General features: G+C 60.5%; 52 protein-coding genes and 2 pseudogenes (1 of these 54 running past the window's edge). 30 read left to right on the forward strand and 24 right to left on the reverse strand.

The window, feature by feature from the left end:
- From HBN63_RS04065 to HBN63_RS04150, 18 genes and pseudogenes are all read left to right on the forward strand, one after another.
- Positions 1 to 423: pseudogene (locus HBN63_RS04065) on the forward strand (hypothetical protein); the annotation flags it as partial.
- Positions 420 to 2,090, forward strand: a complete 1,671-nt coding sequence (locus tag HBN63_RS04070) for an acyl-CoA synthetase family protein (protein ID WP_170048497.1) — start codon at positions 420 to 422, stop codon at positions 2,088 to 2,090. The pseudogene HBN63_RS04065 and the gene HBN63_RS04070, both read left to right, overlap by 4 nt.
- Positions 2,083 to 2,817 (forward strand): glycosyltransferase family 2 protein, encoded by a 735-nt coding sequence (locus HBN63_RS04075; protein ID WP_170048498.1) that lies wholly within the window; start codon positions 2,083 to 2,085, stop codon positions 2,815 to 2,817. Before HBN63_RS04070 ends, HBN63_RS04075 begins: the two co-directional genes overlap by 8 nt.
- Positions 2,814 to 3,749 (forward strand): glycosyl transferase, encoded by a 936-nt coding sequence (locus HBN63_RS04080; protein WP_160085733.1) that lies wholly within the window; start codon positions 2,814 to 2,816, stop codon positions 3,747 to 3,749. Before HBN63_RS04075 ends, HBN63_RS04080 begins: the two co-directional genes overlap by 4 nt.
- Positions 3,730 to 5,271: an aromatic amino acid ammonia-lyase gene (locus tag HBN63_RS04085; RefSeq protein ID WP_170048499.1), complete on the forward strand. Its 1,542-nt coding sequence runs from the start codon at positions 3,730 to 3,732 to the stop codon at positions 5,269 to 5,271. Before HBN63_RS04080 ends, HBN63_RS04085 begins: the two co-directional genes overlap by 20 nt.
- Positions 5,264 to 5,689: an acyl-CoA thioesterase gene (locus HBN63_RS04090; protein WP_170048500.1), complete on the forward strand. Its 426-nt coding sequence runs from the start codon at positions 5,264 to 5,266 to the stop codon at positions 5,687 to 5,689. The genes HBN63_RS04085 and HBN63_RS04090 overlap by 8 nt, the downstream gene beginning before the upstream one ends.
- Positions 5,686 to 6,279: an outer membrane lipoprotein carrier protein LolA gene (locus HBN63_RS04095; protein WP_170048501.1), complete on the forward strand. Its 594-nt coding sequence runs from the start codon at positions 5,686 to 5,688 to the stop codon at positions 6,277 to 6,279. Before HBN63_RS04090 ends, HBN63_RS04095 begins: the two co-directional genes overlap by 4 nt.
- On the forward strand, positions 6,269 to 8,611 hold the full coding sequence (locus HBN63_RS04100; protein WP_170048502.1) for a hypothetical protein: 2,343 nt from the start codon (positions 6,269 to 6,271) through the stop codon (positions 8,609 to 8,611). The genes HBN63_RS04095 and HBN63_RS04100 overlap by 11 nt, the downstream gene beginning before the upstream one ends.
- Positions 8,608 to 9,759 (forward strand): sodium:proton antiporter, encoded by a 1,152-nt coding sequence (locus HBN63_RS04105; RefSeq protein ID WP_170048503.1) that lies wholly within the window; start codon positions 8,608 to 8,610, stop codon positions 9,757 to 9,759. Before HBN63_RS04100 ends, HBN63_RS04105 begins: the two co-directional genes overlap by 4 nt.
- On the forward strand, positions 9,746 to 10,990 hold the full coding sequence (locus HBN63_RS04110) for an NAD(P)/FAD-dependent oxidoreductase (RefSeq protein WP_170048504.1): 1,245 nt from the start codon (positions 9,746 to 9,748) through the stop codon (positions 10,988 to 10,990). Before HBN63_RS04105 ends, HBN63_RS04110 begins: the two co-directional genes overlap by 14 nt.
- Positions 10,991 to 11,143: 153 nt before the next feature.
- On the forward strand, positions 11,144 to 11,881 hold the full coding sequence (locus HBN63_RS04115) for a class I SAM-dependent methyltransferase (protein ID WP_170048505.1): 738 nt from the start codon (positions 11,144 to 11,146) through the stop codon (positions 11,879 to 11,881).
- Positions 11,878 to 12,378 (forward strand): DUF3261 domain-containing protein, encoded by a 501-nt coding sequence (locus tag HBN63_RS04120; RefSeq protein ID WP_170048506.1) that lies wholly within the window; start codon positions 11,878 to 11,880, stop codon positions 12,376 to 12,378. The genes HBN63_RS04115 and HBN63_RS04120 overlap by 4 nt, the downstream gene beginning before the upstream one ends.
- The gene (locus tag HBN63_RS04125) at positions 12,378 to 13,613 is read left to right on the forward strand and encodes a beta-ketoacyl-[acyl-carrier-protein] synthase family protein (RefSeq protein WP_170048507.1); all 1,236 of its coding nucleotides are present in this window, start codon (positions 12,378 to 12,380) and stop codon (positions 13,611 to 13,613) included. The genes HBN63_RS04120 and HBN63_RS04125 overlap by 1 nt, the downstream gene beginning before the upstream one ends.
- Positions 13,610 to 14,074 carry a hotdog family protein gene (locus tag HBN63_RS04130; RefSeq protein WP_170048508.1) on the forward strand — a complete coding sequence of 155 codons (465 nt, stop codon included), beginning with the start codon at positions 13,610 to 13,612 and terminating at the stop codon, positions 14,072 to 14,074. Before HBN63_RS04125 ends, HBN63_RS04130 begins: the two co-directional genes overlap by 4 nt.
- Positions 14,071 to 14,799 (forward strand): 3-oxoacyl-ACP reductase FabG, encoded by a 729-nt coding sequence (gene fabG / locus HBN63_RS04135; protein ID WP_170048509.1) that lies wholly within the window; start codon positions 14,071 to 14,073, stop codon positions 14,797 to 14,799. The genes HBN63_RS04130 and fabG overlap by 4 nt, the downstream gene beginning before the upstream one ends.
- A complete protein-coding gene (locus tag HBN63_RS04140) occupies positions 14,799 to 16,034 on the forward strand; it encodes a beta-ketoacyl-ACP synthase (RefSeq protein WP_170048510.1) in 1,236 nt (411 codons plus the stop codon). Before fabG ends, HBN63_RS04140 begins: the two co-directional genes overlap by 1 nt.
- Before the next feature lie 91 nt (positions 16,035 to 16,125).
- Positions 16,126 to 16,569, forward strand: coding sequence for an excinuclease (locus tag HBN63_RS04145; RefSeq protein ID WP_170048511.1), 444 nt, complete (start codon positions 16,126 to 16,128; stop codon positions 16,567 to 16,569).
- Positions 16,559 to 16,888, forward strand: a complete 330-nt coding sequence (locus tag HBN63_RS04150) for a cytochrome c (protein WP_170048512.1) — start codon at positions 16,559 to 16,561, stop codon at positions 16,886 to 16,888. The genes HBN63_RS04145 and HBN63_RS04150 overlap by 11 nt, the downstream gene beginning before the upstream one ends.
- A gap of 54 nt (positions 16,889 to 16,942) precedes the next feature.
- On the opposite strand, the gene hemE is transcribed toward HBN63_RS04150, so the two are convergent.
- From hemE to HBN63_RS04205, 11 genes are all read right to left on the reverse strand, one after another.
- Complete coding sequence (gene hemE / locus HBN63_RS04155; RefSeq protein WP_170048513.1) at positions 16,943 to 18,010, reverse strand: uroporphyrinogen decarboxylase; 1,068 nt, start codon at positions 18,008 to 18,010, stop codon at positions 16,943 to 16,945.
- A gap of 142 nt (positions 18,011 to 18,152) precedes the next feature.
- On the reverse strand, positions 18,153 to 19,571 hold the full coding sequence (locus HBN63_RS04160) for an FAD-dependent oxidoreductase (RefSeq protein WP_170048514.1): 1,419 nt from the start codon (positions 19,569 to 19,571) through the stop codon (positions 18,153 to 18,155).
- Between the two features lie 34 nt (positions 19,572 to 19,605).
- Positions 19,606 to 24,054, reverse strand: a complete 4,449-nt coding sequence (gene gltB / locus HBN63_RS04165) for a glutamate synthase large subunit (RefSeq protein ID WP_170048515.1) — start codon at positions 24,052 to 24,054, stop codon at positions 19,606 to 19,608.
- Between the two features lie 240 nt (positions 24,055 to 24,294).
- Positions 24,295 to 25,875 (reverse strand): AAA family ATPase, encoded by a 1,581-nt coding sequence (locus tag HBN63_RS04170; protein WP_170048516.1) that lies wholly within the window; start codon positions 25,873 to 25,875, stop codon positions 24,295 to 24,297.
- 10 nt (positions 25,876 to 25,885) lie between these two features.
- Positions 25,886 to 26,989: a 3-dehydroquinate synthase gene (gene aroB / locus HBN63_RS04175; RefSeq protein ID WP_170048517.1), complete on the reverse strand. Its 1,104-nt coding sequence runs from the start codon at positions 26,987 to 26,989 to the stop codon at positions 25,886 to 25,888.
- Positions 26,990 to 27,040: 51 nt separating this feature from the next.
- Positions 27,041 to 27,559 (reverse strand): shikimate kinase AroK, encoded by a 519-nt coding sequence (gene aroK / locus HBN63_RS21820; protein WP_170048518.1) that lies wholly within the window; start codon positions 27,557 to 27,559, stop codon positions 27,041 to 27,043.
- Between the two features lie 4 nt (positions 27,560 to 27,563).
- Positions 27,564 to 29,660, reverse strand: a complete 2,097-nt coding sequence (gene pilQ / locus HBN63_RS04185; RefSeq protein WP_170048519.1) for a type IV pilus secretin PilQ — start codon at positions 29,658 to 29,660, stop codon at positions 27,564 to 27,566.
- Positions 29,661 to 29,714: 54 nt separating this feature from the next.
- A complete protein-coding gene (gene pilP / locus HBN63_RS04190; RefSeq protein WP_170048520.1) occupies positions 29,715 to 30,239 on the reverse strand; it encodes a type 4a pilus biogenesis lipoprotein PilP in 525 nt (174 codons plus the stop codon).
- Positions 30,236 to 30,859 (reverse strand): type 4a pilus biogenesis protein PilO, encoded by a 624-nt coding sequence (pilO, locus tag HBN63_RS04195; protein ID WP_170048521.1) that lies wholly within the window; start codon positions 30,857 to 30,859, stop codon positions 30,236 to 30,238. Before pilO ends, pilP begins: the two co-directional genes overlap by 4 nt.
- Positions 30,856 to 31,428, reverse strand: a complete 573-nt coding sequence (locus HBN63_RS04200; protein ID WP_170048522.1) for a PilN domain-containing protein — start codon at positions 31,426 to 31,428, stop codon at positions 30,856 to 30,858. Before HBN63_RS04200 ends, pilO begins: the two co-directional genes overlap by 4 nt.
- Positions 31,428 to 32,492: a pilus assembly protein PilM gene (locus tag HBN63_RS04205; protein WP_170048523.1), complete on the reverse strand. Its 1,065-nt coding sequence runs from the start codon at positions 32,490 to 32,492 to the stop codon at positions 31,428 to 31,430. Before HBN63_RS04205 ends, HBN63_RS04200 begins: the two co-directional genes overlap by 1 nt.
- 181 nt (positions 32,493 to 32,673) lie before the next feature.
- Between HBN63_RS04205 and HBN63_RS04210 the strand changes: the two genes are divergently transcribed.
- Positions 32,674 to 35,091 carry a penicillin-binding protein 1A gene (locus tag HBN63_RS04210; RefSeq protein WP_170048524.1) on the forward strand — a complete coding sequence of 806 codons (2,418 nt, stop codon included), beginning with the start codon at positions 32,674 to 32,676 and terminating at the stop codon, positions 35,089 to 35,091.
- A 96-nt stretch (positions 35,092 to 35,187) separates the two neighbouring features.
- Here HBN63_RS04210 and HBN63_RS04215 read toward each other — a convergent pair whose 3' ends face one another.
- The 4 genes from HBN63_RS04215 to rpmE form a co-directional block, all read right to left on the reverse strand.
- Positions 35,188 to 36,456, reverse strand: coding sequence for a malic enzyme-like NAD(P)-binding protein (locus HBN63_RS04215; RefSeq protein WP_167143275.1), 1,269 nt, complete (start codon positions 36,454 to 36,456; stop codon positions 35,188 to 35,190).
- 101 nt (positions 36,457 to 36,557) lie between these two features.
- Positions 36,558 to 37,991, reverse strand: coding sequence for a M48 family metalloprotease (locus HBN63_RS04220; protein WP_345940471.1), 1,434 nt, complete (start codon positions 37,989 to 37,991; stop codon positions 36,558 to 36,560).
- Between the two features lie 2 nt (positions 37,992 to 37,993).
- Positions 37,994 to 38,794 carry a thermonuclease family protein gene (locus tag HBN63_RS04225; RefSeq protein WP_170048692.1) on the reverse strand — a complete coding sequence of 267 codons (801 nt, stop codon included), beginning with the start codon at positions 38,792 to 38,794 and terminating at the stop codon, positions 37,994 to 37,996.
- 26 nt (positions 38,795 to 38,820) lie between these two features.
- Positions 38,821 to 39,036, reverse strand: a complete 216-nt coding sequence (rpmE, locus tag HBN63_RS04230) for a 50S ribosomal protein L31 (RefSeq protein ID WP_090249983.1) — start codon at positions 39,034 to 39,036, stop codon at positions 38,821 to 38,823.
- A gap of 156 nt (positions 39,037 to 39,192) precedes the next feature.
- On the opposite strand from rpmE, the gene HBN63_RS04235 reads away from it, so the two are divergent.
- The 3 genes from HBN63_RS04235 (at position 39,193) to HBN63_RS04245 (ending at position 44,149) form a co-directional block, all read left to right on the forward strand.
- Positions 39,193 to 41,412, forward strand: a complete 2,220-nt coding sequence (locus tag HBN63_RS04235; RefSeq protein ID WP_170048526.1) for a primosomal protein N' — start codon at positions 39,193 to 39,195, stop codon at positions 41,410 to 41,412.
- 60 nt (positions 41,413 to 41,472) lie between these two features.
- Positions 41,473 to 42,852: an ATP-dependent RNA helicase DbpA gene (dbpA, locus tag HBN63_RS04240; RefSeq protein WP_170048527.1), complete on the forward strand. Its 1,380-nt coding sequence runs from the start codon at positions 41,473 to 41,475 to the stop codon at positions 42,850 to 42,852.
- Positions 42,853 to 42,913: 61 nt separating this feature from the next.
- On the forward strand, positions 42,914 to 44,149 hold the full coding sequence (locus tag HBN63_RS04245) for a diguanylate cyclase (protein ID WP_170048528.1): 1,236 nt from the start codon (positions 42,914 to 42,916) through the stop codon (positions 44,147 to 44,149).
- Between the two features lie 34 nt (positions 44,150 to 44,183).
- Here the strand turns inward: HBN63_RS04245 and HBN63_RS04250 are convergent, their stop codons facing one another.
- A complete protein-coding gene (locus tag HBN63_RS04250; RefSeq protein ID WP_170048529.1) occupies positions 44,184 to 44,921 on the reverse strand; it encodes a transporter substrate-binding domain-containing protein in 738 nt (245 codons plus the stop codon).
- A gap of 134 nt (positions 44,922 to 45,055) precedes the next feature.
- On the opposite strand from HBN63_RS04250, the gene HBN63_RS04255 reads away from it, so the two are divergent.
- A complete protein-coding gene (locus HBN63_RS04255) occupies positions 45,056 to 46,240 on the forward strand; it encodes an NAD(P)/FAD-dependent oxidoreductase (protein ID WP_170048693.1) in 1,185 nt (394 codons plus the stop codon).
- A 4-nt stretch (positions 46,241 to 46,244) separates the two neighbouring features.
- Here the strand turns inward: HBN63_RS04255 and HBN63_RS04260 are convergent, their stop codons facing one another.
- Positions 46,245 to 46,991, reverse strand: a complete 747-nt coding sequence (locus HBN63_RS04260; RefSeq protein WP_345940469.1) for a transporter substrate-binding domain-containing protein — start codon at positions 46,989 to 46,991, stop codon at positions 46,245 to 46,247.
- Positions 46,992 to 47,191: 200 nt separating this feature from the next.
- On the opposite strand from HBN63_RS04260, the gene yccS reads away from it, so the two are divergent.
- From yccS to HBN63_RS04280, 6 genes and pseudogenes are all read left to right on the forward strand, one after another.
- Complete coding sequence (gene yccS / locus HBN63_RS04265) at positions 47,192 to 49,369, forward strand: YccS family putative transporter (protein ID WP_170048530.1); 2,178 nt, start codon at positions 47,192 to 47,194, stop codon at positions 49,367 to 49,369.
- Positions 49,370 to 49,549: 180 nt separating this feature from the next.
- Positions 49,550 to 50,635: pseudogene (locus HBN63_RS21825) on the forward strand (7TM diverse intracellular signaling domain-containing protein); the annotation flags it as partial.
- Between the two features lie 135 nt (positions 50,636 to 50,770).
- The gene (locus HBN63_RS21830) at positions 50,771 to 51,253 is read left to right on the forward strand and encodes a GGDEF domain-containing protein (RefSeq protein WP_262498886.1); all 483 of its coding nucleotides are present in this window, start codon (positions 50,771 to 50,773) and stop codon (positions 51,251 to 51,253) included.
- Between the two features lie 137 nt (positions 51,254 to 51,390).
- The gene (locus HBN63_RS04275) at positions 51,391 to 51,786 is read left to right on the forward strand and encodes a transcription elongation factor GreAB (RefSeq protein WP_345940470.1); all 396 of its coding nucleotides are present in this window, start codon (positions 51,391 to 51,393) and stop codon (positions 51,784 to 51,786) included.
- A gap of 5 nt (positions 51,787 to 51,791) precedes the next feature.
- Entirely contained in the window at positions 51,792 to 51,872 is an 81-nt protein-coding gene (locus HBN63_RS22135) for a hypothetical protein (protein ID WP_345940472.1), read from the forward strand.
- Between the two features lie 36 nt (positions 51,873 to 51,908).
- Positions 51,909 to 52,142 carry a DUF2789 family protein gene (locus tag HBN63_RS04280; RefSeq protein ID WP_090250004.1) on the forward strand — a complete coding sequence of 78 codons (234 nt, stop codon included), beginning with the start codon at positions 51,909 to 51,911 and terminating at the stop codon, positions 52,140 to 52,142.
- Here the strand turns inward: HBN63_RS04280 and HBN63_RS04285 are convergent.
- From HBN63_RS04285 to HBN63_RS04295, 3 genes are all read right to left on the reverse strand, one after another.
- Positions 52,131 to 52,649, reverse strand: coding sequence for a M48 family metallopeptidase (locus tag HBN63_RS04285; protein WP_170048531.1), 519 nt, complete (start codon positions 52,647 to 52,649; stop codon positions 52,131 to 52,133). The genes HBN63_RS04280 and HBN63_RS04285 overlap by 12 nt on opposite strands.
- 80 nt (positions 52,650 to 52,729) lie before the next feature.
- Positions 52,730 to 53,830: a PQQ-dependent sugar dehydrogenase gene (locus tag HBN63_RS04290; protein WP_170048532.1), complete on the reverse strand. Its 1,101-nt coding sequence runs from the start codon at positions 53,828 to 53,830 to the stop codon at positions 52,730 to 52,732.
- A 31-nt stretch (positions 53,831 to 53,861) separates the two neighbouring features.
- Positions 53,862 to 54,317, reverse strand: coding sequence for a hypothetical protein (locus HBN63_RS04295; protein WP_170048533.1), 456 nt, complete (start codon positions 54,315 to 54,317; stop codon positions 53,862 to 53,864).
- 178 nt (positions 54,318 to 54,495) lie between these two features.
- Between HBN63_RS04295 and HBN63_RS04300 the strand changes: the two genes are divergently transcribed.
- Positions 54,496 to 55,479 (forward strand): alpha/beta fold hydrolase, encoded by a 984-nt coding sequence (locus HBN63_RS04300; protein WP_170048534.1) that lies wholly within the window; start codon positions 54,496 to 54,498, stop codon positions 55,477 to 55,479.
- Here the strand turns inward: HBN63_RS04300 and HBN63_RS04305 are convergent.
- From HBN63_RS04305 to HBN63_RS04320, 4 genes are all read right to left on the reverse strand, one after another.
- The gene (locus HBN63_RS04305; protein WP_170048535.1) at positions 55,451 to 55,876 is read right to left on the reverse strand and encodes a hypothetical protein; all 426 of its coding nucleotides are present in this window, start codon (positions 55,874 to 55,876) and stop codon (positions 55,451 to 55,453) included. The two genes, HBN63_RS04300 and HBN63_RS04305, sit on opposite strands and share 29 nt — an antisense overlap.
- A 60-nt stretch (positions 55,877 to 55,936) precedes the next feature.
- Positions 55,937 to 57,001: a class II fructose-bisphosphate aldolase gene (gene fba, locus HBN63_RS04310; RefSeq protein WP_090250017.1), complete on the reverse strand. Its 1,065-nt coding sequence runs from the start codon at positions 56,999 to 57,001 to the stop codon at positions 55,937 to 55,939.
- A gap of 110 nt (positions 57,002 to 57,111) precedes the next feature.
- On the reverse strand, positions 57,112 to 57,429 hold the full coding sequence (locus tag HBN63_RS04315; protein ID WP_170048536.1) for an MliC family protein: 318 nt from the start codon (positions 57,427 to 57,429) through the stop codon (positions 57,112 to 57,114).
- Positions 57,430 to 57,458: 29 nt separating this feature from the next.
- Positions 57,459 to 57,671, reverse strand: the 3' end of a protein-coding gene (locus HBN63_RS04320; protein WP_170048537.1) for a phosphoglycerate kinase. It continues 951 nt past the right edge of the window; 213 of the gene's 1,164 nt are visible here — the last part of the coding sequence; its start codon lies beyond the right edge, outside the window — the gene reads right to left on this strand; the stop codon is at positions 57,459 to 57,461.

Here is a 57,671-nt window from a genome sequence, read left to right on the forward strand (position 1 = left end):
TTGCGGGTCTGTTTGCGCTTACCGGCATACTCGGCGTCGGCGAAGGTCATCTGCTTCATTGGAAAACTCGGCGGGTGGAATCCGGGCATTTTGCCAAAATCAGGAAGTCTTCTTCAGAGTTTCCTTAACGGCCTGCTGCTGGCGCTGTTCGGCCTTAGCCTGAAGTTCGGCCCACCGCTGATCGAGCGCCTGGCGCGCCTGACCGAGCCGCAGTTGCCGGAGGTTGCCGTGCGCTACACGCGGACTGTTACCCAGGTCTGGGCCGGGTTCTTCCTGGCCAACGGTCTGGTGGTGGTGGCGCTGAATATCTGGGCACCGCTGAGCTGGTGGACGCTGTATACCGGGCTGATTGCCTACGGCCTGATGGGCCTGCTGTTTGCGGGTGAGTGGCTGGTGCGCCAGCGTGTTAGGAGACATGAATGAACTGGCTGTCCCTCGAGCACCTGCTGCTCGACGCCCACCCCGGTCGCGCAGTAAGCGCGGACCTGGATCACCCCCAGCTGCGCCAGCATGCCCTGCAATTGGCGGCTGAGCTGCAAGGCCGTGGCGTAAAACGCCTGGCGCTGTACCTCGACGATGCCGGTGAACTGGCCATCGCCCTGCTGGCCGCCTGGCGCGCCGGGATTGCTGTGCTGTTGCCAGCCGATGCGCAGCCGCAGACCCGCCAACGTATGAGTACGCAGTGCGACCTGTGGCTGGACAATCTTGATGGCCTTCTTAACGCCGACAGCGCTGCGCTGCAGCCAGCCCCACTCGATCTCGACCAGTGCCAGCTGACCCTGTGCACATCCGGCTCCAGCGGCGAAGCCAAGCTGATCGACAAACCCCTGCGCCAGCTGGCCAATGAAGTGACCGCCCTGGAGCAACTGTGGGGCGCGCAACTGGGCAACGCGACCATTCTTGGCAGCGTCGCCACCCAGCATATCTACGGCCTGCTGTTTCGCGTGCTCTGGCCGCTGTGCGCCGGCCGCGTGTTTCTGCGCCGTGCCCAGCCGTTCCCCGAAGACTTGCAACGCGAAAGCCTGGCCAGCGGCAGCGATTTCGCCTGGGTCGCCAGTCCGGCTTTGCTCAAGCGCATGGGCGACAACCTCAATTGGCCAGCGCTAAGTGCAGTGCGCCAGGTGTTCTCCTCCGGTGGCGCGCTACCAGCGGAAACTGCTGCCGAACTGCAGCACCTGCTTGGCCAATGGCCCACGGAAATCTACGGCAGTTCGGAAACCGGCGGCATCGCCTGGCGCCAGGGTGGCGAGCTGTGGACGCCATTCGCCGGCGTCGAACTGGGACAGAACGCCGAAGGTGCGCTGCACCTGACCTCCCCCTACCTGCCCGTCGGCCATCGCGAACAGACCGCCGATGCGGTGGAACTGCAGGCCGACGGCCGCTTTGCCCTGCGCGGCCGCCTGGATCGGATTATCAAACTGGAAGAAAAGCGTATCTCCCTGCCCATGCTCGAACAGGCACTGAGCAGCCACGAATGGCTCAGCGATGCGCGCCTCGGCGTATTGCAGGAAGGCCGTGCCTACCTCGGCGCCCTAGTAGCCTTGAACCCAGCCGGCCTGCATGCGCTGCGCAATGAAGGGCGCAAGACCGTCACCGAAACCCTGCGTCGCCACCTGGCCGGTCATTGCGAAGCCATCGCCCTGCCCCGCCGTTGGCGCCTGCTCGCGCAGCTGCCCTATAACAGTCAGGGCAAGCTGGCCCAGGCCACCGTCGAAGCAATGCTGGCCGAGCCACGGCCAACCCAGGTGGAACCACTGTCGGCCGTGGAGCAGGACGGTGAATGGCAATTGGAGCTGGTGGTGCCGCTGGACCTGGCGCACTTCAGCGGTCACTTCCCGAAAACGCCAGTACTGCCAGGCGTGGTGCAAGTCGATTGGGCGCAGCAACTGGCGCGTCAGTTGATCAAGGACCTGCCACCACGCTTCAGCGGCATGGAAGTGCTGAAATTTCAGCAACTGGTGCGCCCGGGAGATCGCTTACAGCTGAGCCTGCGTTTCGACGCCGCGCGCGGCAAGCTGTACTTCGCCTTCCGCAACGGCGAGGCCGCCTGCTCCTCAGGGCGAATTCTGCTGGGAGCTGCCAGTGCATAACCCCTGTGCGGTGATCCCGGTCTATAACCACGAACACGCGCTGCCCGTGGTGGTCGCCGCGCTGCACGCGGCCGGCCTGCCCTGCGTGCTGGTAGACGATGCCTCCAGCCCAGCCTGCGCGGCGGTGATAGATCAGCTGGCCGTTCAGCCTGACACTCACCTAGTACGGCTGGCGGTGAATCAGGGCAAGGGCGGCGCGGTAATGGCCGGCCTGCGTGAAGCGGCGCGACTGGGTTTCAGTCATGCACTGCAGGTGGATGCTGACGGCCAGCATGACCTCAGTGATCTGCCGCGCTTCATCGACGCCTCGCAAGCCGCTCCTGCGGCGCTGATCTGCGGTTACCCGCAGTACGACGAGAGCGTGCCAAAAGGCCGCCTCTACGCGCGCTACCTGACCCACGTCTGGGTGTGGATCAACACCCTGTCGCTAAGCATCCGCGACTCCATGTGCGGCTTTCGCGTGTACCCGCTGCCGGCCACCTTGGCACTGATTGATTCGGTAACCCTGGGCAAGCGCATGGACTTTGACACCGAAGTACTGGTACGCCTGGCCTGGCGCAATCAGCCGATGCAGTGGTTGCCGACCCAGGTGCATTACCCGCTGGACGGCCTTTCGCACTTTCGCCTGTGGCACGACAACGCGCTGATCTCGAAGATGCACGCCAAGCTGTTCTTCGGCATGTTACTGCGCGCCCCGCAGATCCTCTGGCACAGGTGGCGCGGATGAGCCAGCCACACTGGGCCGGGCAACGTGAGCGCGGCAGCTTTATCCTGATGAAATTCACCGCTTGGCTGGCGCGCCTGCTCGGCCGCCGGCTGATCAGCCCGCTGCTGTACCTGATCGTGCTGTATTTCTACCTGTTCGGCGCCGAAGCGCGACGCAGCATTTATCAATACCAGCGCAACCTGGCCACCTGGAGCGGACGCCGCGAACTGCAACCCAGCCGCCTGTCGGTGCTGCGTCACTTTATGAGTTTCACCGACACCCTGCTGGACAAGCTCGACGTGTGGAACGGCAAGCTCGGCCTGGAACAGGTAACCCTGATCGACCCAAGCAACGCCTGCACCCAGCTGCGCCAGGAAGGCCGTGGACAAATGCTGGTGGCCGCACACCTGGGCAACCTCGAAGTCTGCCGCGCCCTGGCCGAACTCGGCGAGCAGGTGACGATGAACGTGTTGGTGCACACCAAACATGCCGAACAGTTCAACCGCCTGCTCGGTGAGGCCGGGGCCACGCACTTGCGGCTGATTCAAGTCAGCGAGCTGGATGCGGCAATCATGCTGCAATTGTCCGAGCGCCTGGAGCGCGGCGAATGGCTGGCAATTGCCGGTGACCGCGTACCGCTCACCGGGAGCCGCACAGTTAACGTGAACTTCCTCGGCAAGCCCGCCGCGTTCCCACAAGGCCCGTGGCTGCTGGCCGGGCTGCTGCAATGCCCAGTCAATCTGATTCACTGCCTGAAAATCGATAACCGTTACCAGGTGATCATTGAGCCCTTCGCCGAGCGCCTGCAGTGGAAGCGCAGCGAGCGGGACGCGGTGATCCGCCACTGGACCCAGCGCTACGCCGACCAGCTCGCGCAACGCTGTCTGGATGCGCCCCTGCAATGGTTCAATTTCTACCCGTTCTGGAATGAAGATGACGACACATCAGCCTGATCCCATCGTGTTTGGCGAGCGCCCCCTGAGCATCGAGCAGGTTGTCGCCCTGGCCAGCCGCAGCGCAGCGGCGCAGCTGCAAAGCGATGCCGCCTACCGTGAAAAAATCGCCAAGGGCGCGCGTTTCCTCGACAGCCTGCTGGACAAGGAAGGCGTGATTTACGGCGTCACCACCGGCTACGGCGACTCCTGCGTAGTGGCCGTGCCGCTGCACCAGGTCGAAGCGTTGCCGCGTCACCTTTACACCTTCCACGGCTGTGGCCTCGGCAAGCTGCTCGATGAGCCTGCCACCCGTGCCGTCCTGGCTGCACGTTTGCAGTCGCTGTGTCAGGGCGTTTCCGGCGTGCGCGTGGAGCTGCTCGAACGCCTGCAGGCGTTTCTCGAATTTGATGTGCTGCCGCTGATTCCGGAAGAAGGCTCGGTGGGCGCCAGCGGCGACCTCACGCCGCTGTCCTATGTCGCCGCCACCCTCAGCGGTGAACGCGACGTGATGTTCAAAGGTGAGCGCCGCAGCGCCGCCGATGTGCATAAGGAACTCGGCTGGACGCCGCTGACCCTGCGCCCGAAAGAAGCCCTGGCGCTGATGAACGGCACCGCCGTGATGACCGCCTTGGCCTGCCAGGCCTATTCGCGCGCCGATTACCTGCTCAAGCTGGCCACCCGTATCACCGCACTTAACGTGGTGGCGCTGGAGGGCAATCCGGAACACTTCGACGAGCGCCTGTTCGCCGCCAAGCCGCACCCGGGGCAGATGCAAGTCGCCGCCTGGCTGCGCCAGGATCTGGCCATCGACGCGCCGACCGCGCCACTGCACCGCCTGCAGGATCGCTACTCGCTGCGCTGTGCGCCGCACGTACTGGGTGTGCTGGCCGACAGCCTGGGTCTGCTGCGCCAGTTCATCGAAACCGAACTGAACAGCGCCAACGACAACCCGCTGATCGACGCCGAGGCCGAGCGTGTGCTGCACGGCGGGCACTTCTACGGTGGGCATATCGCCTTCGCCATGGACAGCCTGAAAAACCTGGTGGGCAACGTCGCCGACCTGCTTGATCGGCAACTCGCGCTGCTGGTCGACACCCGCTACAACCACGGCCTGCCGAGCAATCTGTCCGGCGCACCGAGCGTCAGCGCGATGATCAACCACGGCTTCAAGGCCGTACAGATCGGCACCAGCGCCTGGACCGCCGAAGCCCTGAAAAACACCATGCCGGCCAGCGTGTTCTCGCGGTCCACCGAGTGCCACAACCAGGACAAGGTGAGCATGGGCACCATCGCCGCCCGCGACGCCCTGCGCAGCCTGGAGCTGACCGAGCAGGTCGCCGCCGCCACCTTGCTGGCCGCCAACCAAGGCGTGTGGCTGCGCCAGCGCGACGGCAAGAACGACATCCCCGCGCCGATCGCCGCCATGCGTGAACAGCTGGCCGTGGACTTCCACCCGGTGATCGAAGACCGCGCCCTGGAAGCCGAACTGCGCCTGTGCCTGGCGCGCATCCGCGCGCAGCATTGGAGGCTCTATGCGTAGCAAGGGCGTATTGCAGGCGGAAATCGAACTGCAGGTGCCGTTCTTCGACGTCGACATGATGGAAGTGGTCTGGCACGGCCACTACGTCAAATACTTCGAAGAAGCGCGCTGCGCCCTGCTCGACAAGCTCGGCCACAACTACATACAGATGCGCGCCGCCGGCTACGCCTGGCCGGTGATCGACCTGCAGCTGCGCTATATCCGTGGCGCGCAGTTTGGTCAGAAGATCATCGTGCGCGCCGATCTGGTGGAATGGGAAAACCGTCTGAAGATCAACTACCTGATCACCGATGCCGCAACCGGCGAGCGCATGACCCGTGGCAGCAGCGTGCAGGTGGCGGTGGAAATCGCCACCCGCGAGATGCAGTTCGCTTCGCCCAAGGTGCTGATCGACGCCGTTGCAAAGGTGCTGGCGTGAAACGCCTGCTGGCAGGCCTCGGCTTCTGGCTGCTGAGCCAGAATGCGCTGGCCTTCGACCTCGACCAGCTCAGCGCCCAGCTGGCCGAGCCTGCTGTGGTGCGCGGCCCGCTGATTCAGGAGAAGCACCTGCGCGCCCTGCCGCAGCCACTGACCAGTCGCGGTCAGTTTGTGTTGAGCCGTGACCTCGGCCTGCTCTGGCGGCTGCAAAGCCCGCTCAAGCAGGATTACCGCATCGACAGCCAGGGCATCGCCAAACGTACGCCAAGCGGCTGGCAACAGCAGCCCGGCCAGGATGTCGCCGCCCAGCAGAGCCGGCTGTTTCTCGCCGTGCTCAAGGGCGACCACAGCGGCCTGGCGCGGGATTTCGAGTTGCAACTAAGCGGCACAGCTGACGCCTGGCAACTGCGCCTGGTGCCGAACTCGGTGTTGCTCAAGCAGATTTTTAGCCGCATCCAGATCGACGGCGGCGCGCTGGTGCAGCGCATCGAGCTGCATGAAACCCAGGGCGACCACAGCGTGCTGCGCTTACCCGAGAGCCAGGCCGGCGATGCACTAAGTGAGCAGGAGCGGCGCGACTTTGCTCAGTGAACGCTGGCTGCCGCGCGGCTTTCTGCTGCTGCTCGCCGCCCTACTGGCGCTCGCCGCCTGGCAATGGCGCAACGGCCCGCCCGTGGCTGCGGATATGCTCGCGTTGTTGCCGGCCGGCAATGGCGATGAACTTGTGCAGCAGGCTGAACAGCGTATGCAGGAGCCGCTCAATCGGGACCTGTTGCTGCTAATCGGTCACCCGCAGCGCGACCAGGCGATTGCCCTGGTACAGCAGGTGGGCAAGCAGTGGCGCGGCAGCGGGCGCTTCGCTCAGGTGCAGTGGAGCGTCGACAACGACCTCGCGGCGCTGCGCGACTACCTGCGCAGCAACCGCCTGAGCCTGCTGCCGACGGCAGATCGCCAGCTGTTGCTGGAGCAGCCGCAACAACTGATCGAACAACGCGCCGCCCAGCTATTCGACACCTTCGCCGGTTTCAGCCTGCTGCCCATCGAGCAGGATTGGCTGGGCCTGGGCTTACGCGCGCAACAGGCGCTGAATCCCGGCAGCCGTATCCAGGCCGACCTGAGCAGCGGCGCACTGCTGCTGGAAGAACCTGGCATGACCTGGGCCCTGCTGCGTGCCAGCGCCCAGGGCAGCGCCTTCGATATGCAGGAACCGCCGCTGATAGCCGCCCAGGTCGCCGCTACCCGCACCCAGATCGAAACCGCCGGCGGCCAACTGCTGGCAGCGGGCGGCGTGTTGTACGCAGCCGCTGGACAAGCCAAGGCGACCCGCGAGATCAGCCTGATTGGCGGCGGCGCCACCCTCGGCACCCTGCTGTTGTTGTTGCTGGCCTTCCGCCGCGTGCGGGTGCTGGTCAGCCTGTTGCCGATTGGTATGGCGCTGTTGGCCGGCTGTACCGCCTGCGTATTGGTATTCGGCCAGATCAACGCGCTGACTCTGGTACTGGGGGCCAGCCTGGTCGGGGTCGCCGCCGACTACCCGCAACACTATTTAAGTAAAAGCTGGAGCAACGCCGAGGGCAGCGAAGGCTGGAGCAGCTGGGGCGCCCTGCGCGCCACCTTGCCAGGCCTGAGCCTGAGCCTGGGCACCAACCTGATCGGCTATCTGGCGCTGGCCTTTACCCCTTTTCCAGCGCTGACCCAGGTCGCACTGTTCTCCGCCGCCGGGCTGATTGCCGCCTACCTCTGTTCGGTATGCCTGCTGCCAGCCTGGCTACGCGGCCTGCAGCTAAGCCCGTCGCCGCAACTGCTGAGCCTTAGCCAACGCCTGCTGGCCGGCCGGGTACGCCTGCTGGCCAAGATCGGCAGCGCGCCGCTGCTGGCGTTGCTACTGCTGTTTTGTGCAGGTGGGCTGTGGCAGCTGCATACACAAAATGACCTGCGCCAGTGGCTGGGCCAGGAGCCGCAACTGTTGGCCGAGGCCCAGCGTATCGCCGAGCTGACCGGGCAACAGCCCACCAGCCAGTTCTTTCTGGTGCGCGCAGCGAATCCGCAGCAATTGCTGGAACGCCAGGCCGCGTTGAGTCAGCGTCTGGATCAGGCAGTGCAAAACGGCCAGCTGCGTGACTACCGCGCCCTCAGCCAACTGGTCGCCCCTGACAGTCAGTTGCAGGAATTGCGCGCTGCGCTGGGCGCACTGCCGCAGCACTGGCAACCGCTGCTCGACCTGGGCATCCCGCCGGCCGCGCTGCATAACGAATTACTGGAGCTGCAACAGAACAACCAGGCCAGCCTTGAACAAGCCCTGGCCAGCCCCCTGGGCGAGGCCTGGCGCCCGCTATGGCTCGGAGCTAATACCGAGGGTGTGGCCGGACTGGTCAGCCTGCAAGGGCTGAGCAACAGTGCCGAGCTCAAACCGCTGATCGAGGACATGCCAGGGGTGCAACTGGTGGACCGGATCAGCGAACTCAACGCACTGTTCAGCGCCACCCAACTTAGCGCCGCCGAATTAAAGTTCATCTCCAGCGTGGCGATCCTCTTGCTGTTGTGCCTGCCCTTCGGCCTCGGCGGCGCGTTGCGGGTGGTCTGCCTGCCGCTGCTGGCGGCACTGGCGGCATTGGCCTGTCTCGGCTGGTTGGGCCAGCCGCTAACGCTGTTCAGCCTGTTCGGCCTGCTGTTGATCACCGCCATCGGCGTCGATTACGCCATTCTGATGCGCGAGAACATCGGCGGCCCGGCGGTCAGTCTGCTCGGCACCCTGCTCTCGGCGCTGACCAGCTGGCTGTCGTTCGGCCTGCTGCTGATCAGCGACACTCCGGCGATTGCCAACTTCGGTTTGGCAATCAGTCTCGGTCTGCTGTTCTGCTTTCTGCTCGCACCCTGGGCGGGCACCCGGCCAGCCACCGATAAGCAGGCGCAGACGCTATGAGCATCGCCCTGGCCTGGCTGGCATTGCTCGCGCTATTTGCCCTGGTGACCTGGCTGGGCAAACGCCTGCGCTTGATCCCGATTGTCAGCCAGTTGCTGCTGGCCACTCTGGGCCTGCCGCTGCTGATGCTGTGGACCACGCCGCTGGGCTTCGGCGCCAGCGAGCTGCTTGCCCCGGTGTGGCTGGAGCCCTTGTATGGCGTAGCCTTCTGTCTGTTGCTCGGGCATATACTCAGTGATGTGGTTGATCTGCAACTGGAACCGGGCAGCCTGCAGATTGCCCTGCCGAGTTTCTTTGTGCCGTTCTTCTGCGGCCTGGCCTGCGCGGTTTGGCTGCTGCCGGAGCAAGGCTTGCTGGCCGATATTGCCGTGGGCCTGCTGTTTGCACTGACCGCCATTCCGGTACTGTTTCTCTATCTGCAGCACCTCGGTTATCCAGTGGGTAAGATCCGCCAGCTGCTGCAGGCGGCGATCATCATGGATTTACTGTGCTGGCTGATCTTCGGCCTTGCCCAGGGCAGCAGCGACCCTGCCACCCTGCTCTGGCCGCTGCTGGCCGCCAGCCTGCCGCTACTGTTAAAGCTGCTGCCGTTGCGCTCCGCGCTCCTCAATGGCAGCTGCTTTCTCACCCTGTTGCTGGTGATGCAGCAACTGCACCTGAATGCCCTGGTGTTCGGCATTGCCTACCTGCTGCTGCTCACCGCCCTGCGCATGCCCTTACGCCTGCCACTGCCCGCCGGAGTGCAGCGCTGGCTGCAAACCTGGCTGGCGGTGCCGCTGATTCTGGCCTTCGGCTTGCTGCAGATCGACTGGCAGGAGGCCTGGCTGGGGTATTCTGCCTGGCAGTTTACGGCGCTGTTGCTGCTGCCGATCATCAGCAAACTGGCCGGTAACTGGCTGGGCCTGAGCTGGGCCGCTGGGCAGCGGCGCGCCTATGCGGGGCAGTGGCGCGAAAGCCTGCTGTTGAATACCCGCGGCCTGACTGAAATCATCTTTCTCAATCTGCTGCTGCAACAGCAGATAATCAGCCCGGCACTGTATTTCGCCCTGATGCTGATGGGCCTGATCTCGACCCTGTTACCGGCCCTGGCCGGTGCTTACCCACACGCCGCCACGCATGAGGCCAGAAGCCGCTATGAAGTCTCTTGAAGTCGAACAACGCCAAGTCGTAGTGATAGGTGCCGGCCCGTCCGGAGCGATTGCCGGGGCGCTGCTCAAGCGCAACGGCCATGACGTGTTAGTGCTGGAGCGCCAGCGCTTCCCACGCTTCTCGATTGGCGAAAGCCTGCTGTCGCATTGTCTGGACTTCGTCGAGGAAGCCGGGATGCTCGACGCCGTACGTGCGGCGGGCTTTCAGACCAAGCATGGCGCGGCCTTTGGCTGGGGTGAGCGTTACACCGAGTTCGATTTCCGCGACACCTTCACCAAGGGTCAGGGCTCGACCTATCAGGTGCTGCGTGCCGACTTCGACAAGCTACTGGCCGATCAGGCCGAGCTACAGGGTGTGGAAATCCGTTATGAAGAGGAAATCTTCGCCGTCGATTTCAGCGGCGACTGCCCGCGCCTCTCGGTACGTCGCCTCGCCGATGGCCACGAATACCAGGTGGAATGCGCATTCGTCCTCGACGGCAGCGGCTACGGCCGCGTGCTGCCGCGCCTGCTCGACCTCGACACGCCGTCGAACTTCCCGGTGCGCCAGGCGGTATTTACCCACGTCGAGGACCGCAGCGAAGGTACCGATTTCGACCGCGAGAAGATCCTGATCACCACCCACCCGACCCTGCGCGATGTGTGGTTCTGGACCATCCCGTTTAGCAACGGCCGCTGCTCGGTCGGTGTGGTGGCCGATGCCACCCGCTATCAGGGCCGCCCGGAAGATCTGGACGCCTGCCTCAAGCAATTTATCGAAGAGACCCCCAGCCTGCACAAGGTACTGAAGAATGCCGTGTGGGACACCCCGGCGCGCACCATCGGCGGCTACTCAGCCAACGTGAAAACCCTGCACGGTCCAGGCTTTGCCCTGCTCGGCAACGCGGCGGAGTTCCTCGACCCGGTGTTCAGCTCCGGGGTGACCATCGCCATGCGTTCGGCGAGCATGGCCGCTGGCCTGTTGCACCGCCAGCTCAGCGGCGAGACGGTGGACTGGGAGCAGGACTTTGCCATCCCGCTCAAGCGCGGCGTCGACACCTTCCGCGTGTATGTCGAAGGCTGGTACGACGGCAGCTTCCAGGACGTGATCTATTTCGAGAAGGCGCAGCCGGAAATCCGCCGGATGATCAGCTCGATCCTCGCAGGCTACGCCTGGGACGCGAAAAACCCCTATGTCGCCGAACCGCGCCGCCGCCTGCGGGTGCTGGCCGAACTCTGCGCCAATAACTGAGAACCTATTACGATCAGCTGCGCGTCGGCCCTACTGCGTTAAAAACAGGCTCGGAATGCTCATTTACAGCAGTAAACTCCGCTTCCTCGCCTGTTTTCGCCTTGTATGGCTCTAGCTCGCAAGCTCGTAAAGAGGTTCAACTAAGGACAGTCGATGCCCGAAGCCACCCCTGCTTCACCCACCTACGTCGAGGAAACCCGCTTCGGCTTCTGGTTCTTGCAGAGCCACGTCTGGCAGCACCATGTGCTGCGCGTGGCGATCAATGACCTGCGCGGCCTGTTCGCCGGCCCGCTGCCAGAAGCACCGGTGCTGCTGGATGCCGGCTGCGGCCAGGGCAAATCCTTCGGCCTGCTCGAGGAGGCGTTTGCGCCTGCACGGATAATCGGTCTGGATGCCGACCCGAACAGCCTCGACTGCTCGCGTGCCGAGGCGGAGCGCCTGGGCCTAGATGTGCAATTGATCGCCAGCGACTGCGCCGCGATCGACCTGCCGGATGCCAGCGTCGACCTGCTGTTCTGTCACCAGACCTTCCACCACCTGGTCGAGCAGGAACAGGCCCTGGCCGAATTCTGGCGCGTGCTTAAGCCGGGCGGGCGCTTGCTGTTCGCCGAATCCACTCAGTTCTATATCGATACCTGGGTGATCCGCTGGCTGTTCCGCCACCCGATGCATGTGCAGAAAAGCGCCGAAGGCTATCTGGCTATGTTGCGCGACCAGGGCTTCGAATTTGTCGCCGACAACATCTCCTATCCCTATCTATGGTGGAGTCGCTCCAAGGACTTCGGCTTGCTGGAGCGCTGGGGGCTGATGAAACCCAAGCCGGCCGGCCAACGCAATGAAACCCTGGTCAATGTGGTGGCGCGCAAGCCGCTGGAGGCAACTCCGGCATGAGACGCCTTGTCCTACTCGGCCTAGGCCTGCTACTCAGCGCCTGCGCCGCTCACACGCCGCTGCCGCTAAGCGCGCCGACCTTTGGTGCGCCACTGCCCGCCGCGCTGCGCGTCGAACGCCAGCAAGGCGCGGATCAGCAGACCTGGTGGCTGGTGGTGCAGGCCGAACAATCGGCATTGCGCTGGTCGCTGTTCGATCCACTCGGCGTGCCCCTGGCGCGGCAGTTGCTGGAGAATGGCCAGTGGCGCGCCGATGGCCTGCTGCCGCCCAATAGCGAGGCCCAGGAGCTGTTCGCCGCCCTGCTGTTCGCCCTCACCCCGATCGACAAGCTGCCCGCCAGCTATGCGCCCGACACCTGGCAGCAACTGGCCGACGGTCAGCGCCGGCTTGATCCGCACTGGCTGATCGACTACCACGCGCCGCTGGATTTCACCCTGAGCCAGGGCCAGGTACTGAGTTACCGGGTCTATGCCCTCGCCGACGAAGAGATTCCCTGATGCCGGTCTACCTCAACGCACTAGGCCTTAACTGCGCCCTCGGCCAAGGCAAGCAGGCGGTGGCGACAGCACTGTTTGCCGGCAATAGCAGCGGCATGCAGGCGCAAACCGGCTGGGTAGCCGAGCGCGCGCTGACCGTAGGTGCCGTGCCGGGGAGCCTGCCTGATTTACCCGATTTGCCGGGCCATCCGCCGAGCCGCAATAACCAGCTGCTGCTGGCTGCCGCGCTGGAAATCGAGCCAGAACTGCGCGCCGCTATCAGCCGTTTCGGCGCCGAGCGTATCGCCGTGGTACTCGGCACCAGCACCTCGGGCATTGAGGAAGCCAGCCAGAGCATCGCCACCTATCTCAAAGAGGGCGAGTTGCCGGCGCATTATCACTATGCGCAACAGGAGCTGGCTGAACCGGCGAATTTTCTCAGTGACTGGCTGGGTCTGAGCGGGCCGTGCTTTAGCATTTCCACCGCCTGTACCTCGGGCGCGCGGGCGCTGCTGAGCGCTCAGCGTCTGCTGAACCTCGGGGTGTGCGATGCGGTGATCTGCGGCGGCGTGGACAGCTTGTGTCGCCTGACGCTGAATGGTTTTACCGCCCTGGAAGCGGTCTCGGCAGAGCGCTGCAATCCGTTTTCCGTCAATCGCCATGGCATTAATATCGGCGAAGCGGCGGCGCTGTTCTTAATGACCAGAGAGCCGCTAAGCGGCGCAGCCCGGCGTGCCGTACCAATCACCCTGCTCGGCGGCGGCGCTTGCTCAGATGCTCACCATATTTCCGCACCGCAGCCCGATGGCCTTGGTGCCCAGGCGGCCATGCGCAAAGCACTGGCGGCAACCGGGATCCGCGCTGATCAGGTCGATTACCTGAACCTGCATGGCACCGCCACCACACACAATGACGCAATGGAAAGCCAGGCGGTGCAGGCTATCTTCCCCCATGGTGTGCCCTGCTCATCGAGCAAGTCCATGGTCGGCCACACCCTTGGCGCGGCTGGGGCACTGGAAGCGGCTTTCTGCTGGCTGACCCTGAGCGAATACAACCCGGATCAGCTACTCCCCCCGCACCTGTGGGATGGCCAAGCTGACCCGGCCTTGCCGGCACTGAATCTGGTCCAGCCCGGAACCCGCCTGAGCAACAACCGCCCACGCCGACTGATGAGCAACTCCTTCGCCTTTGGCGGCAACAATATCAGCCTGCTCTTGGGTGAAGAGCACGGCGAAACGCCAGGAGAACATCCATGAGCCAATGGCCAATCGCCGAACTGATTCCCCACGCCGCGGACATGATCCTGATCGATCAGGTGCTGCGCTTTGGCGATGAGGACATCGAAACCCAGCTGACCATCCGCAACGGCGGCCTGTTCAACCTGGAGGACGGCAGCCTGCCGGCCTGGGTCGGCATCGAGCTGATGGCGCAGAGCATCGCCGCCTACGCTGGCTGCCAGGCACGCCTGCGCGGCGAGCCGGTGGAGCTGGGCTTTCTGCTTGGCACGCGCAAGTACGAATGCAATGTCGAGCGCTTCCCGGCCGGAGCCGAGCTGCATATCCATGCCAGCCGCTCGCTGCAGGATGACAACGGCATGGGCGTGTTCGAATGCCAGCTGCGCGGTCCCGGCATCGAGGCCCTGGCGCGGCTTAACGTATTCCGGCCACCTCAGGTGGCCAGCTATCTTCAAGAAGACTTTCAGGAACAACAGCCATGAGCGAAACCATTCTGGTAACCGGCTCCAGCCGTGGCATCGGCCGGGCGATTGCCTTGCGCCTGGCCAAAAGCGGCTATGACATCGTGCTGCATTGCCGCGCCCGCCGCGAGGAAGCCGAAGCGGTGCAGGCGCAGATCATCGAAATGGGCCAGCAGGCGCGCATCCTGCAATTCGACGTGTCCGACCGCGCTGCCTGCCGCACGGCGCTGGAGGCCGATGTCGAACAGCACGGCGCGTATTACGGCGTGGTGTGTAATGCAGGGTTGACCCGCGACGGCGCTTTCCCGGCGCTGAGCGAGGACGACTGGGACATCGTGATGCGCACCAACCTGGACGGTTTCTATAACGTGCTGCACCCGCTGACCATGCCCATGGTGCGGCGGCGCAAGGCCGGGCGTATCGTCTGCATCACCTCGGTGTCCGGGCTGATTGGCAACCGCGGCCAGGTCAACTACAGCGCCTCCAAGGCCGGCATCATCGGCGCGGCCAAGGCCTTGGCCATCGAGCTGGGCAAGCGCAAGATCACGGTCAACTGCGTCGCACCCGGGCTGATCGATACCGAAATCCTCGATGCCGATGTGCCAGTTGAGGAAATTCTCAAGATGGTCCCCGCGCAGCGCATGGGCACCCCGGAAGAAGTGGCCGGCGCGGTGAATTTTCTGATGTCCGAGGAGGCGGCCTACATTACCCGCCAGGTCCTCGCGGTGAATGGTGGGTTGTGCTGATGAGCGGATGCAAACGGGTGGTAGTCACCGGCATGGCCGGCGTGACCTCGCTGGGCAGCGACTGGCCGACGATTGAAGCGAACTTCAGGGCCGGTAAGAGCGGCATCCGCTATATGCACGAGTGGGACCGTTTCAGCGAGCTGAACACCCGCCTCGGCGGCCCGGTGGATGACTTTGTGCAGCCCAAGCACTGGAATCGCAAACAGACCCGCAGCATGGGCCGCGTCTCCAAACTGGTGGTATACGCCGCCGAACGTGCGCTGGAACACGCTGGCCTGCTCGGCGACGAACGCATTCAAGACGGTCGGATGGGCGTGGCCTGCGGCTCGTCCACCGGCAGCACCGACGAGATCAAGGCGTTCGGCAATATGCTGCTCAACTCGGTGGCCGACGGCCTGAATGCCAACTCCTACATCCGCATGATGCCGCACACCACGGCGGCCAATATCAGCATTTTCTTCGGCCTCAAGGGTCGTCTGATCCCCACCTCCAGCGCCTGTACCAGCGGCAGCCAGGGCATCGGCTATGCCTATGAAGCGATCAAGTTCGGCCGCCTGCCGATGATGCTCGCCGGCGGCGCCGAGGAACTCTGCCCCACCGAAGCCATGGTCTTCGACGCGCTCTACGCCACCAGCCTGAAAAACGATGCACCGCACACCTCGCCGCGTCCCTACGACAGTGGCCGCGATGGTCTGGTGATCGGTGAAGGCGCCGGCATTCTGGTACTCGAAGAACTGGAGCACGCCTTGGCCCGTGGTGCGACCATCCATGCAGAAATCGTCGGCTTTGGCTGCAACTCAGACGGCCAGCACGCTACCAAACCGGTGCAGGCGACTATGCGCGGAGCAATGGAGCTGGCGCTGCAGGATGCCGGTTTACAACCCTCCGCCATCGGTTACGTCAACGGCCACGGCACTGCCACCGACCAGGGTGATGTCGCGGAAACCCTGGCGACCCAGGAACTGTTCGGCAGCCAGATGCCGATCAGCTCGCAGAAGAGCTACTTCGGCCACACCCTGGGCGCCTGTGGCGCGCTGGAGTCCTGGTTCAGTATCGAAATGATGAACTCAGACAGCTATGTGCCGACCCTGAATCTGGATGCGGTCGATCCGGCCTGCGGCGAACTGGACTACCTGCGCGGTGAGTTCCGCCAGATGAGCCACCAGTACGTGATGAACAACAACTTCGCTTTTGGCGGAGTGAATACGTCGCTGATCTTCAAACGCTGGAGCTAAAAAGCAGCTGGATTACACTGGCTACGGCAGCAACCTCTTTTTGCGCAACCCAAAGCAGTTCCCAGAAAAACCTCATAAAAAGGAGCGACCCATGAACGCCAAAACCTGGATTCTCGCAGCAGCCTGCATCGGCCTGTTCCCTGCCGTCAGCCAAGCGCGTGACACCACCCACTTTCTGCCATTCGAGACTGTCGTGCAGGAAGCCCTCAACGCTGGCCGCCTCGACGGCAGCGTGAAGTTCTACCTGGCTGGCAACAAACCAGCTGGCGCGGTCAGCGTGGTCAAGTCTGGCGTCACCACCAGCCAGAAGACCAACGCCTTCAACAAGAGCGATGAAGCCGCCTGCAGCTGGGCCCTGCAGTCCGCGTTGATCCGCTTCCAGAACGCGGCCAAAGCGGCCGGTGCCAATGCCGTGGTCGACCTGGCCAGCAACTACAAGAACGTCGAGTACAAGGATAGCCAGAAGTATGAATGCCACGCTGGCGCGATCATGGCGGGCGTCGCCCTCAAAGGAAACCTGGCCAATGTTAAATAAGCCGGCGCTGCTCGGCCTGCTCAGCGCACTAACCCTGATCGGCAGCCTGCCCGCACTTGCCGAAGTGGATGGCCCGCAGCTGTACCGTCAGCACTGCGCCAAATGCCACGCCGAAGACGGCCGCGCCAACACCATGCGCGGCTGGTTGTACTTTGCGCAGAACCTGAGCAAGGCCAAATGGCAGGACAACAACAGCGACAGCGACATCCTCGAAGCCATTCAGGACGGTCCAGGTGCCATGCCCGGCTACGCCGATACGCTCAGCGAAGCCGAACAGCTGGCGCTGGTAAGGGTCGTACGCGATCTGCGTAAGCCCTGAGCAACACGCAGATAAAACAAAGGCCGCATGAGCGGCCTTTGTTTTGTGCAGGGCTTACTGATGGTACTGCCCAGACAGCTCATGCACCGCTTCGAAGAAGGCACGCGCATGCTCAGGATCGACTTCCGGGGTGATGCCGTGGCCAAGGTTGAACACCTGACCACTGCCATGACCATAAGCCGCGAGAATACGCCCGACTTCAGCGCGGATTGCCGCCGGGTTGGCGTACAGCACGCTCGGGTCCATGTTGCCCTGCAGCGCCACCTTGTGGCCGACACGGGCGCGAGCGCTGCCAATATCGCAGGTCCAATCCAGGCCCAGCGCTTCGGCACCGCTATCCGCCATCGACTCCAGCCACAGGCCGCCGCCCTTGGTAAATAGGATTACCGGTACGCGACGACCGTCGTGCTCGCGGATCAGCCCGTCGATGATCTTCTGCATATAGGCCAGGGAGAATTCCTGATACGCCGCCGCCGACAGCGAACCGCCCCAGGAATCGAAAATCTGCACGGCCTGGGCGCCGGCCTTGATCTGCCCATTGAGGTAGGCGGTGACCGACTGCGCCAACTTGTCGAGCAACGCGTGCATGGCCTGCGGGTTGTCGTAGAGCATGGCCTTGGACTTGCGGAAGTCCTTGCTTGAGCCGCCTTCAACCATATAAGTGGCCAGGGTCCAGGGGCTGCCGGTAAAGCCGATCAATGGCACGCGGCCATTCAACTCACGGCGAATGGTGCGCACGGCGTCCATCACATAACCCAGATCCTGCTCTGGATCGGGGATCGGCAGCGCTTCGATATCGGCCATCGAACTGATGACTTTCTTGAAACGCGGGCCTTCGCCGGTTTCAAAATACAGGCCCTGGCCCATGGCGTCGGGGATGGTCAGGATGTCAGAGAACAGAATCGCCGCGTCCAGCTGCGAGTAGCGGTCCAACGGCTGGATGGTGACCTCGCAGGCCAGCTCCGGGTTCTTCATCAGCTTGACGAAGTCACCCGCTTTGGCGCGGGTAGCGCGGTACTCCGGCAGGTAACGACCGGCCTGGCGCATCATCCACACAGGGGTGACGTCGACAGGCTGCTTGAGCAGAGCACGAAGGAAGCGGTCGTTCTTCAGGGCGGTCATGGCAGTTCCCGAGAAAAGTAATCGGTAAAAAAGTGCGGGCATTTTCGCAGAGCGCAAAACAAAAGGCACGGCGAGTGCCGTGCCTTTTATCTATTGCGACGATTTGCCTCGGTCCGTGAGGCCAAGCCAATCACGCAGACGCTTAGACGCCGAGGTAGTCGAGGATGCCTTCGGCGGCGTTCCTACCTTCGAAGATTGCCGTCACCACCAGGTCAGAACCGCGAACCATATCGCCACCAGCGAAGATCTTCGGGTTGCTGGTCTGGTGCTTGAACTGGCTCTGCTCCGGCGCTACGACACGGCCCTGGCTGTCGGTTTCGATCGTGAAATCGCTGAACCAGGCAGCCGGGCTTGGACGGAAACCGAAGGCGATCAGCACGGCTTCCGCCGGGATGATTTCCTCGGAGCCCGGAATCGGCTCAGGGCTGCGACGGCCACGGGCATCCGGCTCGCCGAGACGGGTCTCGACCACTTTCACGCCCTCAACCTTGCCTTCACCAACGATGGCGATGGGCTGACGGTTGAAGAGGAATTTCACCCCTTCTTCCTTGGCGTTCTTCACTTCTTTGCGCGAGCCCGGCATGTTCTCTTCGTCGCGGCGATAGGCGCAGGTAACCGACTTGGCACCCTGGCGAATCGAGGTGCGATTGCAGTCCATCGCGGTGTCGCCGCCGCCGAGAACGACGATGCGCTTGCCCTTCATGTCGATAAAGTCTTCCGCGTTCTTCTCGAAACCGAGGTTGCGGTTGACGTTGGCGATCAGGAAATCCAGCGCATCGGTGACGCCCGGCAGGTCTTCACCGGGGAAGCCGCCCTTCATATAGGTGTAGGTGCCCATGCCCATAAACACGGCATCGTACTCATCCAGCAGCTGCTGCATGGTGATATCTGTGCCGATCTCGGTGTTCAGGCTGAACTCGACGCCCATGCCGGTGAAGACTTCGCGGCGATTGCTCAGCACGCTCTTCTCCAGCTTGAACTCGGGGATACCGAAAGTCAGCAGGCCGCCGATTTCCGGGTTCTTGTCGAATACCACCGGGGTCACACCGTTGCGCACCAGGACGTCGGCGCAGCCCAGGCCAGCAGGACCAGCACCGATCACCGCAACGCGTTTGCCGGTTGGCACCACACGCGACATGTCTGGACGCCAGCCCATGGCGAACGCCGTATCGGTGATGTACTTCTCCACCGAGCCGATGGTCACCGCGCCGAAGCCGTCATTCAGGGTACACGCACCCTCGCACAGACGGTCCTGCGGACACACACGGCCGCAGACTTCCGGCAGGGTGTTGGTCTGGTGCGACAGTTCGGCGGCGGCGAGGATGTTGCCCTCGGACACCAGCTTGAGCCAGTTGGGAATGAAGTTGTGCACCGGGCACTTCCATTCGCAATAGGGGTTACCACAACCCAGACAACGGTGTGCCTGATCGGCCGCTTGCGCAGGCTTGAAGTTGTCGTAGATCTCGACGAACTCTTTCTTACGCTGACGCAACAGTTTCTTCTTCGGGTCTTTGCGCCCGACTTCGATGAACTGGAAGTCGTTATTCAGACGTTCAGTCATTGCAATACCTCATCAAACCACTTCAGGCGCATTCTTATTGCGGGTTGGCACGGGTGCTGGAGAGCAACGACTTCAGGCTTGCCGCCTTCGGTTTGACCAGCCAGAACTTGCGCAGGTAGTCGTCCAGGTTTTCCAGCAGGGTCGCGCCCCACTCACTCGATGTTTCCTGGACGTACTCGGCGAGCACGCGTTCCAGGTGGCTACGGTAAGCCTCCATCGACTCATTGTTGATCCGCTGAATTTCCACCAGCTCGTGGTTAACGCGGTCGTAGAAGCTGTTATCCAGATCCAGCACGTAGGCGAAACCGCCAGTCATGCCGGAGCCGAAGTTGTAGCCGGTTTTGCCCAGTACGCAGACAAAGCCGCCAGTCATGTATTCGCAGCAATGGTCGCCCGTGCCTTCAACCACGGTGTGCGCACCGGAGTTACGTACGGCGAAACGCTCGCCCGCAGTACCGGCTGCGAACAGCTTGCCGCCAGTGGCGCCGTACAGACAGGTGTTGCCGATGATGGCACTGTCCTGGGTCTTGAACGGGCTGCCTTTCGGCGGGGTGATCACCAGCTTGCCGCCGGTCATGCCCTTGCCGACGTAGTCGTTGGCGTCGCCTTCCAGGTACAGATTCAGACCACCGGCGTTCCACACACCGAAGCTCTGGCCCGCAGTGCCCTTGAAGCGGAAGGTGATCGGCGCCTTGGCCATGCCCTGGTTACCGTGTTTGCGGGCGATTTCGCCGGAGACACGGGCACCGATGGAACGGTCACAGTTGCAGATTTCCAGATCAATCTCAGCACCGCTGGCTGCCTCAATCGCCGGTTTGACCAGCTCGACCATCTTCTCGGCCAGCAGACCTTCGTCGAACGGCGGGTTGCGATCAACCAGGCAGAACTGCGGCTTGTCGGCCGGAATGTGGTCGCTACCGAGCAGCGGCGTCAGGTCCAGATGCCCCTGCTTGGCGGTTTCGCCCGGCAGCATTTCCAGCAGATCGGTACGCCCGATCAGCTCTTCCAGGCTACGAACACCCAGCTTGGCCAGCCACTCACGGGTTTCTTCGGCGACATAGGTGAAGAAGTTCATCACCATTTCGACGGTGCCGATGAAGTGATCCTTGCGCAGCTTGTCGTTCTGCGTGGCCACGCCGGTGGCGCAGTTGTTCAGGTGACAGATGCGCAGGTATTTACAGCCCAGAGCGATCATCGGCGCAGTACCGAAGCCGAAGCTTTCGGCGCCGAGGATAGCGGCCTTGATCACGTCGAGGCCGGTTTTCAGGCCGCCGTCGGTCTGTACCCGCACCTTGCCGCGCAGGTCGTTACCGCGCAGGGTCTGGTGGGTTTCGGCCAGGCCGAGTTCCCACGGCGCACCGGCGTACTTGATCGAGGTCAGCGGCGATGCACCGGTACCACCGTCGTAACCGGAGATGGTAATCAGGTCGGCATAGGCCTTGGCCACACCGGCGGCGATGGTGCCGACACCGGCTTCCGCCACCAGCTTGACCGACACCAGAGCGGCCGGGTTGACCTGCTTGAGGTCATAGATCAGCTGCGCCAGGTCTTCGATGGAATAGATGTCATGGTGCGGCGGTGGCGAAATCAGGGTCACGCCCGGCACTGCGTAACGCAGCTTGGCGATCAGACCGTTGACCTTGCCGCCCGGCAGCTGGCCGCCCTCACCGGGCTTGGCGCCCTGAGCAACCTTGATCTGCAGCACTTCGGCGTTGACCAGATATTCCGGGGTTACACCGAAACGGCCGGTTGCCACCTGCTTGATCTTCGAGCTGCGCACGGTGCCGTAACGGGCCGGGTCTTCACCGCCCTCACCGGAGTTGGAGCGCGCGCCCAGACGGTTCATCGCCTCGGCAATGGCTTCGTGCGCCTCAGGCGACAATGCACCCAGCGAGATACCTGCCGAGTCGAAGCGCTTGAGAATCTCGCCCAGCGGCTCAACCTGATCCAGTGCGATTGGCTTGTCGGCCAGCTTCAGTTTCAGCAGGTCGCGCAGCATCGACACCGGACGGGTGTCGACCAGCGTGGTGTATTCCTTGAATTTTTCGTAGCTACCTTGCTGCACCGCTGCCTGCAGGGTGTTGACCACATCCGGGTTGTAGGCGTGATACTCGCCGCCGTAAACGAACTTGAGCAGACCGCCTTGCTGGATGGTCTTGCGCGCGTTCCAGGCTTCGGCCGCGAGCAGCTTCTGCTCGTTTTCGATATCGACGAAGCGTGCGCCCTTGATGCGGCTGGCCACACCTCGGAAGCACAGCTCGGTGACGTCATCGGCCAGGCCGACCGCTTCAAACAGCTGCGCACCACGGTAGGAGGCAACAGTGGAGATGCCCATCTTCGACAGGATCTTCAGCAAGCCTTTGGAGATCCCTTTGCGGTAGTGCTTGAACACTTCATACAGATCACCCAGCACTTCGCCGGTGCGGATCAGGTCGCCCAGCACTTCGTAGGCGAGGAACGGATATACCGCCGACGCGCCGAAGCCGAGCAGCACGGCATAGTGATGCGGATCACGGGCAGTCGCAGTCTCGACCAGGATATTGCAGTCGCAACGCAGACCTTTTTCGGTCAGGCGGTGGTGAATCGCACCGGTGACCAGCGAGGCGTGAGCCGGCAGCTTGCCTGGAGCAATGTGGCGGTCAGACAGAACCAGCAGCACCTTACCGGCACGCACCGCTTCTTCAGCCTGATCGGCCATGTTGCGCACAGCAGCTTCCAGGCCGAGCGACTCGTCGTAGTTCATGTCGATCAGCTGGCGCTCGAAGCCTGGGCGATCCAGGTTCATCAAAGCGCGCCACTTGGCCGGTGAAATCACCGGGCTGCTGAGAATCACACGCGCAGCGTGCTCTGGCGACTCTTCGAAGATATTGCGCTCGGCACCGAGGCAGATCTCCAACGACATGACGATGGCTTCACGCAGCGGGTCGATCGGCGGGTTGGTGACCTGAGCGAACTGCTGGCGGAAGTAGTCGTACGGCGAGCGCACGCGCTGACTGAGCACAGCCATTGGCGTGTCGTCGCCCATGGAGCCGACTGCTTCCTGGCCTTGTTCGCCCAGCGGACGCAGCACCTGATCACGCTCCTCGAAGGTAACCTGGTACATCTTCATGTACTGCTTGAGCTGGTCGACGTCGTAAAACGCCGAACCGTGGTCGCGGTCTTCCAGGGTCGCCTGAATGCGCTGGGCACTCTTGCGCATCCACTGCTTGTAGGGGTGACGCGACTTCAGACGGTTGTCGATGTCGTCGCTGCCGAGGATCTGCCCGGTTTCGGTGTCGACCGCCAGGATCTGCCCAGGGCCAACGCGCCCCTTGGCCAATACGTCCTCGGGTGCGTAGTTCCACACGCCGATTTCCGACGCCAGGGTGATGTAGCCGTTCTTGGTGGTGACCCAACGCGCCGGACGCAGACCGTTACGGTCGAGCAGGCACACGGCATGGCGGCCATCGGTAAGTACTACACCGGCCGGACCATCCCAGGGCTCCATGTGCATGGAGTTGTATTCGTAGAACGCGCGCAGATCGGCGTCCATGGTTTCGACGTTCTGCCACGCAGGCGGAATGATCATGCGCACGCCACGGAACAGGTCGATGCCGCCGGTGACCATCAGCTCAAGCATGTTGTCCATGCTCGAGGAGTCGGAACCCACGCGGTTGACCAGCGGGCCGAGCTCATCCAAATCAAAGATCTGGTCGTTGGCGAACTTCATACGGCGCGCCTGCGCCCAGTTACGGTTGCCGGTGATGGTGTTGATTTCACCGTTGTGCGCCAGGAAGCGGAAGGGCTGAGCCAGCGGCCACTTTGGCAGGGTGTTAGTAGAGAAGCGCTGGTGGAAGACGCAAATGGCGGTCTGCAGACGCTCATCACCCAGGTCCGGGTAGAACTGCTGCAGGTCGGCCGGCATCATCAGACCTTTATAGATGATGGTCTTGTGCGAAAAGCTGCAGATGTAGTGATCGCTGTCTGCGGCGTTGGCCACCGATGAGCGACGACGGGCACTGAACAGCTTGATCGCAAACTCCTGATCGGACAGACCTTCGCCGCCGATAAACACCTGCTCGATCTGTGGCAGACGCTCAAGCGCTAAGCGGCCGAGTACGCTGGTGTCGATTGGCACTTTGCGCCAGCCGACCAGGCTCAGGCCGGCAGCAAGAATCTCGCGATTCATGTTTTCGCGGGCCGCTTCAGCCTTCACTGGATCTTGGTTGAGGAACACCATGCCGACGGCGTACTGCTTAGGCAGCTCGGCGGCAAAGTGCTGCTGGGCCATGGCCCGCAGGAAAGCATCAGGCTTCTGGATCAGCAGACCGCAACCGTCACCGGTCTTACCGTCGGCGTTGATCCCGCCACGGTGGGTCATGCATGTCAGGGCTTCAATCGCGGTCTGCAGCAGGTGATGGCTAGCCTCACCCTGCATATGGGCGATAAGGCCGAAGCCGCAGTTATCCTTGAACTCATCAGGACGGTACAAACCTGCTTTCATAGGGACTCTCACCAGACGGCCTATCACAAGGCAATTACTTTCTAATTCAACCACTTACCATGCGCGCAGGACTAGGCCCCAGCTTTGCGCAGGCGAAAGGGCAGTCATTGTACATACCCACCTAGGCCGTCACAAATCTTAGTGACGATGCCTTGAAAAAATATGTCGCGAAAACGAAGGATAAGACCGGAAGGTCGTGGTAGCGACCGACCGGTCAGCGCAAGCGCTGGAGTGTATCAGCTAGCGCGCCTGGGCAATTTCTTGCTGAATACCAGCAAAGTTACGCGGCCAGGGCTTACCAGCCTGCACTTTTGCAGGCAGGGTACGCAAGGCCGCCTGCGCCGCATCACGTGTGGCAAAACTGCCATAGGTCACTACGTACAGCGGCTTACCCTGATGCTGCTTCTTGAAATAGTGGTAATCCGCGCCATTCGCTTTTACAAAAGCCTGCGCGCCACTTTCCAACCGCGCGCCAAGAATCTGCAGGGTATAACGCGAGCCCGCCTGTGCGGTATACCAATCGCCACCAGCAGCCGGCTTGGCCGCAGGGGGCGGAGCTTTCGGCTTTGCTGGCGACGGTGCCGCTGTGACCACTGGTGCAACCGGTTTGACCACAGGCGCAGCAGGCGGCGCAACCACAGGTGCCACCTTAACCGGCTCAGGCACAACTGGCGCCACCGGAACACTTGCTGACACTACCGGCTCAGGCACGATATCCGCAGCGCCTGTCACACCCGCAGCGTCAGCTTCTTCAGCGCCACTCAAACCGGCGGCCTGCGCCAAAGGCTCACGAATCACCGGCTGCGCTTCGCCCACCAAAGGCAGCGGCAGTGGCTGATTGGCACCCTCAAATTGAATCGCCGGCGCAACCGCCGGAGCAGCTGTCGCACCTGGCTCCGCTACCACGACAGACGGGGGAGTTTCACCGAGTGGCAACTGTGCAATCACCGGCGTATCAATATCCTCAACCACCCGACCTTGCATAAACCAGGCAGCCAGCACGCCGATCGCCACCACACAAAGGGCCAGCAAATGCTTGCGCGGCAAACTGAAGGAAAAACCACCACGACTTGCAGCACCGCGCTGCGCCAACATCGCCTCAACCAGCGACTCGCGCGCAACCTGATTGATTACGCCCGGCCAGCCGGAAGATTGCTCATGAATATCGGCAACCTGGTCATCACTCAACACCTCAATGCCCTGCCCCGCACCCTCAAGACGCTGAGCCAAATACTCGCGCGTCTCATCCTCGCTGTAGGGCTGCAACTCGATGACATGAAAGCACTCATCACCCGCAGCCACACGCTCAAGCCGCGGCAGCAACTGCGAATCAGCAAACAGAAAAACATGCGGACGCCCTTCCGCATTGCCAACCGCCAGACTCAGCAAGCTGGTCAAGGCCGCATCACTGAGATCTTCAGCATCATCCACCAGCACATAGACTTCCTGTCCGGTCAGCGCTAATTGCCCAACCTGCGCAAGAATGGCCGGCAGCTCTGGCCGCTGCACCTGCAACCCCTGCGCGACCTGACGCAAAATGCTCGCGGGATCCGAAGCGCCCTTGGCGGACACAACAACACTCTGCACTGCCTGCTTATTGGTACTCGCTACCAGCGCCTGGCGGAGCAGGGTCTTGCCACTGCCTTCCGGCCCACTGACCACCAACAACAACTGACTGTAACGCGCCAGATGGTGCAACTGACCGAGCACTGGCTTGCGCTGGGCAGGGAAAAACTTGAACCCCGGCACCCTCGAAGCAAAAGGGTCGTGGGTGAAGTGATAATGATCGAGAAACGCCTCGTCAGCATGCAGACTTGTCATGGGACACTCGTTAATTTTTAAGCTGAGCCAGCTGCGCCGCATAGTCTGCGTTCAGCGTGGCATTCAAAATTTCCCGGGGAAAATCACCGGTTACAACCGCCTCACCCAAACCACGCAACAACACCAGACGCAGCTTGCCATCAAGGACTTTCTTGTCGACCGCCATATGCTCCATAAAATCCTCAGGCGTCATATCCCCAGGTGGAACAACCGGCAACCCTGCAGCCATAAACAACCGAACAGCACGCTCGCGCTCGAGCTTGCTAATCCAGCCCAACCGCTCAGACATATCCAACGCCATGACAGTACCCGCCGCCACCGCCTCACCATGCAGCCACGAACCATAGCCTTGGTGCGTCTCGATGGCATGGCCGAAGGTGTGCCCAAGATTCAACGTAGCGCGCACACCTGACTCACGCTCATCCGCCGCAACCACACGGGCTTTGGCCGCGCAGGAATGAGCAATTGCAGCAGTCAGGGCCTCCTGATCTAGCGCGCGCAATGCTGGCATATGCGCCTCAAGCCAGGACAGGAAGGGCTCATCACAGATCAAACCGTACTTAATCACCTCAGCCAAACCGGCTGACAATTCTCGAGCGGGCAAGGTAGCGAGCGTAGCAGTATCGATCAACACAGCTTGCGGCTGGTAAAAGGCACCCACCATATTCTTACCCAACGGGTGGTTGATCCCGGTTTTGCCGCCAACCGACGAATCGACCTGAGACAGCAATGTTGTTGGCACTTGGATGAAATTGACACCGCGCTGGTAACACGACGCTGCAAACCCCGCCATATCACCAATTACGCCGCCCCCAAGAGCAATCACGGTCGTACGCCGGTCATGCCGTGCACCTAGCAACCCGTCAAAAATCAGCTGCAGGGTTTCCCAGGTTTTGTAACTTTCGCCATCAGGCAAAACCACAGAAGTTACGGCAAAACCAGTAAGCGAGCGCTCAAGCGCTGCGAGATATAGGGGAGCAACTGTCTCATTGGTTACGATCGCGACTTGACGCCCAATAATGTGGGCCGCCAACACATCATCATGAGCCAACAGCTCGCCACCGATATAGATCGGGTAGCTGCGCTCACCAAGATCGACATGAAGAGTTTGCATAGAGCCCCCAAGTTTCAAAGGGGCCTAGGATAGCGCAGTTCAGCCTGCGCTTTAACGGGGAGAAAGCGCCTCAAGACGCTCTAGTATCTCTTGTACCACCATACGAGGCGGACGCTCGTCGGTTTCGACTACTACGTCGGCAATTTCACGGTAAAGCGGATCACGAACTGCCAACAGATCAGCCAAAACCTTACCTGGATCCGCCGCCCGCAATAGCGGACGATTTCGATCACGTGAAGTGCGATCCACCTGCTGCTCGACAGACGCATGCAGATAAACCACATGACCACCGCGCCTGAGGGCAATACGGTTTTCAGCACGCATTACCGCACCGCCGCCAGTAGCAAGCACCATACCGTCGACATCGCAAAGGTCTGCGATCACCGCCTGCTCACGCTCACGAAATCCCTGCTCACCTTCAACATCAAAGATCCAAGGAATATCCGCGCCCGTACGCTGCTCGATCTCTTTATCAGAGTCTTTGAACGACAACCGCAATTCTTTGGCAAGAAGGCGTCCGATGGTGCTTTTACCAGCCCCCATCGGGCCTACAAGGATCAAATTACGCACCGAATCAGCGACTCACCGTAATAGCTTGATTGTTCATGATGCGCGGCGTCAGGAATATCAATAGCTCAGACTTTTTATCCTGCACCAGGTCACGCTTGAAAAAACGCCCAATATAAGGAACATCACCAAGGAAGGGAACCTTGTCAACTGACTTAGACTGAGTATTAGTGAACACTCCACCAATAACTATTGTTTCGCCGTCAGAGACAAGAACCTTGGCATTAACTTCATTTTTAGAAATAGAAGGCACACCACCAGTTGAAGCTGCCTGGGAAAAATCAGGAGCATCTTTAGTCACTTTAACCTTAATAATAATTCGATTATCGGGAGTGATCTGCGGCGTAACCTCAAGTGACAGTGCCGCCTCTTTGAATGAAGTACTGGTGGCACCGCTGGAGCTAGCCTCCTGATAAGGAACCTCGGATCCCTTCAATATTTTTGCTGTTTCTTTATCCGCAGTAACAACCTTAGGTTGAGAAACCACCTCACCATTACCGGTCTTCTCCATCGCTGAAAGCTCAAGATCAAGAATAGTATTGTCAGTAATAAAACCAATACCAAATCCAGAAGTTGCACCGGCAGCCCCCATATCCACAAAGTTTCCTAAGGAAGGCGTTGGATTTTGGACATTAGGAATATTCTGACCATATCCCGGAGCACCCACGCGATTACCACCTCGACCGCTTACGACATAGCTTGTATCGCCTACGCTGGCGCCGCGCCAGTTCACACCTAGCGCCTTGTCGTAATCAACGTTTGCTTCAACTATGCGAGCTTCAATCATTACCTGACGAACAGCAACATCTAGCTGAGCAACAATTCGACGCAACTCGTCGAGACGATCCTGCGTTTGATAGGCAATAATGCTATTAGTACGATCATCTACAGTTATAGATCCACGATCATCTGCAGTGCCATCTGCACTGGTTACGGACTGGAATAACTTCGCCATATCCGATGCTTTTGCATAATTAACCTGAATCAACTCCCTGCGCAAAGGTGCCAACTCGGCAATCTGCTTCTGCGCCTCGAGCTCTTGCCGCTCACGAGCAGCAATCTCATCAGCAGGTGCAACCAACAATACGTTGCCAACCTTACGCTTATCTAATCCCTTGGTCTTCAAAACCAAGTCCAACGCCTGATCCCAAGGAACATTCTGCAAACGCAGAGTAATATTGCCTGCTACCGTATCACTAGCTACCAGATTCAAGTCAGTGAAATCTGCAATCAACTGCAACACAGAGCGAACATCAATATCTTGAAAATTCAGCGAAAGCTTTTCACCCGTATAGGCAAAACTTTCACTTTTACGCTTATCCACTTCATCCTGGGTCAAAGGCTTAATACTAAGTGTCAACTTATTATCTGTCTGGTAAGCAAGATAATCATAGCTACCTGTCGGCTCGATAATAATATTGGCTTGCCCATCAGAACCCGCAGCACTCACAAACTGCACAGGCGTTGCAAAGTCCTTAACATCCAGACGAACGCGTAACGCCTCGGGAAGCTGTGTTTTAGAAAAATTCAATCGAATTTTACCACCCTGATCCTGAATATCAGGACTCACAGAAGCATCAGACAATGTAATAACAACATTACCTTCGCCCTGCTCACCGCGCTGGAAATCTATATTGCTAATAGCTCTTTCTTGCGACGCATAAATTTTTGAGGACGCAGCAACAGGAGCAGCTGCCTGCACAGGTGCTGAAGCCGAGGCTTGGGTACCTTCCCCCACTACTACAAAAAGTGTATTACCTTCAGCCCGAGTGCTATACGGCGATAAATTAGTAAGATTAATAATTAAACGAGTGCGATCCTTCGCCTCAACCACAGTAACACTTCGGGCATTGCCCACACCCAGCTCTTTATTCTTCACGCCTAGCTTGTTCGCCACACCTGGCAAATCAAGGGCGATGCGCGCAGGCTGCTCGATTGTATAACCCCGAGGGGCAAGCACTGGCTCGTCAAAAGTCAGCTTCAGCTCCACTCTATCGCCAGGCAAAGCAGCCACATCAAGTGTTTGCAAATCAGCGGCTAAAAGAAAAGGTGAAAATATCACCGCTGAAAGAGAAAGGCTAAGACGCGAAAAAGAGCTATTCATTAGGAGGTTCCGTTGGGCAGACCGATTATTATTCATAATAGCTAACTCGCTCAATTAAGAGCGCTCCTTAAGGGAGAGGCTGCGCGGACGCTCCAACCAACCGCCCTCACCATCTGGGACAATCTCAACAACATCAATTTTTGCTTCGTCAATGGCCAAAATACGCCCGTGATTACGACCTAGATAGTCGCCGACACGCACCCGATGAACGCCACTCGAACCACTAATCAACGCAAAGGTTCCACTATCATTAGCTAACGTTCCAACCATCTGGAACGTTTCTATATTAAAGTCCTCGAGAAACTGTTTGACCCTTGATTCATCCGGCTTGACATCGGTTGACCCTTTCTGTCGACTAGCCAAGTCAATTTTTACTGGCGGCTGAAAAGGACTGCGCAAAGAAGCCGCACCATAAGTAAAGCTTTCATATGGCTGGAATTTTGGCAATGGTTCGATTGAACCCTTGGGACGCGTACGAACTTCATCCATATAAGTTTGTAGATCGGAAAAATCTCGACTAACACCACAGCCGCTAATCAACACAAAAAAACAGAACACAAAGGGTAGATATAATCTCATTTTGCCCCCCCTTTATCGTTGTAGCGATAGGTTTTCGCCAAGATGCTCATTCTCAGAGTCGCAACACCGTCAATTTCAACAGGAACTAGATCGAAGTCGTGCAAGGTTACAATCCTAGGTAAGCTAGCAACACCACTTACAAACGTAGCAAGATCATGATAAGCACCTACAACTTTAATCTGAATCGGTAACTCTATGTAAAACTGCTGCGTAGCTTCGGGCAGAAGCTTTATTTCCTCAAACTCCAGACCACTTCCTAACCCTGTGCGCGTGATATCTTCTAATAGCCCCGGAACCTCAGTATCACTCGGTAGCTGCTTTAATAAAGCTCCAAATGAAACCTCCATTTCCTGCATCTGCTCCTTATAAGCATCCAGATTGGCTGCTTGATAAGCTTTACTCGAGAACTGCTCTTTAAGAGAAAGCTCCTGACTCTGCTGTAGCTCCAACTCAGCTTGGAGATCTTTCAAATGAAAATTGTACCCAAGCGCTACAATAGCTATAAACAGGACTAGGCCAGCAATAAATTTTACTGCGGCAGGCCAAGATCCTACATTATTAAAATCGAGGTCACTAAAATCAATTTTTCGCAAATTCTCTAGCGAATCATTAAGGCTCATTGCTTAGCCTCCTCTGCCGCTAACCCAGGCTGAGTTTGCTGGACACTCAATTTAAATACATTAGCCTGATCAACAGCGCCAGCAGTTACTGACTTAACTTCAGTCAGATTTGGTGCGGTTAGCCAATCCGAAGCATCTAAATTACGCATCAGATTGGATACGCGGTTGTTAGACTCAGCTGCACCAACAATATCAATATTCTTCGCTGTCATTTTCACACCAGTGAAATGGACGCCATCCGGCAATGTGCGAACCAGCTGATCGAAGACACGACCAATAATCGGCCGATTACCCTGTAAATCCTGAATAATTTTCATACGTTCAAGAAGCTGCTCTCGCCGAGTTTTCAGCTCACTAATTTCTTTAATGCGTGCATCTAGAACAGCAATTTCCTTACGCACAAATTCATTTCGTGCATTTTGCTGCTCAATCGCACCGCTCAAATATTGATCACCAAGAAATACAGCGCCTGCTGCTACGATAAGCACACCAGCAAGTGTTGCTAGAAAGCGCTGCTTGCGCTCTTCGCGCAGCTGCTCGCGCCAAGGTAAAAGGTTAATCCGCGCCATTAGTCGAAACTCCTCATTGCCAGACCACAGGCAATCATCAAGGCTGGCGCATCACTGGCGAGCGCGCCAGCGTTGACCTTTCCACTCAACGCCATTTCGGCGAATGGGTTAGCGACCAATGTCTGAGTACCAATTTTTTGCTGAATCAAACGGTCAAGGTCTGGAATCGAGGCAGTACCGCCTGCCAGCAGGATGAAGTCGACATCATTGAATTGACCTGCAGCGAAAAAGAACTGCAGCGATCGAGCGACTTGTTGCACCACGGCTTCTTTAAAAGGCTGTAACACTTCGCTGTCGTAGTCATCCGGTAAGCCGCCTTGCTTCTTGGCAAGGCCTGCCTCTTCAACTGACAAGCCGTAACGGCGCTGAATCTCTTCGGTCAACTGCTTGCCACCAAACAGTTGCTCGCGGGTGTAGATGGTGCGGCCGTTGTGGAGAACACTGAGCGTGGTCATGGTGGCGCCAATGTCGACAACCGCTACGGTCAGCTCATCCCGACCACCACCCAATTGGTCAATCAACAAACCGTAGGCGCGTTCCAGGGCATAAGCCTCAACATCAACCACTTTGGCGGTGAGACCAGCAAGCGCAAGAGCGGCCTCACGAACCTCGACGTTCTCTTTGCGACATGCTGCGAGCAGCACCTCAACTCGATCGGCATTACGCGGGGATGTGCCCTGCACCTCGAAATCGATGGCAACTTCTTCTAAGGGATAGGGGATGTACTGGTCGGCTTCGATCTTCAGTTGGTTTTCAAGCTCATCATCAGAAAGCCCGGCTTCCATTTCGATGGTCTTGGTAATAACTGCAGACCCGGCAACCGCGACGGCGACGGTTTTTACACCGCTCTTAGCCTTCGCCAGCACACGTGAAAGGGCCTGACCCACACCTTCCAGCTCGGCGATGTTTTTCTCGACCACCGCGTTTGGCGGGAGCGGTTCGACTGCGTAAGCCTCTACCTTGTAGCGGCTTCCGGAGCGGCTCAATTCGAGGAGCTTGACGGAGGTCGAACTGATATCGATCCCGAGTAGCGTATTCGCTTTCTTATTGAAGAGCCCTAGCACGACCGATTTCCTATTGGCATCCGCGACTTACGGACTATTTATGTTTTTTCACATTAAATAACAGTCTTGACAGAAGCGCAAATGGCTACCCGGCAAAAAAACCGCTTATAATGTGATCAGTTTTTCTCTTTTAACCTTGTGTTTCGCTTAACCCGTTCTTTTATCTGGAAATCCAAAAATCTTGATGCGTCTTTTGCGTTTTTTTTGCTGGTCTAGCCTCGCCGCTTTTTGTGGTCTGGTACTCAGTTTCAGCGGGGCCTTTCTCTATCTTAGCCCCAGCCTTCCATCCGTCGAATCATTGCGCAGTATTCAGCTGCAGATTCCTCTGCGCGTTTACAGCAGCGACGCCAAGCTGATTGCCGAATTCGGTGAAATGCGCCGCTCGCCCATCGCCTTCGAAGACATTCCCCAAGACTTCATCAGCGCGCTGCTGGCAGCCGAAGACGACAACTTTGCCAATCATTATGGCGTCGACCTGACCAGCCTGATGCGCGCTGCGACGCAAATCTTAAAAAGCGGGCAAATCCAGAGTGGTGGCAGCACCATCACCATGCAGGTGGCGAAGAACTTTTTCCTGACCAGTGAAAGAAGTTTCTCACGCAAGATCAACGAGATACTTCTAGCTCTGCAAATTGAGAGAGAGCTTAGTAAGAACGAAATTCTTGAACTTTATGTGAATAAGATTTACCTCGGTAATCGCGCCTACGGTATCGAAGCAGCCGCTCAGGTGTATTACGGTAAGTCCATTCGCGATGTCACTCTTTCACAGATGGCCATGATTGCCGGACTGCCTAAAGCGCCTTCGCGCTTCAACCCTCTAGTCAACCCGACACGCGCCCTTGAGCGCCGCGACTGGATTCTCGGGCGCATGTTCAGCCTGGGTCGCATTGACCAGCAGCGCTACAAAGAGGCGCTCGCCGAGCCGATCAATGTCAGTTACCACGTGCCAACGCCCGAGCTGGTAGCGCCTTACATAGCCGAAATGGCGCGAGCTGAGATGGTCGGGCGCTACGGCAGCGAGGCCTACACCGAAGGCTTTAATGTCACCACCACGGTACCGAGCGATCTGCAGCTGGCGGCCAATACGGCCGTACGCGAAGGCTTGATCACATACGACCAGCGCCACGGCTATCGCGGACCAGAAAGCCGACTACCCGGCATGACCAAAGAAAATTGGTTAACCGAACTGAGCAAGCAGACCTCTCTCGGCGGCCTGGAACCGGCCATTGTTACCGGCGTAGAGAAAAGCGGAATTATGGTCCTGCTGCGTAACGGCGAAGAACAGGCCGTGGCTTGGGACAGCATGAAGTGGGCGCGACCATTCCTTAACACCAACAGCCTTGGTCCACGCCCACAACAGCCTGCCGATGTGAGCCAGATAGGCGACCTGATTCGTGTGCAGCCTCAGGACGATGGAAGCCTGCGCTTCGTTCAGTTGCCCGCAGCACAAAGCGCTCTTGTTTCCCTGGATCCGAACAACGGTGCCATTCGCGCCTTGGTGGGCGGATTCTCTTTTGAGCAGAGCAACTACAACCGTGCCGCCCAGGCCAAGCGCCAACCCGGCTCGAGCTTCAAACCCTTCGTGTACAGCGCCGCGCTGGATAAAGGCTACACCGCCGCCACCCTGGTGAATGACGCGCCAATTGTGTTCACCGATGACGCGCTGTCGCAGGTTTGGCGACCGAAGAATGACAACAACACCTTCCTGGGTCCGATCCGCCTACGCGAAGCCTTGTACCGCTCGCGCAACCTCGTATCGATTCGCCTGCTGCAAGACCTCGGCATTGCCAGCACCTTGAGCTATATCGAGCGTTTTGGTTTTGACAAAAAGGACCTGCCGCCCAACCTGTCATTGGCGCTTGGCACCGCAAGCCTGACCCCAATGGAAATCGCCGAAGGCTGGAGCGTGTTTGCCAGCGGCGGCTACAAGACCGAGCCCTACCTGATCGAACGGATTGAGGATCGCACTGGCAAACAGCTGTTCAACGCCAACCCAGCGCAAACACCTACTGGCATCGCTCAGCGCGCAGAACAAAACAGCACGATACAACTCAGCACAGGCGACCAACCTCTGCCGCCTGAGCCGGTACTTGCCGAGCAGATAATTGATGGGCGCACCGCCTACATCATGACCAGCATGCTTCAAGATGTGATCAAACGCGGCACGGGGCGCCGCGCCATGGCCTTGGGCCGTGATGACCTGGCAGGCAAAACTGGCACCACTAACGAATCAAAAGACAGCTGGTTCTCTGGTTATAACGCCGACTACATCACCACGGTCTGGGGCGGCTTTGATCAACCGGAAAGCCTGGGTCGCAATGAGTATGGCGGCACTGTAGCCCTGCCGATCTGGATGAGCTACATGGCTGCTGCCCTGAAGGACAAGCCAAGCCATCTACTGGCCGAACCCGAAGGTTTGCTGACCCTGCGTATCGATCCCCACAGCGGTCGCGCCGCTACACCGGATACACCGGAAGCCTATTTCGAACTGTTCAAAAGTGAGGACTCACCACCGCCCATGGGTGAGTTTGAGCCGGGCACCTACATCCCGGGTAGCCCGCTACCCGCTGACGAATCGGCGCCGATCGACCTGTTCTAAGCCACTCGGCACCTTAAGCAGCGGCTTAGCAAACCGGAAATCGCGCCAATAAAAAACCCGCCTTAGCGGGTTTTTTATTGCTCTTGAGCTAAGCCATTAGCCGTTGAACACGTCGTTTACCGACTGCAGCGGGTAATGCTTCGGATACGGCAGAGTCGCCACACCGCTTTCAATCGCGGCCTTGGCCACAGCATCGCAGACCACAGTGATCAGGCGCGGGTCCATCGGCTTCGGAATGATGTACTCGCGACCGAACGACAGGGCAATGCCGCCGTAAGCGTCACAGACTTCCTGGGGCACCGGCAGCTTGGCCAGATCACGCAACGCCAGGGCTGCGGCGATCTTCATTTCCTCGTTGATACGGGTCGCGCGAACGTCCAGCGCACCGCGGAAGATGAACGGGAAGCCCAGTACGTTGTTGACCTGGTTCGGGTAGTCGGAACGACCGGTAGCCATGATCACATCGCTGCGCACTTCGCGCGCCAGCTCCGGTTTGATTTCCGGGTCAGGGTTGGAGCAAGCGAACACAATCGGATTAGGCGCCATGCGCTTGAGGTCTTCAGCCGCCAGCAGGTTGGCACCCGACAGGCCGACGAAGACATCGGCACCGTCCAGGGCATCAGCCATGGTGCGCTTGGTGGTTTCGCTGGCGAACACAGCTTTGTACTGATTGAGGTCATCGCGGCCAGCGTGGATCACGCCTTTGCGGTCGATCATAAAGATGTTCTCGACCTTGGCGCCCATGCTCACCAGCAGCTTCATGCAGGAGATTGCGGCTGCGCCAGCACCCAGGCACACAATTTTGGCCTCTGGCAGTGTTTTACCTGCGATTTCCAGGGCGTTGAGCATGCCGGCCGCAGTCACGATCGCGGTGCCGTGCTGGTCATCGTGGAACACTGGAATGTCGCACTGTTCGATCAGCGTGCGTTCAATTTCAAAGCACTCGGGGGCCTTGATGTCTTCTAGGTTGATGCCACCGAAGGTGATCGAGATGCGGCGTACGGTGTCGATAAATGCCTGCGGGCTTTCAGACTCGACTTCGATATCGAATACATCGATGCCGGCAAAACGCTTGAACAGCACGCCCTTACCTTCCATCACCGGCTTGGAAGCCAGCGGGCCCAGGTCGCCCAGGCCGAGAATAGCGGTGCCGTCGGAAATCACTGCCACCAGGTTGCCTTTGCCGGTGTAGCGGTACGCCAGCTCCGGGTCACGCGCGATTTCGCGCACAGGCTCAGCGACACCTGGGCTATAGGCCAGGGACAGATCGCGCGCAGTTGCGGTGGGCTTGGTGAGCTCGACACTCAGCTTACCCGGACGAGGATTCGCATGGTATTCGAGAGCGGCTGTTTTCAAATCAGACATGTTGGCATTTCCGCTTTGGGCTGTTGAACAGGCAGGCGGCGAGGATACGCAAGTTGTATACAGCTGCACAAGACTGACGAGTCCGGATGGACACGCCAGCCCTAGCGCACGACCTTCAGCCAGTCGCCAGCACGCGGCTGCCCTGATGGGTAGAGGTTATTCAGCAGGCGCAGGGTCTTCAGCGCATCCCCCGGCAATTTGCTGCCTTTGGCCAGCGCCTCGATGGTTTGTCCCGGCTTGACCTTGACCATCTGCAAGCGCAGCGGCTGCGCCTGCTGGAACTCGGAGCTAGTCATCGGCCGAAAGCTTTTGATCACGCTGAGAAACTGCTCATCCTGAGTTTCCAGCGAGGCGCGACCACGTACCGCTCCGACAAACAGGTAAACCCGCGCACCATGCTGGATAACCGCCACGCGCTTGGCGGCAGTGCCTGGAATCACCGCGCTATAGCCCTTGAGACCAGCCTGCTGCAACTCGACGCCTGCCACCAACCGCTGACCGCCGACGCGCTGGCGCAACAGTTCAGCCGGCGTCAGTTGCTGCGGGTTATCTTCCAGGGTCATGGCGATAAACGCCTGCTGGTCGGCGGTGTGACCGATCAGCGCATCCGGGCGATTGAGCAGGCTCCAGCCATTGGGGAACGCCAGGGTGAAGTTCAGATCGGCATGGTAGAAGCGCTGGCCGCGACGCACACCGGTTTCGGCGGAGTCTCCAAAGGGCAGACCTTCAAGGCGTTTGAGAAAGGCCTCGCGATTGACCTCCTGCTGACCGGTAGCCAAGGCCCGCGCCGGGCCCAGCACCTGCTGCAAACGCCGGTCGTTATCCGGATGGGTATCGAACAGCCCGTGGTAGCCACCCGCAGGTTGCGCCTCACCGCGCGCGTTAGCTTGGTCGCGGGCAAAGTCTTCCTGATTTTTCAGCACCTTGACCACTTCGATCATCGCCTGCGGGTCATAACCGCTGCGCGCCAGGTACTGCGCACCCAGACCATCGGCCTCCAACTCCATGTCGCGGCCATAACCACGGACAACGGCACTGCCCAGCACGCCGGTGACATCGGCAGCGGCACCCACGCCAGTGCCAATCGCCACGGCCTGGCCGAGCAAGCCCCAGGCAGTGGACTGGCTTTGCTGCTGCACACTGTGCCGCGCGGTGACGTGGCCGACCTCATGACCTAGCACGGCGGCCAGTTCGGCTTCCGAGCTGAGATAGGCCAGCAGCCCGCGATGGATATAGATGTAGCCGCCCGGCAGGGCAAAGGCGTTGATATCCGGGCTGTCGACCACAGTGAACTGATAGGCCAGCTGGTTGCGGTGGCTATTCTTCGCCACCCGCTCACCGACCTGCTGCACGTAGGCCTGCAGCTTCTCATCGGCGTAGCGCGGGTTTTCTTTGAGGATTTCCTGGTTGTAGCGGCGCCCGAGGTCGAGTTCCTGCTGCTCGCTCATCATCACGAAATCGCTGCGGCCAGTGGCCGGATTGACCGCACAGCCGGCCAACTGTACCAACAGGACAGAGAGCGTCAGTACACGCACGATCATGGCAGGGCCTCCAACATAGCCTTATCAGTCAATGGCAGCATCCAGCGAGCCTGCCCCGCGCGCAAGCCGCCACGCCTTGAACGGTCGATCACCCAGCCACGAGCCTCGACCTGGCGGCCTTCAAGGCTTTCGACCGCGCGCAAATCAAAATTGCCCAACGCCTTGGGCGCGATCTGCAGCACCAGCGAATCGCCCATTTCCAGCCACAGACCGCCGCCATTGCGTTCGATACGCTGCACCTGCCCACGGAGCAAGGCAAAGCCGCCACGGCTCAACTGCTTAGGCGCTAGCACTGGAGAATGCTGCCAGAGCCCGGCACGTGCCTGCCGCGCACTGCGCTCGGCGGCTTGCTGGCACTGCACCAGCGCCAGGTTAGGTGCAACCGCCACCTGATAGCCCAAGCCCTCGGCGAGTAGCTGCGCTTCCAGATTATTACCACGGTCGTCATAGGCATGGGCCAGGGTGCGCCCGTAGTGGTCTTTGGCCTGTCGACCAAGCTGCAGGGCCACCCGACCATCACTGGCCGCCACCAGCGCCTGCAGGCGTTGGCGCGCAGCCTCGGCAAACGGCTCGGCGGAACGCCCCTGCCGGCCCATCTCCGGGCTGTTCAAGCCAATCAACCGCACTGTGCGGCCATCGACCAGGCGCAGGGTGTCGCCATCCACCACCCGCTGCACCTTGGTACTGGGCAGGTTGTCCGGCGCCGGACAGAACGCCAGGACACCGCCTGCATAAACGCCGAAAACGAAAAAGGCGCCCACAAGGGACGCCTTTTTCAGTAGCGAGGTGAAACCCATGTGGGTCTGCGTCGCTGTGCGCAAGCTTACTGCTTGGCGCCGAACATGCCGAAACGCTGCTTGAAGCGATCAACACGGCCGCCGGTATCCAGCATTTTCTGCTTGCCGGTGTAGAACGGGTGGCACTCGTTGCACACGTCCAGGCTCAACGGCTTGGCCAGGGTGGAGCGAGTTTCGATCACGTTGCCACAGCTGCAGGTGGCGGTGACGGCTACATAGTTCGGGTGGATATCGGCTTTCATGATGATTCCTCAGGGCTGTCGTGCCGCCACCAGACACTATTGTCAGGTACCGCACGGAAATAGGCCGGTGATAATACCAGAGCACCGCCGCGACGCAAGGCCGGCCGTCGACTGGCAGCATGCTAAGATCGCGCCCTGCAACCAGGAGCCCACCGCTTGCCCGACGTCATATTGCGCCTCGCATTGCCCTCGCCGCTGCGCCGCCTGTTCGACTACCGTGCCCCGCCCGGTGTGCCGCGCAGTGCTTTGCAGCCGGGTGCGCGGCTGCGCGTACCATTTGGCCGGCGCGAAATGATCGGCATCCTGATCGAAGTCACCGAGCACAGCGACGTGCCGGCCGACAAGCTCAAGCCCGCCCTGCAATTACTGGACGCCCAATCGCCACTGCCGCCCGCACTGTTCAAGCTGTGCCTGTGGACCGCGCAGTATTACCAGCACAGCCTGGGCGACACCCTGAGCTGGGCGCTACCAGTGCTGCTGCGCCAGGGCGAGCCGGCGGAAGTACGCCAACAGCGCTTCTGGTCGGTCACCGCCGGCGCGCAGTTGGACGACCCCCGCCTGAGCCGCGCACCGCGTCAGCGCGACGCCCTGAAAACCCTGGCCCAGCACCCCCACGGTGTTGCCCATGCACTGCTGAGCAAACTGCAGCTGAACAAGGACAGCCTCGACCTGCTGCTGGAAAAGGGTCTGGTGCAGATTGACGTGCGCCGTCATGCGCCGAGCGAACGCCACGCCAACTGGTTGGCGCAGCCGGAGCTACCGCTGAATGCTGAGCAGCGCGCGGCCAGCGAGGCGATCCGCTCAGGTTTCGGCAGCTTCAACGCCTTTCTTCTCGCCGGGGTCACCGGCAGCGGCAAGACCGAGGTCTACCTGCAGCTGATCCGCGAAACCCTGGAGGCCGGCAAGCAGGCTCTGGTGCTGATCCCGGAGATCAACCTCGGTCCGCAAACCCTGGCGCGTTTCGAGCAGCGCTTCAACGCGCGCATCGCCCTGCTGCACTCGGCAGTGAATGACCGTGAACGCCTGGACGCCTGGCTGGCGGCGCGCGATGGCGAGGCGGACATCATCATCGGCACCCGCTCGGCGCTGTTCACCCCCATGCAGCGGCCGGGGCTGATCATCATCGACGAGGAGCACGACGCCTCCTATAAACAGCAGGAAGGTCTGCGTTACCACGCCCGCGACCTGGCGGTGGTACGTGCCCATCAGGAGAACATCCCGATCGTGCTGGGCTCGGCCACGCCCTCGCTGGAAAGCCTGCACAACGCCCACAGTGGCCGCTACGCCCTGCTGCACCTGCGTGAGCGCGCCGGCGGCGCTAAGCAGCCGCGTTTTCTGCGCCTGGATGTGAAAAGCCGACCGCTGGATTCCGGCATCTCCGGCCCCATGCAGCAGGCCATCGCACAAACCTTGCAGGCCGGCCAGCAAGTATTGGTGTTCCTCAACCGTCGCGGTTTCGCTCCGACCCTACTCTGCCACGACTGCGGCTGGTTGTCCGAGTGCCCGCGCTGCGACGCACGCATGACCGTGCACCAGCGCTCACGCGAGCTGCGTTGCCACCACTGCGGCCACGTCGAACGCCAGCCAAGTAACTGCCCGAAGTGCAACAACGTCGACCTGCGACCGGTCGGCGCCGGCACCGAGCGCGCCGAAGAACGTCTGGAGATTCTCTTCCCCGACGTGCCGGTCTTGCGCGTCGACCGCGACAGCACCTCGCGCAAGGAGGCCATGACCACCCTGTTCAACACCGTGCAAAAAGGTGAGCCGTGCATTTTGGTCGGCACACAGATGCTCGCCAAAGGCCACCACTTCCCGCGCGTCACTCTGGTGGCGATTCTCGATGCCGATGGCGGACTGTTCTCGGCGGATTTTCGCGCCAGCGAACGCATGGCACAGCTGATCGTGCAGGTCGCCGGTCGTGCTGGGCGCGCCGAAGAACCGGGTAAGGTGATTATCCAAAGTCATCTGGCCGACCATCCTTTATTGGTGCAGCTGACCGAACAGGGCTACTTCGCCTTCGCCGAACAGGCTTTAAGTGAACGGAGAGGTGCTGGCCTGCCGCCGTTCTGCCACCTCGCGCTACTGCGTGCCGAGGCACACAAGCCCGGCCAGGCTGAGGGATTTCTCGATGATGCCTGCACGGAAGCCGAGCTGTTGCTGAACGAGCTGAAACTCAGCGGCATCGAACTGCTCGGGCCGGTACCCGCGCCAATGGAGCGTCGCGCCGGCCGCTACCGCGCCCAGCTGCTGGTGCAGGCTAACGCCCGCGCGCCGCTGCATCGCTTACTCAACACTTGGATGCATGCACTGGAACAGATGCCCAGCGGCCGTGCGGTGCGCTGGTCATTGGACGTAGACCCCATCGATCTGTTCTAAGACAGGCCGCCGCGCTCAGCCTGTTACACTGCACGCCATTTCGTTTAGCAGGCCTGTACCGTGACCCACACCGCTTTCTCATCTCTGCCGCTTTCCGCCGCCATGCTGGCGAACCTCGAGTCGCTCGGTTACACCGAGATGACCCCGATTCAGGCGCAGAGCCTGCCGGTAATGCTCAAGGGCATGGACCTGATTGCCCAGGCCAAGACCGGCAGCGGCAAGACCGCCGCCTTCGGCATCGGCCTGCTCAACCCGCTCAATCCGCGCTACTTCGGCTGTCAGGCACTGGTGATCTGCCCAACCCGCGAGCTGGCCGATCAGGTCGCCAAGGAACTGCGTCGCCTGGCGCGCTCGGCTGACAACATCAAAATTCTGACGCTGTGCGGCGGCGTGCCGTTTGGCCCGCAGATCGGCTCCCTGGAACATGGCGCGCAGATCATCGTCGGCACCCCGGGGCGCATCCAGCAGCACCTGAGCAAGGGCACGCTGAAACTCGACGGTCTGAACACCCTGGTGCTCGACGAAGCCGACCGCATGCTCGACATGGGCTTCTACGACAGCATCGCCGAGATCATCAGCCAGACCCCGACACGCCGACAGACCCTGCTGTTCTCCGCCACCTACCCGGCCGGGATCAAGCAGCTGTCCGCGACGTTTATGCGCGATCCACAACAGGTCAAAGCGGACGCCCTGCACGACGACACACAGATCGAGCAGCGTTTCTACGAAATCGCGCCAGAAGAGCGCATGGACGCGGTGGTCAAGCTGCTCAACAGCTATCGCCCGCAGTCCTGTGTGGCCTTCTGCTTTACCAAGCAGCAATGCCAGGAAGTGGTCGACCACCTGACCGCCAAGGGCATCTCGGCTGCAGCGCTTCACGGTGATTTGGAACAGCGCGACCGTGATCAAGTGCTGGCGATGTTTGCCAACCGCAGCTTGTCGGTGCTGGTGGCCACCGATGTGGCCGCCCGCGGCCTGGATATCGACGCCCTGGACATGGTGATCAACGTCGAACTGGCACGTGATTCGGAAATTCACATTCACCGCGTCGGCCGTACCGGCCGTGCCGGTGAAAAGGGCCTGGCCATGAGCCTGGTGGCCCCGGCCGAAGGCCACCGTGCTCAAGCCATCGAAACCCTGCAAAAGGCCCCGCTCAACTGGCACCCACTGAGCAGCCTGAAGCACCAGGGCGGCGCGCCATTACAGCCACCGATGATCACCCTGTGCATCGGCGCGGGCCGAAAAGATAAACTGCGCCCCGGCGATATTCTCGGCGCACTGACAGGCGCGGCGGGCATCCCTGGCGCGCAGGTCGGCAAGATCGCGATCTTCGACTTCCAGGCCTATGTCGCCGTTGAACGGGTCGTGGCCATGCAGGCACTCAAGTGCCTGAGTGAAGGCAAAATCAAGGGCCGCTCGCTGCGTATCCGTACCCTATAGTTGCCATAAGCGCTAAACAGACGGTCGCCGTGACACGACCGGCGACAGAGGAGTAGCACCCTTGCGCAATATTCTGGTGATCGAAGACAGCCCATTGGTGCTGAAAATTCTCGAGCATCTGTTTCGCAAGGAGACTGGCTTCCAACCGATCTTCTGTGCGTCCCCGGGCGAAGCCCAGGTGATGCTGGAGACCTCGGCGGAGCTGTTCTTTGCCGCGATCGTCGACCTCAACCTGCCGGACGCACCGGACGGTGAAATCGTCGACGTGGTAATGGGCTATCACCTGCCTTGCATCGTGCTCAGCGGCACCTACAACGAACAGCGCCGCGACCAGATGCTGCTCAAGGGCGTGGTCGATTACGTCCTCAAGGAAAGCCAGCACTCCTATGAGTACGCCTTCCGCCTGCTGCACCGCCTGGAAAGCAACAGCACCGTGAAGATCCTCATTGCCGAGGACTCCGATGCCACACGCCACTACATCCGCCACGTGCTGACCCCGCATCGCTACCAGATTATTGAGGCCTGCGACGGCGATGAAGCCCTGAGGATCCTCAAGGAACAGCCGGACATCGACCTGCTGGTGGTCGACCACAGCATGCCGGGACTCAGCGGTTTTGACCTCGTCAAACTGCTGCGGCAGAAGATGAAACGCCACGAGCTGATCATTCTTGGCCTGTCCGCCGACACCAAGGGCTCGCTCAGCGCCAAGTTTATCAAGCACGGTGCCGATGACTTTTTGCGTAAACCGTTCTGCTCGGAAGAGCTCAACTGCCGAGTGATGTCGACCCTGGAGCGCCGCGACCTGCTGCGCGCGTTAAAACAAGCGGCTCAGTACGACGCCCTCACCGGCCTGAATAATCGCCGTGCGTTTTATGAACATGGCCAACAGCTGTTCCAGCAGGCCCGCTCCGGTGGCCGTGACCTGAGTGTGGCGATGCTCGATCTGGACTTTTTCAAACGGATCAACGATGACCACGGTCACGCCAGTGGTGATGCAGCACTCATCGGCTTTGCTCGGGCGTTTTCCGCCACCTTCCCAGACGCTTTGCTCGGTCGCTTGGGCGGGGAAGAATTTGCCATGGTCAGCCAGCAGGACGCCGCCACCCTCAGCGACACCCTCGACCAGCTGCGCACGCACTGCGCCAGCTTGAAGTACGCCATCGGCGCACCTGCACTGTCATTCAGTGCTGGCATCTATCATGGCGCCCCTGATGACCTGGAAAGCCTGCTGCACCAGGCCGACCTGCGTCTGTATCAGGCCAAGAGCCAAGGCCGCGGGCGCAACTGCTGGCAGTAGTGCATGCGGTCTGCTAGCGATGCAGCATTAGCTCCTAGAGCCCATGGCGCAGAAAGATCTGCGCATAGCTGCCATCGGCGCGCATGTCCTCAATCGCCTTATTGAAAGCATCGGCAATTTGCTGATGCTGCGGATGCTTGCGGCTAACCAGAATGTGCAAACCGTTTTCGCTCAACGGCTGCGGCAGAAACTCCAACTGATCGCGAATCCCGGCAAGGCTGCGACTCAGGTGAAAGCGCGCCACCAGCTCATCCTCCAAGGTCAGCTGCACCCGCCGGGCCTGCAACATCCGCGCGCCCACCTCGAAGCCCACCACTCCCACTTTGGTCAAACGACTGTCCAGATCAAACTCACTGGAGTAGGCATACCCGCGCACCACAGCGATGCTGTAGGGGTACAGATCCGGCAACGTACGGAAGTTGATATGACTGTCCTTCCGTTGCAGAAAACGAATGCGGTTAATCAGGTAGGGCTGTGAGTAATGGCCAAAAACCGCGCGCTCGTCGGTATACCAAGCGTTGATCAGGACATCGTAGATTTCTTGCTGCAACCCCCGCACCGCACGCTCCCACGGCACCTGAACATAACTGGTGGTATAGCCGGCGCGGGCCAGGGCGGTGGTCACCAGGTCAGAGGCCACCCCGTTGTTCAGCAGCGTCTGGTCATTGAATGGCGGCCAAGGGTCCGCCACCAACCGCAAGGTCTCTGCAGCATGGCCATACAGAGGCGCCAACAGCAGCCACGACAGCAGGCAGGCACGCAGTCCATTCATCAACGGCGATTCCAGAGAAAGCAGAGCACTAATCCTAGTCGATCACTGGCTCAGCCACACCCTACTGGCCATGCGCTAATATGCGCGCTGTTTTGCGCCAGCCTTGGCGCGTGTCGCAGGTTGAGGAAATGGCTGTGCTTACCCCCCAGGTCGTGATTATCGGAGCCGGTGCCGCCGGGCTTATGTGTGCATTGACGGCCGCTGCGCGCGGACGCCAGGTGTTGCTGCTGGATCACGCCAACAAAGCCGGCAAGAAGATCCTGATGTCCGGTGGCGGGCGCTGCAATTTCACCAATATGTACTGTGAACCGAGCAATTTTCTTTCGGAAAATCCGCACTTCTGCAAATCGGCCCTGGCGCGCTACACCCAGTGGGACTTTATCGGCCTAGTGGCCAAGCATGGCGTGCCGTACCACGAGAAGAAACTCGGCCAGCTGTTCTGCGACAACAAGGCCAGCGACATCCTCGGCCTGCTGCTGAGCGAGTGCGATGAAGCCGGCGTCGAGCTGCGCCTGGACACCTCGGTCAGCGAGATCAGCAAGCGGGACAGTGGTTATCAGCTGCAGACCAGCGCCGGCCTGGTACGCTGCGAATCGCTGGTGATCGCCACTGGCGGTCTATCGATTCCAACCCTTGGCGCCAGCGGCTTTGGCTATCAGGTGGCCAAGCAGTTCGGCCACGAGCTGCTGCCGACCCGCGCCGGCCTGGTGCCATTTACCCTCACGGACCCGCAGCTTAAAGCGCTGTGCACCGAGCTGTCCGGCACCTCAGTCGAGGATTGTGTGGTGAGCTGCAACGGCCAGAGCTTCAAGGAAAATATTCTGTTCACCCACCGTGGCCTGTCCGGTCCGGCGATTCTGCAGATTTCCTCATTCTGGCAACCCGGCGATGCCGTGAGTATCAACCTGCTGCCGCATATCGACCTGCCAGAGTGGCTGGATCAGCAACAACGCGAACGCCCCAATAGCGAACTGAAAACCCTGCTCGCCGAGCTGTTTACCAAAAAGATGGCCGGGTTGCTGGCCGACAACTGGTTCGCCTCCAAACCAATGAAGCAGTACACCCACGCCGAACTCAAGACGATTGCCGAGCATCTCGGCGACTGGCAACTGGTGCCGGCCGGTACCGAAGGTTATCGCACCGCCGAGGTTACCCTGGGCGGCGTCGATACCCGCGAGGTGTCGTCTAAGACTATGGAGTCGCTGAAGTCACCGGGGCTGTATTTTGTCGGCGAAGTGCTGGATGTAACGGGGCATCTGGGCGGTTTCAACTTCCAGTGGGCCTGGGCCTCCGGCTACGCGGCAGCCCAGTACGTCTGACCTTTCAGGGCGCCGGGGCAGGCTCAAGCGGCGGCAACGGCTCACCCGGCAACCACTTCTGGTGGATCGCGGTAAAGCTGCCATCCCTCTTCATCGCGTCGAGTTCACGCTGCCAGCGGCTGATCAACGCATCATCCGTCTGCAGGGAAAAAGCGATGTAGCTGTCGCTGTGCATGAAGTCGAACAACAACTGCACTTCATCCGCCTGGATATCGCCCTGTGCCAGCAGGGCATTGATGCTCAGGTTATCCAGCACCATCAGCTTGACCCGACCGAGCTTGAGCATACTTACCACCTGCGCCGGCCCGGTTACCGGGGTGAGGTTGCTGAAGCCCTCGGCCAGCAGCTGCTGGTGGCTGTACCAGTCGCGCGGCACGGCAATTTCGCCGTACTCGCGTGCTTCTTCTAAACGGCTGATCGATAAGAAAGAGCGGCGCAGGGCGTAAAAACTGGTGATGTTGCGGGTAATCGGCCCAACCCACTTGAACAGCTGTTCACGCTCACGGGTGCGCATGGTCACAAACAAGCCCGTGTTCGGTCGGGTTAAGGCCTCCTGATACCCACGCGCCCAAGGCACCACGCTGATCGGTGCGCTCTGCCCGGTGCGCTGCAGAATGGCTTGCACCACTTCAGTGGCTAGCCCTTTGGGTTCGCCGTTCTCGCTGAAATTGATGGGCGGGTATTCTTCGGTGTAGAAGCGCAGCGGCTGAGCCTGTAAAACCCTGCACGACAAGCAGACAAGCAGCAACACGAGCAATCCACGCACACAGGTGTACAACACGGCAGATGCCTCGCGAATGGCGGATAGTTTAAGCGTAGCCCGGCCGCCGTGATTCACACCAACCCATCGATCGGCGCCACATTTTAATTGGTAGCAACACGGCTTACGGCTGCCAAGTCGACACAGACTCCGTTAGGCTGCTACCTGTTACGGTTGATCAAGGTCGGGCCATGCCGTCCACTGCGCTGCGCCATTCGTTTCGTCGCCTCTGGGCCCAGGATAAATTCAGCTACAGCCTGCGGGTGTTTATCGCCCTGAGCGGGGCGTTGCTGCTGTGCTGGTCGCAGGGCTGGATGCATGCGCTGATACCGTTGTTTCTCGGGATAATCGCCAGCGCCCTGGCGGAAACCGATGACAGCTGGCAGGGCCGGGTGGTGGCGCTACTGGTCACCCTCGGCTGCTTCAGCGTGGCGGCCTATGCGGTGGAATTTCTGTTCCCCTACCCCTGGCTGTTCGTCTGCGCTCTGGCGCTGTCGAGCTTTGCCCTGACCATGCTCGGCGCGCTGGGCGAACGCTACGCCACCCTCGGCGCGGCCACGCTGATTCTCGCGGTGTACAGCATGATCGGCTTGGAGCAGCGCGGCGGCGCGGCGGGCCTCTGGCAGGAGCCATTACTGCTGGTGGCGGGCGCAGCCTGGTATGGCCTGCTGTCGGTGCTGTGGAATGCGCTGTTCGCCAACCAGCCGGTGCAGCACAGCCTGGCGCGGCTGTTTCGCGAGCTGGGCCAGTACCTCACGCTCAAGGCCGCGCTGTTCGAACCGCTGCGTCAGCTGGATGTGGAAGAGCGCCGCCTGGCCCTGGCCAAACAGAACGGTCGAGTGGTGGCGGCGCTGAATGCAGCCAAGGAAATCATCCTGCACCGGGTCGGCAATGGCCGGCCCGGGCCGAAGGTCAGCCGTTACCTGAAACTGTATTTTCTCGCTCAGGATATCCACGAGCGCGCCAGCTCTTCGCACTACCCTTATAACGAACTGGCCGAGGCGTTCTTCCACAGCGATGTGCTGTTCCGCTGCCAACGTTTACTGCGTCTACACGGCGAAGCCTGCCAGCGCCTGGCCCAAGCAATCGAGCTACGCCAGCCGTTTGAATACCGCGAGCTGTGCCACCAGGCGCTGGACGACTTGCACGACTCCCTCGAACACCTGCGCGTGCAGAGCAACCCGGCCTGGCATCATCTGCTGCGCTCGCTCGGCGCGCTAGCCGGCAACCTGCGCAGCCTGGATACGCTACTGGGCAACGCCAGTAACCCCGACGCCATGGCGGAACAACAGGACAGCAGCCTGCTCGACCGCGAACCGCACTCGCTCAAGGATGTTTGGGAACGCCTGCGCCTGCAGCTGACGCCGACCTCATTGCTGTTCCGCCACGCCTTACGCTTGTCCCTGGCACTGGCGGCCGGTTACGGCGTGCTGCACTGGATTCACCCGACCCAGGGCTACTGGATACTGCTGACCACGCTGTTCGTCTGCCAGCCGAACTACGGCGCAACCCGGCTCAAGCTGGTGCAGCGTATCAGCGGCACGGTGCTCGGCCTGCTACTCGGCTGGGCGCTGTTTGACCTATTCCCCAACCCGCTGGTACAGGCGCTGTTTGCGGTGGTCGCCGGGGTGGTGTTCTTTGCCCTGCGCAGCAGCCGCTACACCCTGGCCACCGCCGCCATCACCCTGTTGGTGCTGTTCTGCTTCAACCAGGTCGGCGACGGCTACGGGCTGTTTATCCCGCGCCTGGTCGACACCCTGCTCGGCAGCCTGATCGCCGGACTGGCGGTGCTGCTGATCCTGCCGGACTGGCAGGGCCGCCGCCTGAATCGCCTGCTGGCCAGCACCCTGAGCTGCAACAGCCGCTACCTGCAGCAAATCATCGCTCAGTACGCCAACGGAAAACGTGACGACCTGGCCTACCGCCTGGCGCGGCGCAACGCACACAACGCCGACGCCACGCTGTCGACCACGCTGGGCAACATGCTGATGGAGCCAGGGCATTTCCGTAAGGAGGCGGATATCGGCTTTCGCTTTCTGGTGCTCTCGCACACGCTCTTGAGCTACCTCTCGGGCCTTGGCGCGCACCGCGGCGAAACCAGCCTGAGCGGCAACGACAACCCGCTGCTGGCCAGCGCCAGTCGCTTGGCCGCTAGCCTGGACGAGATTGCCAGCTGCCTAAGTGATGACCGCACAGTGGCCATTTACAGTGACTCTGAAGAACAGCTGGCCAGCGCGCTGGAAACACTCAGCGAAGACCTGGATGACCAACAACGACTGGTGCAAACCCAACTGGCGCTGATCTGCCGTCAACTCGGACCATTACGTACCCTGGCCTCACACCTGCAAAAACGCCAACCTGAGGCTTAACCTCAGGCTATACGGCGTAGCCAGCCACTATTGGCTAGCGCTTAGAGCAGGCTTTCTGCCAGTATGCCAGCGCACGCATACCACTCTGGTCGCTCTATGCTCACCGCCAGGAACATCGCTAATCGATCGCTACCGATCAGCCTAAGCAGCCTGGTCCTAGCGTTCTGCCTGCTGCTGGTAATGCCCCTGAGCCAGGCAGAAATACGCCTCGATGACCATACACCCGCGCAAAACCTCAATGATCTGGCCGATTACCTGGCGGACCCCGGCGGCACACTGACCCTGAAAGATATACGGCAGGTCGACGCCGACTTTCGTCATCGCAAGGATCTCAGCTTCGGCTACACCCGCGGGCCGGTCTGGCTGCGCCTGCAGCTGCGTTCACACACCCTGCAAGCGCGTACCTGGCGCTTAGAACTGGACTACCCCTCGCTGGATGAGGTACGCCTGTACGATGTCGGATCAGATGGTATACGCACATCACGCGCTGGCGATACCGTGCCCTACTAAGAGCGCAGCGTCGGCCACCGCACGCCCGTATTCGACATCCCCCTGCAACCTGGCGAGCAACGCACCCTGTACCTGCGCGTCGAATCGGCTGGCAGCATGACGCTGAGCGGCAGCCTGATGTCGCTCAGCGACTTCGAGCAGCACAGCCAACGCGGCTACATGGTGCATGCCACCTACTGCGGCGTACTGATTGCCCTGGGCCTATACAACCTTCTGCTGTTTCTCGCGCTACGCGAGCGCCCCTTTCTCAACTATGTGCTGTTTATGTGCGCCTTTGCCCTCAGCGTACTGTCGCTCAACGGTCTCGGCGCGCAATACCTATGGCCGCAGGCTGCTCCCTGGAGCAACCGCATGCTGCCCGTCAGCCTGACATTGGCTGCCCTCTTCTCGGCGATATTTGCCCGCAGCTTCCTCGACACACGTCAGTGGCTACCACGCTGGGATCGTGTACTGGTCGTGCTCTGCTTCGCGACAGCACTGGCCGTTCTGGCCACCTTGCTGTTACCAGTGCAGCGTGCCTTGCAGACCATGTCGCTGACCGGGCTGACGGTCACGGTCATGCTCCTGCTCACCAGCTTCGTCTGCGTCGGCTACCGCGTGCCAGGTGCACGCTTATTTGCCCTAGCCTGGATGATGTTACTGACCGGCGCAGTGCTGCTGGCACTGCGTAACTTCGCCATCATCCCATCGAATTTTCTGACGCTCTATTCCATGCAAATTGGCTCAAGCCTGGAAATGATCCTGCTGTCTTTCGCCCTTGCAGCGCGTTTCAATGAGCTGAAACGGCAGCGAGAGGCTGCGCTGCAAAACAACGAACGGGTACTCGAACAGCGGGTGGCCGAGCGTACCCAGGCACTTGAGGAGGCCAACCAGCGCCTTAGCGAGCAAGCCATGCGCGACCCACTAACGGGCCTTGCCAACCGTACTGCACTGCAGCAGCACCTGAGCCAGGCATTAAGCCGCAACCAGCGCCGCCAAGAGCTACTGGCCGTGATGCTGATTGATCTGGACGGTTTCAAACCCATCAACGACCTATATGGTCACGGCTTTGGTGACCTGGTACTGGCTGAAGTCGCCCAGCGCCTCAACCTGCAAATGCGCGAGAGTGATTTGGCGGCACGTTTGGGTGGCGATGAATTCGTGATGGTCTGCGAAAGCGTGCAGTCAGCCGAGGCCGTCCAGCAGCTTGCCGAACGGCTGCTCGACCGCCTGAATCAGCCGATGACCCTCGAAGGACACACCGTGCATGTCGCGGCCAGTATCGGCATTGCCCTGAGCCATGACGAAGACGACACCAAAACTCTGATTCGCCGGGCCGACGCGGCGATGTATCAAGCCAAAGCGGCAGGCCGTAACCGCACCCAGTTTGGCTGAGGCCACGCTAAAGGCATTCAGCGCCAGCCTGTCAGCTAGCTAATGCAGCACCCGCACGACCTTGAGGGAGCACACCTGTAGCTGCCCGCCCTAATGCTTTTCCGCTACCCTGCACGCCTGCCCAGAAAGTGCCCGCCATGAACAAGACCGAACTGCTGAAACAGGTAATCGCCCGCCTCGAAGATGACCTGCTGCAGGCTCAACAGGCGGCGCTCACCGCCTATGAAACGGCGACCCATGAAGAAAATATCGCTGAAAACAAATACGACACCCTAGGTCTGGAGGCGTCTTATCTAGCCACCGGGCAGGCGCGCCGTGCGGCCGCCATTCGTCAGACCCTAGCGAACTGGAAGCTCCTGGTGTTACGCGCGTTTGACCCTCTACTGGGCATCCAGCTCGGCGCACTGATTGAGTTGAGCGACGATGAAGATCGCCGCCAATGCCTGTTCCTAGGCCCGGACGGCGCAGCGATGAAACTGCAGCAGGACGGCCAGTCAATACAGGTAATCGGCCCGCAAGCCCCCTTGGGCTGATCCTTATTGGCAAGACCGTTGGCGACGAAGTGACCCTGCAAGTGGCCAGTGGTGTGCAACTGTTGGAGATTCTGTCGGTCGACTAAAGAGCTATCAGCCGATAGCGTTAAAGGGAGACCGCTATGCAAGCCAACGTCCAAGAGCTCGAAACACTGTTCCAGCAACTGGGGCTCGAGCATGACCAGATCAGCATCGACCTCTTTATCAAACGCCACTCCCCCTTGCCGGAAGACTGCCGCCTGGCCGATGCACCGTTCTGGGACCCAGCCCAGGCCGACTTTCTGCGCCAACAGTTTTTAGCCGACGCTGAATGGGCCGAGGTGGTGGATCAGCTCAACCTGCTGCTACGTGGCTGACAGCACGCCTGCTGTTCCTGGCAGTTCCCGCCAGGTCAGGTAAACACGCAGGTCGAACTCCAGCTGGTGGTAGCCCGGCAGCATGTATTCGCAGAGTTTATAGAAGGCCTTGTTGTGCTCAGCCTCTTTCAGGTGCGCCAGCTCATGCACCACGATCATCTGCAAAAACTCCGGCGCGGCCTCGCGGAACAATGAGGCCACGCGAATTTCCTTCTTCGCCTTGAGCTTGCCGCCCTGCACCCGCGAGATTGCCGTGTGCAAACCGAGAGCACGGTGGGTCAGGTCGAGGCGATTGTCGTAGAGCACCTTGTCGATGGCCGGGGCATTGCGCAGGTGCTCCTGCTTGAGACCTTGGATATAGGCGTACAGCGCCTTGTCGCTTTGAACCGCATGTTTGCCGCTGTAAGAGCGCGCCAGATAATCGCCCAGGCGCTCCTCGTCAATCAGCTGACGGATCTTGTCTTGCAGCGGGGCCGGGTAGCCTTGCAGGTATTTGAGCGGAGTCATGGTCAAAATGGCGTATGCACGGTAAAGCCGAGGATTATGCCGCAAGCCGCACGCAACCAGGGCGGCTTTTGGCACCCCAGCTACTGGCTCGGTACAACCCGCAGCAACCGACCATCTGCACTGTCAGTGAGCAGGTACAACGCACCATCTGGACCGACACGCACATCGCGAATACGCTCTTCCAGCTCCTCGAACAGCACGTCCTCACCGGCCAACTTGCCGTCCTGCAGACGAATGCGCCGCACACTGCGCTCGGCCAAGGTCGAAGCAAACAGATCGCCCTGCCATTCTGGGAATAGTGCCCCGCGGTAAATCGTCAGGCTGGAAGGAGCGACCGACGGTGTCCAGTGCAGTAAGGGTTGCTGCAGGCCGGGCAGTTCGGTGTAGGGCGAAATCTGCGCACCGGTGTAGTCAATGCCGTAGGTGATCAACGGCCAGCCATAGTTATTGCCGGGCTCGATGAGGTTCAGCTCGTCGCCTCCGCGTGGGCCGTGCTCGTGGCTGTAGAGGCGCTGCAGCTGATTGTCATAGACGATGCCCTGCACGTTACGATGGCCCAGGCTGTAGATCTCCGCCGCCGCGCCGGCCTGGCCCACCAGCGGGTTGTCCTTCGGCGCACTGCCGTCACGGTTCAGGCGCACGATCTTGCCAAGGTGGTTGCTGGTGTTCTGGGCCTGCTCGCGCCAGTCGAAACCATCGCCCAGGGTCAGTACCAGGGTGTTATCCGGCAGCCAGGCCATGCGCCCACCGTAATGCGCAGCACCGGACTTAGCTGGCTGTGCGGTAAACAGCACCTGCACATCCTGCAGCTGACCATCGACCAGCCGCGCCTTGCTCAGACGGGTGTTGTTAGCCTGGGTCGTGCCGTATGCATAGCTCAGATACAGCTGCTGATTACTGGCGAACTCCGGGTCAAGGATCACCTCCATCAGCCCGGCCTGGGCGGCGACAAACCCCTCAGGCACGCCGCCAACCGGTTGCGGATTAAGGCTGCCGTCCTGCTCGATGATGCGCAGGCGGCCGACGCGCTCGGTTACCAGCATGCGGCCATCCGGCAGGAAGGCCAGCGACCAGGGATGCTCCAGGCCTTCAGTCACGGTTTCGATGCGGTAATCCATGGCGTGCGCCAGGCTGCTGCCAAGCAGACCAAACAACAACAGAGCGCGGGACGTATTCAGCATGATTCGGGCCTTTTGCTTGCAGAGGGATAAATCAGGATTGCACCGGCGATGAGCGCCGCATCAGTCCGGCAAATAACAGCGCGCCCAGGCTGCCGCAGGCCATCAGCCCGAGGGTGCCGGCAAACGTGCGGTTGGCGCCAATCAGCGTTGGCATCGGCAGCAATGCATTGGCCAGCGCCATCGCCGCTAGCACCGCCAACGCACCGGCCAGGGTAAACAGCAGCCAGCGGCCCATTGGCCAGAGGCGCGCCAGCCAGCTTGCTACTGGCAGGGCAAAGATAAAACCGAGAAGAACCAGCACCGCGAAGGTCGGGCTAAAGCCCAACAGGTCCAGGCAGGTGGTCTGCACCCGCACACCAAGCGGCATGGGCGCGCCAAGCGCCTGCAGGTTAGCCAGATTGAACTGGGTCTGCAGCACAGTGCCCATTACACTCGCCAGCAGCACAGCCAGAAAGAAGTACAACAGAGTGCGCAATTTGCTTGGCATGCAGACAGATATCCAGAGACGACGGTGGCCCGAGTATGGACCAGCGCGCCGCGCTGCACGTGCCCGGTGTTTTACATGGTTTTACCAAGCCCACAAATGGGCGATAGGCGCAGCCACAGCGCTGTAGCAGAATGCCAGCAGCCATCCTGCCGACAACAACTCACACAAGAACCGCACGATGAAAAAAGCCCTACCCCTCTGTGCGCTGATTCTCGCGCTGCTTGCCGTGGCGTTCAGCCTCGGTCCCGTGCCACCCGTCGACACCCAACTGACAGCGATCCAGCTGCCGGCCGACCTCGACCGCTACCTGACCGAGACAGAAGCACCTTACCCGGACATCACGCCCGGCGCGGAAAAGACCATCGTCTGGGCCCATCCAGACCAACGCCAGACCGACCTGGCGATCATCTACCTGCATGGTTACTCGGCCACTCGCCAGGAAACCGCACCGCTGAGCGATCAACTGGCCCGGCAACTGGGCGCCAACCTGTTCTACACCCGCCTGAGCGGTCATGGCCGAAGCGGCGCCGCGATGGCCGAGGCCAACGTGCAAGACTGGCTGCAGGACAGCCAGGAGGCCCTGCAGATCGGTCAGCGTTTGGGTAAACAGGTGCTGGTGATCGGTACCTCGACCGGCGCCACCCTAGCCACTTGGCTGGCGCTGCAGGGCGATAACCCGCAGGTGCTGGCCTATATCATGGTGTCGCCTAACTTTGCCCCCAAAGACCCGGCCGCGACCGTGCTCACCTGGCCCTGGGCGACGCACTTTGTGCCCTTGCTGCTGGGCCCGGAACATCAATGGCAACCGCGCAACGCCGAACAAGCGCGCTACTGGAGCCACCGCTACCCGGTACAGGCGCTGCTGCCTATGATGGCGCTGGTGAAATACGTGCGTGAGCAGCCGCTGGAGCAGATCAGCGCACCGATTCTCATACTCTATTCGCAGGACGATCAGGTGGTCAGCGCACCCGCCATCGAAACGGCCTTTGCCCGCTTTGGCTCGCCGCACAAGCAGCTGATCGCCCTCAAGGACACGCAGGACCCGTCACACCATGTGCTGGCCGGCGACATCCTCTCGCCGCAGGACACGCCTCGGGTGCAGGCGGCAATTCTGGCGTTTCTCGCCGCTCTGCCTACTCAAAACGGCACAGCGCCGCAGTAAAAGCACAAGGCTGATCCGCCAGGTAGCTGCGGTAAATCTGCAACAGCTGCTCCACCGTCAGCCGACACGCCTGCGCCCGGCATTGTCCGTTAAACGCAAACGCACTGTGCTCGGCCTCGGCCAGACGAAGATAGAGCGCCGGCCAATCACTGCCCGGTGTATCGGCCGGGGTAAACAACAGGCGCCCTTCACGCTGCACCAGCGGCGCGCCGGCAGCGGCGTAGTCGTAGACAAACAGCAACGTACGCGCAGTCTTGGTCGTGCACTCGACGCGGGTGGCGCACTGCTGCGGATCGCTCGCCACCGCCACATTAACGGGCGGCCCGCTCACTGGTGGCTGATGGGCACAGCCGGCCAATGCAGCGAGTACACCGAACAGCCCGATCAACCTCTTCATAAGACTCCTCCGAATAACAAAAAGCCCCGCATCGGCGGGGCTTTCAGTACAGCAACAGGCTCAGTTGACCTTGGCGGCCAGCTCACCCTTGGCATAACGCTGGAACATGCCTTCGAGGGAGATCGGTTTGATCTTCGAGGCATTGCCGGCGGTGCCGAAGGCTTCGTAGCGAGCGATGCAGATGTCACGCATAGCGGTGACGGTGGCACCGAAGAATTTGCGCGGGTCGAACTCGCTCGGATTCTCGGCCATCAGGCGGCGCATGGCACCGGTGGAGGCCAGACGCAGGTCGGTGTCGATATTGACCTTGCGCACGCCGTACTTGATGCCTTCAACGATTTCTTCAACCGGCACGCCGTAGGTTTCTTTGATGTCGCCGCCGTACTGGTTGATGATCGCCAGCCACTCTTGCGGCACCGACGAGGAACCGTGCATCACCAGGTGGGTGTTGGGGATGCGCTTGTGGATTTCCTTGATGCGGTCGATGGCGAGGATGTCACCGGTGGGCGGCTTGGTGAACTTGTAGGCGCCGTGGCTGGTGCCGATGGCGATGGCCAGGGCATCGACCTGGGTGCGCTTGACGAAGTCGGCGGCTTCTTCCGGGTCGGTCAGCATCTGGCTGTGGTCGAGCACGCCTTCCGCGCCAACGCCGTCTTCTTCACCGGCCATGCCGGTTTCCAGGCTGCCCAGGCAACCCAGTTCACCTTCAACGGACACGCCGCAGGCGTGGGCAAAAGCCACGGTCTGCTGGGTGACACGGACGTTGTAGTCGTAGTCGGCCGGGGTCTTGCCATCTTCTTTCAGCGAGCCGTCCATCATTACCGAGCTGAAGCCCAGCTGGATCGAGCGCTGGCAGACGTCAGGGCTGGTGCCGTGGTCCTGATGCATGCACACCGGGATGTGCGGGAATTCTTCGATAGCAGCCAGGATCAGGTGACGCAGGAACGGCGCGCCAGCGTATTTACGCGCACCGGCGGAAGCCTGAACGATCACCGGGGAATCGGTCTTGTCGGCCGCTTCCATGATTGCGCGCATCTGCTCGAGGTTATTGACGTTAAAAGCCGGCACGCCGTAACCGAATTCGGCGGCGTGGTCGAGCATCTGGCGCATGCTGATAAGTGCCATGGTGTTCTTTCTCCCGGTGGGGCTCGTTAATCGTGCAAGCCTGCCGCAGGGGCAGGCGCTATTCAAGTCATTCAGACCGGGAGTGAACCCGGCCTGTATTCAAGTCATTGTCAGGGTGCCTTGCAGCCACGGCCGATCAGGTCATCCTTGGCCGTCCAGTAGACCAGTCCTTCCTCGCCTTTGGTGTGAAAAGACAACATCCCGTCACTGTACAGCGCACCCGAGCCAGCGGGCTCCTGCTGCAAGCGATAAACGATATCACCGCCGCCGAGGCGCACATCGACGGACTCTGCACTGCTGTCGGCGAAACGCCAGAGCACTTCGGTCTGGCTGTCGCACACCCAGCGCGTCCAGTTATCCGACGGTGCAGGCTGACTGACGCAGGCGCCAAGCAGGCTGAGCAATGCCAGCAGGGTAATCCGTTTCATTATCGGGACTCGCTCCATGATCAGGCTGTTTATGCGTTAGCGCGTTGTTCCAGCACTTCAACCGCCGGCAATACCTTGCCCTCGACAAACTCGAGGAACGCGCCGCCACCGGTGGAGATATAGCTGATCTGCGCGCCAACGCCGTATTTGTCGATGGCCGCCAGGGTGTCGCCGCCACCGGCAATGGAGAAAGCCGGGCTTTCGGCGATGGCCTGGGCCAGCACCTTGGTGCCGTTGCCGAA

The organism is Pseudomonas sp. WS 5011 (genome assembly GCF_012985775.1).
Taxonomy (GTDB): Bacteria; Pseudomonadota; Gammaproteobacteria; order Pseudomonadales; family Pseudomonadaceae; genus Aquipseudomonas; species Aquipseudomonas peli.

What these genes read in the sequence shown, in the direction of transcription:
- HBN63_RS04085 (WP_170048499.1), top strand. Translation starts at nt 3,730, where the DNA reads ATGACGACACATCAGCCTGATCCCATCGTGTTTGGCGAGCGCCCCCTG.
- HBN63_RS04115 (WP_170048505.1), top strand. Translation starts at nt 11,144, where the DNA reads ATGCCCGAAGCCACCCCTGCTTCACCCACCTACGTCGAGGAAACCCGC.
- HBN63_RS04295 (WP_170048533.1), bottom strand. Translation starts at nt 54,317, where the DNA reads ATGCCAAGCAAATTGCGCACTCTGTTGTACTTCTTTCTGGCTGTGCTG.
- rpmE (WP_090249983.1), bottom strand. Translation starts at nt 39,036, where the DNA reads ATGAAAGCCGATATCCACCCGAACTATGTAGCCGTCACCGCCACCTGC.
- yccS (WP_170048530.1), top strand. Translation starts at nt 47,192, where the DNA reads ATGCCGTCCACTGCGCTGCGCCATTCGTTTCGTCGCCTCTGGGCCCAG.
- HBN63_RS04275 (WP_345940470.1), top strand. Translation starts at nt 51,391, where the DNA reads ATGAACAAGACCGAACTGCTGAAACAGGTAATCGCCCGCCTCGAAGAT.
- HBN63_RS04300 (WP_170048534.1), top strand. Translation starts at nt 54,496, where the DNA reads ATGAAAAAAGCCCTACCCCTCTGTGCGCTGATTCTCGCGCTGCTTGCC.
- HBN63_RS04070 (WP_170048497.1), top strand. Translation starts at nt 420, where the DNA reads ATGAACTGGCTGTCCCTCGAGCACCTGCTGCTCGACGCCCACCCCGGT.
- HBN63_RS04315 (WP_170048536.1), bottom strand. Translation starts at nt 57,429, where the DNA reads ATGAAACGGATTACCCTGCTGGCATTGCTCAGCCTGCTTGGCGCCTGC.
- HBN63_RS04160 (WP_170048514.1), bottom strand. Translation starts at nt 19,571, where the DNA reads ATGACTGAACGTCTGAATAACGACTTCCAGTTCATCGAAGTCGGGCGC.
- HBN63_RS04105 (WP_170048503.1), top strand. Translation starts at nt 8,608, where the DNA reads ATGAGCATCGCCCTGGCCTGGCTGGCATTGCTCGCGCTATTTGCCCTG.
- HBN63_RS04090 (WP_170048500.1), top strand. Translation starts at nt 5,264, where the DNA reads ATGCGTAGCAAGGGCGTATTGCAGGCGGAAATCGAACTGCAGGTGCCG.
- HBN63_RS04120 (WP_170048506.1), top strand. Translation starts at nt 11,878, where the DNA reads ATGAGACGCCTTGTCCTACTCGGCCTAGGCCTGCTACTCAGCGCCTGC.
- pilO (WP_170048521.1), bottom strand. Translation starts at nt 30,859, where the DNA reads ATGAGCCTTAATGATTCGCTAGAGAATTTGCGAAAAATTGATTTTAGT.
- HBN63_RS21830 (WP_262498886.1), top strand. Translation starts at nt 50,771, where the DNA reads ATGCGCGACCCACTAACGGGCCTTGCCAACCGTACTGCACTGCAGCAG.
- HBN63_RS04150 (WP_170048512.1), top strand. Translation starts at nt 16,559, where the DNA reads ATGTTAAATAAGCCGGCGCTGCTCGGCCTGCTCAGCGCACTAACCCTG.
- HBN63_RS04225 (WP_170048692.1), bottom strand. Translation starts at nt 38,794, where the DNA reads ATGGGTTTCACCTCGCTACTGAAAAAGGCGTCCCTTGTGGGCGCCTTT.
- HBN63_RS04140 (WP_170048510.1), top strand. Translation starts at nt 14,799, where the DNA reads ATGAGCGGATGCAAACGGGTGGTAGTCACCGGCATGGCCGGCGTGACC.
- HBN63_RS04215 (WP_167143275.1), bottom strand. Translation starts at nt 36,456, where the DNA reads ATGTCTGATTTGAAAACAGCCGCTCTCGAATACCATGCGAATCCTCGT.
- HBN63_RS04080 (WP_160085733.1), top strand. Translation starts at nt 2,814, where the DNA reads ATGAGCCAGCCACACTGGGCCGGGCAACGTGAGCGCGGCAGCTTTATC.
- hemE (WP_170048513.1), bottom strand. Translation starts at nt 18,010, where the DNA reads ATGACCGCCCTGAAGAACGACCGCTTCCTTCGTGCTCTGCTCAAGCAG.
- pilP (WP_170048520.1), bottom strand. Translation starts at nt 30,239, where the DNA reads ATGAGATTATATCTACCCTTTGTGTTCTGTTTTTTTGTGTTGATTAGC.
- pilQ (WP_170048519.1), bottom strand. Translation starts at nt 29,660, where the DNA reads ATGAATAGCTCTTTTTCGCGTCTTAGCCTTTCTCTTTCAGCGGTGATA.
- gltB (WP_170048515.1), bottom strand. Translation starts at nt 24,054, where the DNA reads ATGAAAGCAGGTTTGTACCGTCCTGATGAGTTCAAGGATAACTGCGGC.
- fabG (WP_170048509.1), top strand. Translation starts at nt 14,071, where the DNA reads ATGAGCGAAACCATTCTGGTAACCGGCTCCAGCCGTGGCATCGGCCGG.
- HBN63_RS04305 (WP_170048535.1), bottom strand. Translation starts at nt 55,876, where the DNA reads ATGAAGAGGTTGATCGGGCTGTTCGGTGTACTCGCTGCATTGGCCGGC.
- HBN63_RS04290 (WP_170048532.1), bottom strand. Translation starts at nt 53,830, where the DNA reads ATGCTGAATACGTCCCGCGCTCTGTTGTTGTTTGGTCTGCTTGGCAGC.
- HBN63_RS04250 (WP_170048529.1), bottom strand. Translation starts at nt 44,921, where the DNA reads ATGAATGGACTGCGTGCCTGCCTGCTGTCGTGGCTGCTGTTGGCGCCT.
- HBN63_RS04145 (WP_170048511.1), top strand. Translation starts at nt 16,126, where the DNA reads ATGAACGCCAAAACCTGGATTCTCGCAGCAGCCTGCATCGGCCTGTTC.
- HBN63_RS04170 (WP_170048516.1), bottom strand. Translation starts at nt 25,875, where the DNA reads ATGACAAGTCTGCATGCTGACGAGGCGTTTCTCGATCATTATCACTTC.
- HBN63_RS04125 (WP_170048507.1), top strand. Translation starts at nt 12,378, where the DNA reads ATGCCGGTCTACCTCAACGCACTAGGCCTTAACTGCGCCCTCGGCCAA.
- fba (WP_090250017.1), bottom strand. Translation starts at nt 57,001, where the DNA reads ATGGCACTTATCAGCATGCGCCAGATGCTCGACCACGCCGCCGAATTC.
- HBN63_RS04110 (WP_170048504.1), top strand. Translation starts at nt 9,746, where the DNA reads ATGAAGTCTCTTGAAGTCGAACAACGCCAAGTCGTAGTGATAGGTGCC.
- HBN63_RS04280 (WP_090250004.1), top strand. Translation starts at nt 51,909, where the DNA reads ATGCAAGCCAACGTCCAAGAGCTCGAAACACTGTTCCAGCAACTGGGG.
- aroB (WP_170048517.1), bottom strand. Translation starts at nt 26,989, where the DNA reads ATGCAAACTCTTCATGTCGATCTTGGTGAGCGCAGCTACCCGATCTAT.
- HBN63_RS04285 (WP_170048531.1), bottom strand. Translation starts at nt 52,649, where the DNA reads ATGACTCCGCTCAAATACCTGCAAGGCTACCCGGCCCCGCTGCAAGAC.
- HBN63_RS04200 (WP_170048522.1), bottom strand. Translation starts at nt 31,428, where the DNA reads ATGGCGCGGATTAACCTTTTACCTTGGCGCGAGCAGCTGCGCGAAGAG.
- HBN63_RS04130 (WP_170048508.1), top strand. Translation starts at nt 13,610, where the DNA reads ATGAGCCAATGGCCAATCGCCGAACTGATTCCCCACGCCGCGGACATG.